The organism is Streptomyces sp. NPDC048389 (assembly GCF_040706335.1).
In the GTDB taxonomy this organism is placed as follows: Bacteria; Actinomycetota; Actinomycetes; order Streptomycetales; family Streptomycetaceae; genus Streptomyces.
On record NZ_JBEZKP010000036.1, the window covers coordinates 1 to 55,239 of the forward strand.

Consider the following 55,239-nt stretch of genomic DNA (forward strand, 5'->3'; position numbering starts at 1 on the left):
CCCCGTCACCTACCAGAACACCCCCCACCCCCTGCTCCCACCGGAGCTCCACGACGACAACCCGCACGCCCTTCCACGGCGAGTGAACGGCCGACTGCAACACTGACCCGCATGGAATTGAAGCTGCCCGATCTTCCCTTCCCCCTGCGGGCGTACGGTCCCGAGGCCGACTGGTCGTACGAGGACGGTGTGCTGACCGCCTGGGCCGGCCCCCGGCACGACCGTTTCGTGCCGCCGACCGGCCACGCCCTCGAACCGGCCTCCGACGCGCCCCGTCTGCTCGGCGCGCCGGAAGGCGACTTCCAGCTGATCGCCCGTGTCAAGGCAGGCTTCGCCGCGGCCTTCGACGCGGGCGTGCTCTACCTGCACGTCACCGAGCAGGAGTGGGCCAAGCTCTGCCTGGAGCTGTCCCCGGACAAGCCCACGGTCTGCACGGTGGTCACCCGCGGCCACTCCGACGACGCCAACTCCTTCACCGTGGACGGCGACAGCGTCTGGCTGCGCATCAGCCGCACGGGGAAGGCGTTCGCGTTCCACGCGTCCACGGACGGCGAGCACTGGACCTTCGTCCGCATCTTCACCCTCGGCGACGAGGACCGGGCCGGCGCGGCACTCGTCGGCTTCATGGCCCAGTCGCCGGTGGGCGAGGGCTGCGTGGTCTCCTTCGATCGGATCGAGTACCGCGACAGCTGGCCGGAAGGTCTGCGCGACGGCTCCTGACGAGGCCACCGGCCGGGCGGCGCCGTCCGGCCGCCCGGCTCAGGTCGACGGCAGGACCGCTGGGCGCGTTGTCCGGACGGCAGGACCGAAGTGCGCCCGTCGTCCGGACGGCCGTCCCGCTGGGCGCGTCGTCGGGACGGCCCGACCGCTGCGCGCCCGTCGTCCCGTCGTCGGGACGGCCCGACCGCTGCGCGCCCGTCGTCCGGACGGCCTCGACCGGCATCCGGCTGGACCGCGGCCGCAACCGGTACCGCCCGGGGTACGTCTCCTCCCACATGATCAGGACCGCCACCCCCGCCGACCTCGACGCCGTCGCCGCCCTCCACGCGGAGGCCCGCGCCACGTACTACCGGGGCCACATCCCCGACGACGCCTTCGACAGCCCGGCCGAGCACGCCCGCACCAGGGCCGGCTGGGAGAGCGCGATCGGCCGCGCCGCGGTGCTGTGCGCGATACGCCACGGAACCGTGGCGGGTGTGGCCGCGTTCGGTGAGCGGGAGGGCGCCATGACCCTGACGCAGCTCCACGTCGCCCCGGGGTACTGGCGCTCGGGCGTCGGCAGTGAACTCCACACGGCGGTCGTCGAAGCCTGGCAGCGCGCGGGCGTGACGACCGCCCGCCTCGAGGTCTTCGAGAAGAACACCCGCGCCCGGGCCTTCTACAGCCACCACGGCTGGTACCCGGACCCGGAGGAGCCCCTCGTCGGCAACCACCTGATCCTCCGCCTCACGGTCTCGCGCGCCGCGTAGCCCGTGGCAGGGGTGATCGGCGGCGCCCGTTCGGAAGGAGCCGGGGGCGATTCCCGTTGAGCCCTGTGCGGAGGTGCCCTCCGCGACTCACGCCCCGGCGTCCACCGCCACGGCACGACCCTGGAGTGATGAACGAGCATGCGCGTCGAGATCTGGTCGGACGTCGTCTGCCCTTGGACCAACAGAGCCATAGGTTAGCGAGTCCAGTCTGACCTGCATAGATGCACGAAGAGGCCCCGCCCATGCGCCACGGGGTGAAGCGCACAAGCGGGGCCGTCAAGGGGGTACAGCCGGTCAGCCGGGGGCACGTACCGAGGCCGTCTGAGAACGCAGTTCAGCGAGACGACGTTGGTACAGCGGGCCGACAGCATGTGCGCCCCTGGCCTCACTCGGAGTGGCCTGTTCGATTAGGTGATGGGACACCGCCCGAAGGTGCGCGGCCCAAGCGATCACGTGCTGTTGAACCGTCCGCCCGCACTGTTGCGGTTCACCAGGGAGGCACAGCGGGAGTTCCGGCCCGAGCTTGTTCGCGGCGTGCCGTACGTACCGCGCGATGGTCAGCCATTCGTCCTCGGTCCGCTGAATGGCGTTTCCGTCGCCCTCCCACCCCCACGGGCCGAAGTCGTCCCCGTGATCGTCCGTGTGTGTGCTCCCTCATGATCAGCGGATCAGGCCGGTGCGGCGATGGTAGCGGCGCTCTCCGCTTCCCTGGGGTCGCAGTGCCCGACCGAGGGAACGCACGGACCACATGGGCCGCACATCGGAAGGAACTGAGGCGGGGTGCACGACTGGACACCGTCCCCGTGGACGGCCGCGATATCGGCCGCAACGCCGGTCATCTGCGCGCCGCCCCAGATATCAGAGATCGGCTTTTCCAGCACGTTGCCGAGAGTCAGGAATCGACCGAGGACGCACGGCCACACATCGCCGGTCGGACCGATGGCGCATTTCTCGTGGGCGCAATGGCGCTCTATCTCTCGTGGCTGGCCGTTGCCTACGCCGACGCGAACGAACCCGAGGAAGCAGCGGCCGCGGCGGAACGGGTGCTCTCTCTGTCGGCAGACGTAGCTAGCGAGCGGACAGCGGAAAGGGTGTGCGTGGTCCTGGCCCGGCTTGCTGAGTACGCCGATGTACCCGAAGTACGGGCCGTTCTGGACTCGGCAGCCTAGGAAGGCAATCAGGTATGGATGCAGGTCTAGCGGCCGTTTGCGGTGCATTGGCGGGCTCGCTTGGCACAATAGGTGCCGCCTTGGCTTCTGGGCGTGCGCAAGTGCGCGCCCGGCTCGCCGTTCCACGGTGCTACGTGGGCGAGGCCCGCTTCGAGAAGGGCCTCGCGGCCTTCGCGCACCGCGACGGGATCGAGGTCGTGCACCGTTCCTTCGAACTGGACCCGAACCGCACCCCGCGTGAAACCACTCCGGTCATCGACATGATCGCGAAGAAGTACGGCCGCACCCGGGAGGAGGCGCAGGCCATGGAGGAGCATGTGGCCTCCACCGCGCACGCCGAGGGGCTCGAGCACCGCACCGAGGGCCGTGAGCACGGCAACACCTTCGACATCCACCGGTTGCTGCACCTGGCGAAGGCCCGCGGCCTCCAGGACGAACTGCTCACCCGGGCCTACCGGCTGAACTTCGCCGAGGAGCGGTCGATCTTCGACCCCGACGTCCCCGCTGCTGCCGCCGATTCCGCGGTCCACTGATCAGTGCCGCTGAACGGTTCCGTGCAGTAAGGCGTGATTGACCCGGTGGCCGGGCCACCGCAGGGTGGTTCCATGGAGATCTCGAAGTCGTTGATCGAAGCCGAGTTCGCACCGCGCACCACGTATCTGAACACCGCCGTGAACGGGCTGCTGCCCCGCCGGTCGGTCCGCGCCGTCACGGCCCTCGCGGAAGAGCTCGGCGAGGGCAGGGCCGGGGGTCCCGGGGATTTCTCCGCGGTGACCGCCGCCCGGCAGTCCTTCGCCCGTCTCGCCGGGGTGGACGAGGGGCGGGTGGCCGTCGGCGGCTCCGTCTCCGCGCACGTGGCGCTGGTCGCGGCCTCGCTCCCGCCGGGTGCGGAAGTGCTGGCTCCCGAGGGGGAGTTCACCTCCCTCGTGACACCGTTCTCCGTCCGTGGTGACCTCAAGCCGCGGTACGTCCCGCTGGACGGGCTCGCGGAGGCGGTGCGCCCCGGCACGGCGCTCGTCGCCTTCTCCGCCGTGCAGTCCGCGGACGGCAGGGTCGCCGACCTGGCGGCCGTACGGGCAGCCGCGGCGGCTCACGGGGCGCGTACCCTTCTCGACGCCAGCCAGTCGGCCGGCTGGCTGCCGCTGGAGGCGGGAGACTGGGACTTCACCGTCACGGCCGGCTACAAGTTCCTGCTCTGCCCGCGCGGGGTGTCGTTCCTGACGGTGACCGAGGAGGCGCAGGAATCGCTGCCCGCCCTCTACGCGGGCACCGTCTCCGCCGAACGGCCGTGGCAGGACGACACCATGTACGGCCCGATCACCGAACTCGCCCGTTCCGCCCGCCGGTACGACGAGACGCCGGCCTATCTGCCGTATCACGCGGCCCAAAAGTCGCTGGCGCTGCTGGAGGAGGTCGGCATCGAGGCCGTGCACGCCCATGGCACCGCGCTGGCCGCCCGGTTCCGGGCCGGCCTGCGGGAGTACGGTCACGAGCCGGTGCCGGGCGACTCGGCGACCGTGGCCGTCCCCGGTCTCGGCGGCCGAGCCCCCGAGCTGGGCCGTGCCGGGATCCTGCTCTCCGGGCGGGCGGGGAACCTGCGTGCCGCCTTCCACCTCTACAACTCGTCCGCGGACGTGGACCGGGCGCTGGACGTCCTGGTGGGCCGCTGAGTGACGGTGCTGTTCCGGAAGCCTGGCGCGCTGCTGAGTGACGGTGCTGTTCCGGATGTCTGGCGTGCTGCTGAGTGACGGTGCTGGTCCGGACGCATGACGCGCCGTACCCCTCGCCCCGGCCCCCAGCCGGCCTGGTCAACGCGGCCACGCGGTGGCCGGCGCCGCGTCCGCCGGGGTGCCGACGAGTCGCCGAAGACCGGCCCTGCCGCTCGGCGGGCACGCGGAAGGCCGGTCTCCTCGTGGAGACCGGCCTTCCGCGGATGGCTGTGAGGACGTCCTACCGCACCGGCGTGAAGTCCCGCGCCCCGATGAACTCGGGCCGCGGCACCGGCGCCGCGAAGGGCTCGACCGCGGTGTTCTCCACGCTGTTGAAGACGATGAAGACGTTGCTGCGCGGGTACGGCGTGATGTTGTCACCCGAGCCGTGCATGCAGTTGCAGTCGAACCAGGTCGCCGACCCGGCCCTGCCGGTGAAGAGCCGGATGCCGTGGTCGTCGGCGAAGCGGGTCAGCGCCTCGTCGGACGGGGTGCCGGCGTCCTGCATCTGCAGTGACTTCTTGTAGTTGTCCTTCGGCGTCTCGCCCGCGCAGCCCAGGAACGTCTTGTGCGACCCCGGCATGATCATCAGACCGCCGTTGGTGTCGAAGTTCTCGGTCAGCGCGATCGAGACGGAGACGGTGCGCATGTTCGGCAGGCCGTCCTCCGCGTGCCACGTCTCGAAGTCCGAGTGCCAGTAGAAGCCGGAGGCGCCGAAGCCCGGCTTCACATTGATACGGGACTGGTGGACGTACACGTCGGAACCGAGGATCTGGCGGGCTCTGCCCACCACCCGCTCGTCGCGCACCAGCGAGGCGAAGACCTCGCTGATCTTGTGGACCTCGAAGACCGACCGCACGTCCTGGGACTTCGGCTCGATGATCGAGCGCTCGTCGGCCCGCACCCGGGGGTCGCTGATCAGGCGCTCCAGCTCGGAGCGGTAGAGAGCGACTTCGTCGTCCCCGATCAGCTGGTCGACGGCGAGGAAGCCGTCCCGCTCGAAGCCCATGAGGTCGTTCGTGGTGATCGGGCCGGGGGCTCCCGGTGCCGACCAGACGACCGGGTCCTTGCGCGGGGTCAGCACCTCGCCGGCGCCACGGGTCGGGTACAGATCGGTGCGTGCAGGTGCGGTGGTCATTGCTCAGCCCTCCTCGGTCAGCAGCGGGTAGACGCCGTTCTCGTCGTGGTCCTCCCGTCCTGTGACGGGCGGATTGAAGACGCATACGCAGCGGAAGTCGGTCTTGGGACGCATGGTGTGCTTCTCGTGCCCGTCCAGCAGATACATCGTGCCGGGCTCGATCCAGTGCGTCTCGCCCGTCTCGTCGTTGGTGAGTTCGGCCTCGCCCTCGACGCAGAGCACGGCCTCGACGTGGTTCGCGTACCACATCGACGTCTCCGTACCCGCGTACAGCACGGTCTCGTGGAGCGAGAAGCCGGCCTTCTCCTTGGCGAGCACGATGCGCTTGCTCTCCCAGGTGCCGGAAGCGGACTTCACATGGCGCTCGGTGTTCTCGATGTCCTTCAACGATCGGACGATCACGGTGGTTCTTTACCTCTCGGTCGCAGGTGGTCAGGCGGTCTCTCGGATACAGCGCGCCAGAATGCGCAGGCCCTCGTCCAGCTCGTCGGCGGAGATGGTCAGCGGGGGCAGCAGCTTCACGACCTCGCTCTCCGGTCCCGAGGTCTCCAGCAGCAGTCCCAGCTCGAAGGCGCGGGCGCAGACGGCGGACGCCCGCGGCTTGTCCTCGAACTCCAGGCCCCAGACCAGGCCGCGTCCGCGGAAGCTGACGCCTTCGCCGCCCATCTCGTCGACGATCGCGAGCAGCGCCCGCTCGACCTGCTCGCCGCGGGCGAGGGTCTGCTTCTCCATCTGGCCGTCGGCCCAGTAGGTGTTGAGTGCGGCGGCGGCCGTCACGAAGGCCGGGTTGTTGCCACGGAACGTGCCGTTGTGCTCGCCCGGCTCCCAGACGTCCAGCTCCGGCTTGAACAGCGTGAGGGCGAAGGGAAGCCCGTAACCGCTGATGGACTTGGAGACGGTGACGATGTCCGGCACGATGCCGGCCTCCTCGAAGGAGAAGAAGCCGCCGGTGCGGCCGCAGCCCATCTGGATGTCGTCGACGATCAGCAGCATGTCCTGGCGGTGGCACAGGTCCTGCAGCGCGCGCAGCCACTCGGCGCGGGCCACGTTGATGCCGCCCTCGCCCTGGACCGTCTCGACGATCACGGCGGCGGGCTTGTTGAGACCCGAGCCCTGGTCCTCGAGCAGCCGCTCGAACCACAGGAAGTCCGGGATCTGGCCGTCGAAGTAGTTGTCGAACGGCATCGGCGTGCCGTGCACCAGCGGGATGCCGGCGCCGGCCCTCTTGAAGGCGTTGCCGGTGACGGCGAGTGAGCCGAGCGACATGCCGTGGAAGGCGTTGGTGAACGAGACGATCGCCTCGCGCCCCTTGACCTTGCGGGCCAGCTTCAGCGCGGCCTCGACGGCGTTGGTGCCCGTCGGGCCGGGGAACATGACCTTGTAGGGCAGGTCACGCGGCCGCAGGATCACGTTCTGGAACGACTCCAGGAACGCGCGCTTGGCGGTGGTGGCCATGTCCAGGCCGTGGGTGATGCCGTCACGCTCGATGTAGTCGATCAGAGCGCGTTTCAGCACGGGGTTGTTGTGCCCGTAGTTGAGCGATCCGGCACCGGCGAAGAAGTCGAGGTAGGTGTGGCCGTCCTCGTCGTGGAGGTGGCTGCCCTGCGCGCGGTCGAACACGGCGGGCCAGCCGCGGCAGTAGCTGCGCACCTCGGACTCGAGGGTCTCGAAGACGCTCAGGGCGGGCGGGGTGATGGTCACAGCGAACTCCAGGGGGTGGGGGTGGGCGCGAGAGGTCTGGGATCACACGGCGCGTGCGGCATCCCGTGCCGGCACGCGGCTTCCGGCACGTGTCAGGCAGTGACCGGGCCGATGCGGTACAGCACTTCCGGCTCGTGCGTCCCCTCGGGGAACAGCCCGCCGTCGAAGAGGACCTCGCGGCTGAGGGATGCTCCGTGGCGCTTGGCGTAGGAGGTGAACAGGGCGTCGGATGCGGTGTTGTCCGGGGTGATGGTGGTCTCGATCTCGCGTACCCCGCGTCCGCCGCTGACCTTGGCGGTCAGCGCGTCCAGCAGGACGCCGGCCAGTCCCCGGCCACGGTGGGCCCGGTCGACGGCCACCTGCCAGACGACGAGCGCCTCGGGGCGGTCCGGGCGTACGTATCCGGTGACGAAGGCGATGGGCTCGCCGTCGCGGCCGCGGGCCACGACGGAGGTGGCCGCGAAGTCGCGACACCACAGCAGGTAGCTGTACGAGGAGTTGAGGTCCAGGACCTCGGAGTCGCGGGCGATGCGCCAGATCGCGGCTCCGTCCTCCACTCGTGGGGTGTCGATCTCCAGGAATTCGTCTCGGGCTCGTACAAGGTCTTCTTGTGCGGCGGTCATGTCGATTCAATTTACCGAGCAAATTTCGAGATTGCATCGGCTCAGGGGGTTGGGTGGCGAGAGCCGTTGTGTTATCGCGCGGGCGCGAGCCCGAAGCCGATCAACGAGCGAGCGCACGCATTTATGGGGATTTTTCCGGGCATACTGTCCTCGATGTGGGGTCGGTCACATGTTGGTAACCCCGTTGACACGTGATTGAATCGGCTCCTGAACCGATATGAATCTCCACGTTTAGGCGCCAAAATCGGGGGCAGCAGAATGCGGGGAGCTGCTTGCGGGAATTCGCTCCCCGTATTTATCCTTGCGTTGTGGTCCGGAATGAATGCAAGTTTTCGAAAAGTAGCCCGGACCGGTTACTTCCAGCTTTCGTCCGCCGCCCGGCGCCCGGCCTCGAGGTCCACCGTCGTGCCGTGCTCGGTCAGTGCGCCGCCGAGCGCCGCGAGCGAGGACTGCACCACGTCACGGCTCGCGTCCACACCGTAGTGGTTGACCCGGATCAGCTCCGCGGCAAGCGCCAGCAGCGCCTCGCCCTGCATGATGATCAGGTCCTGCTCGGTGCCGAGCAGCTCCGCGACCCGGCGCTCGATGGAGGCGAAGTGCTCGGCGGTCAGCGGGGCCAGGTCCAGCAACGGGTGTGTCACGGCGGTGCTCTGTTTCTCTCGATGCCGAAGCGTTGTTCAGTGGCGTCCGGACGGTGTTCGGACGGTGTTCGGGCTCTCGCCCGAGACTACCGACGGCCTCGTAGAGTTCCTGACATGAGCGATCACACGGTGCTGCATGTGAAGGGGCGGGTGCTCGTCGGGCCCGAGGAGGTGCGGGACGAGGTGTGGGCGGTGGACGGCCGGATCACCTTCGAGCGCCCGCGCGCAGAGGCGGTCAAAGTGCACGGCTGGGCGCTGCCCGGGCTGGTCGACGCCCACTGCCATGTCGGCCTCGACCGGCACGGCCCGGTCGACGCCGTGACCAGCGAGAAGCAGGCCCTTACGGACCGCGAGGCGGGCACGCTGCTGATCCGCGACGCCGGCTCACCCTCCGACACCCGCTGGATCGACGACCGCGAGGACCTGCCCAAGATCATCCGTGCCGGGCGGCACATCGCCCGCACGCGCCGCTACATCCGGAACTACGCCCATGAGATCGAGCCCGAGGACCTTGTGGCGTACGTGGCGCAGGAGGCCCGGCGGGGCGACGGCTGGGTCAAGCTCGTCGGCGACTGGATCGACCGGGACGCGGGCGACCTGACCGCCTGCTGGCCGCGCGGCGCGGTGGAGGCGGCCATCGCGGAGGCACACCGCCTGGGGGCCCGGGTGACGGCGCACTGCTTCGCCGAGGACTCGCTGCGCGACCTCGTCGAGGCGGGGATCGACTGCATCGAGCACGCGACCGGGCTCACCGAGGACACGATCCCGCTCTTCGCGGAGCGCGGCGTCGCCATCGTCCCGACCCTGGTCAACATCGCCACCTTCCCCTCTCTCGCCGCGGGCGGGGAGTCCAAGTACCCCGCGTGGTCCGCTCATATGCGCCGGCTGCACGAGCGTCGCTACGACACCGTGCGCGCGGCCTACGACGCCGGTATCCCGGTCTTCGTCGGCACGGACGCGGGCGGCTCCCTGGCGCACGGCCTCGTGGCCGCGGAGGTCGCCGAGTTGGTCAAGGCCGGCATCCCGCCGCTCCAGGCCCTGTCCGCGACCGCCTGGGGAGCCAGGAGCTGGCTGGGGCGCCCGGCGATCGAGGAGGGTGCTCCGGCGGACCTGGTGGTCTACGACGAGGACCCGCGCGCCGATGTCCGGGTGCTCGCCGCGCCGCGCCGGGTGGTCCTGAACGGGCGGATCATCGACTGACGGGGCCAAGGGGCGCGGGGTTGACCGGGCGTGACCTCTCGCCCGCGCATGTCGTTGAAGCACTTCAGCCGCGATGGGAGCACTTCACGCGCGCCCCCGCCGCGTGCCCGGCGCACCACCCCTGGACCGTGCATAGCACGTCCATACGGGAACGCATGTTCCTCAAGTTTCGAAAACTATCTCGGAAATCCCACTTTGGAGTGAACTCACCTCAGGTGTCTGCCGGTTCACTCGGTGTGCGTAAAGATTCCGGTGTCTGGTCGCCGCCGCCCGCGTGTCCCCGTGGGACGGCCTGCGACGCCATGTCTCTGTGGGGGTTCCACCACCTTGAACAGCAACACCTTCCGCATGCCCGCACGCAGGGCCGCCGCCGCGACGGCAGCGGTCGCGCTGGCCGCCGTACCCGTGGCGGCCGCCACCCCGGCCCACGCCACCGGCGGCGGCGAGGGCCGCGCCACCGCGGTCGTCCTCCGCGCCGGTCTGGACGTCTCCCTGCTCGACAAGACCGTGCAGGTGCCCCTGAAGACGACGCTCAACGAGGTCAAGGCGCCCGCGAGCGCCGAGAAGACCGCGCTGAGCGTCGAGTTGGACGGTGTCGCGGAGGGCAGGCCGGTCCGACTGCTGCGTGCCGACGTGGCCACCTCCGAGGCCACGGTGCACGGCGGCAGGGCCGAGGCGCACAGCAACCTGGTGAACGCCCGGGTCCATGTGCCCGGTCTGCCGCTGCTGTCGCTGATCGAGGTCGAGAAGGTCACGTCCAGGGCCGTCTGCGCGGCCGGGGAACAGCCCGTCGCCGAGTCGAACGTCCTGGGCAAGGTGAAGATCCTCGGCAAGAAGGTCAGGCTCACCGCAGGAGGGCCTACCCGCGTCGCGGTGCCGGGCGTGGGGGAGGTGAGCCTCGAGCTGTCGAAGACGCACACCACGTCACGCACGGCCGCCGCGACGGCGCTGCGGCTCGACGTCGCCGTCGACCCGCTGAACCTGAACGTCGCGGAGGTCCGGGGCAGGGTCACGCTCGTGGAGGCGACCTGCGAATCGCCGGACGCGTCGAAGACGCCCGCACCGCCCACCGAGCCCGCACCGCCCGCCGAGCCCGCACCGCCCGCGGAGGACAAGCCGTCGGAGGGCAAGCCCGCGGAGGGCATCTCCGCCCAGTCCGGTGCGGAGCCCGCGGAGGGGAACCTCGCGGAGACCGGCGGCAGTTCCACGACTCCGTACCTCGCGGGCGGCGCCGCCGTCCTGCTCGCCGCCGGCGCCGCGGCGACGTACCTGGGCCGTCGCAGGTCCAGGGGCTGACGGCCCGTCCCGCCGGTCGGGCCCCTCAGGAGGGGGAGGGGCCCGACCGCGCACCGGGTGGGGGACCCGTCAGTGACCGACCATCGCCAGTGCCTGGTCGAGTGCCTGCAGGAACCGGTTGGTCGTGATCCGATCGCGGACCGCCAGCCGCAGCCAGTCGTCGTCGAGCCCGGGGAAGGTGTCCCCGCGCCGGACCGCGAAGCCCAGCAGCCGCAGCCGCTCCCGTACCTGCGCCGCACGCCGCACATGGACGAGGACGAACGAGCCCTCGGCCGCTTCCACCGCCCGCACCTCGTCGAACTCGGCCAGCCCCGCCAGCAGATGCGCCCGGTCCGCCGCGATCCGGCACGCGGCCGCCTCCGCCTCCGCCAGCGCCGCCGGGCCCATGCACGCCTCGGCCGCGACCAGCGCAGGCGTGGACACCGGCCACAGCGGCTGCGCCCGCTGGAGCGCCGCCGTCGTCTCCGGCTCCGCGAGCACATACCCGACGCGCAGACCCGCGAGCCCCCACGTCTTGGTGAGGCTGCGCAGCACCACCAGACCGGGCAGGTCACAGCGCCCGGCCAGTGACTCGCGCTCGCCCGGCACCGCGTCCATGAACGCCTCGTCCACGACCAGCAGCCGTCCCGGCCGGGCGAGCAGGGCGATGTCCTCCGCCGCGTGCAGCACCGATGTCGGGTTGGTGGGATTGCCGATCACGACCATGTCCGCTTCGTCCGGTACGGCCTTCGGGTCGAACCGGAAACCGTCGTCCTCGCGCAGCAGCAGCCGCTCCACCGTGTGCCCGGCGTCCCGCAGCGCCGCCTCCGGCTCCGTGAACTGCGGGTGCACGACAAGCGGCCGCCGCACCGGAAGGGCACGCGCCAGCAGGACGAACGCCTCCGCCGCGCCCGCCGTCAGCAGCACCCGCTCCGGTGGCAACCCGTGGCGGCGGGCGACGGCGCCACGGGCCGCCCGGCCGTCCGGGTACGCGGCGAGCGAGCCGAGCGAGGCGGCTATGCGCTCACGCAGCCAGTCCGGGGGCGTCCCGGCACGGACGTTCACGGCGAGATCGGTCAGTCCCGCGGCCCCGTCCCGCACTTCCGCGTCACCGTGGTGCCGCAGGTCGTGCCCGCCGGAGCACGGCCCCGGCTCCTCGGGGGGACCGGGGTGCTCAGCGCGCGCGTACATGGCGGCCGTGCCGTGGTGGGGGAGAGCTGGTCACGGATGTCTCCTCGGTGTGGGGGGAAGGATGGGAGGGCGAACGGTGTAGAGGTTCGAACGGAGGGTGAACACACGCACGACGGTCATCATGGCGCCTGTGGCCGGATCGTGGCAGTGGCCGGGGGCTGTGTGACAACCGGGGGCGTCCGCGCACGTCGTGTTTCCGGGAGGCGGTCGCACGCGTCACCTCCGGCGGGCGACCGCACACGTCGCCCCGGGCGGCCGGCCCACCGGGGCCGACCGCCGCTTGGGTACGAGCAGTTCGCCGCCGCCCGCCAGCGCCGCGGCTTCCGCGACCGACGGCGTCCCCACCGCGCGCAGGGCGGCCGGTGACGGGTTCTCCACCGGCACCCGCGCCAGCCGCCCGGCGCCGTACGCCAGCAGCGGAACGCCCAGCCGCTCGGCGGCGCCCACCACTCCGGGCTCCGCCGCCTTGGCGTCGACGGTCGCCAGCGCCACCACGTCGGCCGGGGACAGCCCGGCGTCGCGCAGCGCCCCGACGACCAGCGCGTGCACCTCGTCGACGGGCACCCCCCGCGACGCACCGATGCCGACGACCAGGCTCATGGTCTCCGTCAACGGTGGCTCCTTCGGGCGGTGTTCGGCGGCGGGTCAACCAGGGGAATCGTCGGCTACCGGGACGTGCACGACGCCCCCGGGGCCGGTGGCCCGCAGCGATCGCGGCCCCCTCATCCGCGGCACGCCCCCACGAACCGCGCCGCCACCTCGGGCCGGGACGCCCAGTGCGTGTGCAGATAGCTGGCGTGCACGCCCCGCTGCACGAACCCTTCGACCCGGCGCTCCGGCCGCACCATGCCCCACGCGGGCGTCGGCCCGGCGCCCGGGTCGATCACCGTGCGGTGGAACTCGTGTCCCCGCAGCCGTGTTCCGGCGGCGGCGAGCGGGCTGTCGCCCACCGCGACGGCCTCGCGGTAGCCGAGCGTCAGCCGGCCCGACATCCGAGCGTCGGCGTCCAGCACGCCGCACATCGGCTTGCCGTCCAGGGACCGGGCCAGATACAGCAGCCCGGCGCACTCGGCGGCGATGGGCGCCCCGGAGCGTGCCAGCTCGGCGACCTCCTTGCGCAACGGCTCGTTCGCGGACAGCTCGGGCGCGTACACCTCCGGGAAGCCGCCGCCGATCACGACGCCACGGGTCCCCTCCGGCAGCCGCTCGTCCCGCAGTGGATCGAACCCCACGACCTCGGCCCCGGCGGCGCGCAGCAACTCCACGTGCTCCGCGTACGAGAACGTGAACGCCGCCCCGCCGGCGACCGCCACCACCGGCGGCCGCGTCCGGCCGGCGGGCAGCCGCTCGTCGACGCCCGCCACCCACGGCGCCTCGTGCGGTTCGGGCGCGCTGCGCGCCAGCGCCAGCAGCGCCTCCAGGTCGCACCCCTGCCGGACCTGCTCCGCCATCGACGCCACCGCGTCCACCGCGTCGGCGTGGCGCTCGGCCACCGGCACGAGCCCGAGGTGCCGTGACGGCGTCGCCACCTCGGCCGCCCGCCGCAGCACGCCCAGCACCGGCACCCCCGACTCGCCGAGCGCCTCCCGCAGCAGATGCTCGTGCCGGTCCGTGGCGACCTTGTTGAGGATCACCCCGCCGATCCGTACCTCCGGGTCCCACGACGCGAACCCGTGCACCAGCGCCGCCACCGAACGCGACTGCGACGACGCGTCCACGACCAGCACCACCGGCGCCCGCAGCAGCTTCGCGACCTGCGCCGTCGATGCCAGTTCTCCCTGGTCGGCGGCGCCGTCGTACAGCCCCATCACGCCTTCGACGACGGCGAGTTCGCAGCCGAGCGCCCCGTGCAGGAACAGCGGGGCGATCAGGTCCGTGCCGCACAGGTACGCGTCGAGGTTGCGGCCGGGCCGCCCCGTGGCCAGCGCGTGGTAGCCGGGGTCGATGTAGTCGGGGCCGACCTTGTGCGGGGACACGGCGTAACCCCGCTCGGCGAACGCGGCCATCAGGCCGGTCGCCACCGTGGTCTTGCCCGCGCCCGAGGACGGCGCCGCGATGACGAGACGTGCTACCACTCGATGCCCCGCTGGCCCTTCTGCCCCGCGTCCATGGGGTGCTTGACCTTCGACATGTCGGTGACCAGGTCGGCGAAGTCGATCAGCTTCTGCGGCGCGTTCCGGCCGGTGATCACCACATGCTGGGTGCCCGGCCGCTCGCGCAGCACCTCGATCACCTCGTCGGTGTCGATCCAGCCCCAGTGCAGCGGATACGCGAACTCGTCGAGCACGTACAACCTGTGCGTCTCGGCGGCCAGGTCCCGCTTGACCTGCTCCCAGCCCTCACGGGCCTTGTCCTCGTTGGACTGCTCGCCCTCCGCGGGCTCGCGCTGGATCCACGACCAGCCCTCGCCCATCTTGTGCCAGGCGACCGTGCCGCCCTCGCCGCTGGCGCCCAGCACCTTGAGCGCGTTCTCCTCGCCGACCTTCCACTTCGCCGACTTCACGAACTGGAACACCCCGACCGGCCAGCCCTGGTTCCACGCCCGCAGCGCGAGACCGAAAGCGGCCGTCGACTTGCCCTTGCCGATGCCCGTGTGCACGAACACCAGCGGCCGGTTCCGGCGCTGCCGGGTGGTGAGCCCGTCGTTCGGTACGACGGACGGTTGTCCCTGCGGCATTACGCGGCCCTCCTGGTGGCGGATACGTCCCGGACGTCCTTGACGAGCCCGGCGATCGATTCGGCCCGCAGCTCGTCGAGCGTCACGGCGCTGCCGCCGAGCGACCCGGCGAGCGTGCCGGCCAGGCCGAGCCGTACCGGCCCGGCCTCACAGTCCACGACGACGGCCGCGGTTCCCTCCGCGGCGTGCAGCCGTGCCGCGCGCAGAGCGGACGCGAACGCGTCCCCGCTTCCCGTGCCGGTGGCCCGGCCGTCGGTCACGACGACCAGCAGCGGCCTGCGCGAAGGGTCACGCAGCCGCTCGATACGCAGCACGTCCCGGGCCTTCAGCAGCCCCTCCGCGAGCGGGGTGCGGCCGCCCGTCGGCAGCGACTCCAGCCGCACCGCCGCCGCGTCGACCGACGAGGTGGGCGGCAGCGCCAGCTCCGCGCCCTTGCCGCGGAAGGTGATCAGCCCGACCTTGTCCCGGCGCTGGTAGGCGTCCAGCAGCAGCGACAGCACCGCGCCCTTGACCGCGCCCATCCGCTTCCTGGCCGCCATCGAACCCGAGGCGTCCACCACGAAGAGCACGAGGTTCCCCTCACGCCCCTCCCGGGTCGCCTGCCGCAGATCGTCCCTGCGCACCACCAGTCCCCGGCCGCGGCGCCCACGGGCGCGCTGGTGCGGGGCGGCGGCCTGCACGGTGGCCGTCAGATGCAGCTTCGTGAGGGCTCCCCGCGGCCGTTGAGCGCCGGTGGTACGGCCCTGCTCGGTACGCGCCCGGGACCTGCGCCCCGCCGCGCCCTCGCCGAGACCGGGCACGCTCAGCATCTTCGTGCGGAACGGCTCCGCGGCCCGTACGGGCTGCTGCTCGGAGCCGCCCCCTCCGGCCGCTGCCGGTTGCGCCTCGGACCCGGCTGCCTCATCCGCGTCATGTCCACCGCCCTGCGGCGGCACACCGCCACCGCCTCCGGGCCCGCCCTCCGGGCCGGGATCCGGGTCCGGGTCGGAATCCGGGTCGGAATCCGGGCCCGGGCCCGGGCCCGAATCCGGGTCGGGACCCCGCTCGTCGTCCCCGTTGAACTCGTCCAGCGTCTCGTCGAGCTTCGACTCGTCCAGACCGGGCGCGTCGAACGGGTTGCGCCGCCTGCGGTGCGGCAGGGCCAGCAGCGCGGCCTGCCGTACGTCCTCCTCAGTGACCTCGTCCCGTCCCGCCCAGGCTGCCAGCGCGGTCGCCGTACGGGCCATCACGATGTCCGCACGCATGCCGTCGACCTCGAACGCCGCGCACGTCGCCGCGATCTGGCGCAGGGCCACATCCCCGAGCACCACGCGCGGCAACAGAGCCCGCGCCGCCACGATCCGCTCGCGCAGCGCCTCCTCCTCGGCGGCCCAGCGCGCCGCGAAGCCGGCCGGGTCGTCGTCGTACGCGAGCCTGCGGCGTACGACCTCCACCCGCAGATCGGGATCGCGGGACGCCGCGACCTCGACGGTGAGCCCGAACCGGTCCAGCAACTGGGGACGCAGCTCGCCCTCTTCGGGGTTCATGGTCCCGACGAGCAGGAAGCGGGAGGCGTGCCGCACGGAGACGCCCTCACGCTCGACGTACGAGGCGCCCATGGCGGCGGCGTCCAGCAGGACGTCCACCAGATGATCGTGGAGCAGATTCACCTCGTCGACGTAGAGGATCCCGCGGTGCGCGTCCGCGAGCAGGCCGGGCTCGAATGCCTTGACACCCTCCGCGAGCGCCCGCTCGATGTCGAGCGCGCCCACGAGCCGGTCCTCGGAGGCGCCGACGGGCAGCTCGACCATGCGCGCCGGCCGCGCCGTCGCCGCACCGCCCGCGTGCGGGCCGTCCGGGCACGTCGGGTCCGGCGCGGCGGGCGCGCAGGAGAAACGGCACCCGGCGACGACCTGGACATCGGGGACGAGCGAGGCGAGCGCACGCACCGCGGTGCTCTTCGCGGTGCCCTTCTCACCTCGCACGAGCACTCCGCCGACCGCCGGACTGACCGCGTTGAGCAGCAGGGCCAGCCGCAGATCGTCCATCCCGACGACCGCGGTGAACGGGTAGGGGGTGCTCATCCTTTGATCACTCCTTCGCGGGAGTCGCACCGACGGCGCGACTCACTTGTTTTCCGCCGAGAGCGGCGGACGGCGGGGGCAGGGGCGGAGCGCGGCGAGGGTCTGCCGCAGGCGCGGGTCGTGCCGCCGGCGCCGCCCCCCGCCCGCAGGAGGCTCACGGCGCCCCCGGCGGTACGAACGGCAGTCCCGCCGGCGCCCCGGCCTCGATCAGCCGCATCAACGCCGACGTGTCAGCGTGCTCTTCGATCAGATCCCCCAGTCGGTCCAGCTGCTCCTCCCGCAGTGCACCGAAGCTCGTGCCGGACGCGGGCACGAACCGCCGCCCGGACTGCGCCGCGACCTCCCGCAGGAAGGCCCGCCGGAAGCCGTCGCTCTCCAGTGACCCGTGCCAGTGCGTCCCCCACACCGCGCCCACCCGGCAGCCGTCCAGGAAGGGCTCTCCACCGAGGACCTCGGCGACACCGTGATGGATCTCGTAGCCCTCGACCCGTTCCCCGAGTGCTTCGCCGACGGGCCGCGCGAGGGTCTTCTCACGCGCGAACCGCACCCGTACCGGCAGCAGTCCGAGCGCCGCGACCTCGCCCGCCCTCGACTCGACCTCGTCCTCGATGTGCCGGCCGAGCGCCTGGAAGCCGCCGCAGATGCCCAGCACCGGCCGGCCCTCGGCCGCCCGCCGCGCCAGGGCGTCCGCCAGCCCGCGTTCCCGCAGCCACGCCAGTGCCCGGACCGTTCCCCGGGTGCCCGGGACCACCACCAGGTCGGCGTCCACGAGTTCCTCCGCGCGGTCCACGAACCGCACCACGACGCCCGGTTCGGCCGCCAGCGCGTCCACATCGGTGAAGTTCGACATCAGCGGCACCGCGCACACCGCGACCCTCAGCACGTCCTCACCGACGGGCGCGGCGACCACCGACTCCCGTACCGCGCCGCGCAGGGACACCCTGAGGCCGTCCTCCTCGTCGATGCCGAGTCCGTGGGCGTACGGCAGCACACCGTAGGTCGGCCGCCCGGTCAGGCCGCGCAGCATCTCGAGCCCCGGCTCCAGAAGCGACACGTCACCGCGGAACTTGTTGACCAGATAGCCCGCCACGAGCGACTGGTCCTCGGGGCTCAGCAGCGCCGTCGTACCGAAGAACTGCGCGAACACGCCTCCCCGGTCGATGTCGCCGACCACCAGGACCGGTAGCCGTGCCGCCCGCGCGATGCCCATGTTCACGATGTCCGTGCGCCGCAGATTGATCTCGGCCGGGCTGCCCGCCCCTTCGCAGATCACAGCGTCGTACGTGCCCCGCAGCTCCTCCAGGCACGCCATGACCGGCTCGAAGAGTTCTCGTTGCCGGTTCCCGTGGTAGCCCTTGGCGCTCATCTCCCCGACGGGCCTGCCCATCAGTACCACCTGGCTGGAGCGATCGCCGCCCGGCTTGAGCAGTACGGGATTCATCAGCGCGGTGGGCTCCACGCGGGCGGCCTGCGCCTGCATGGCCTGTGCCCGCCCGATCTCGGCGCCCTCACGGGTCACGAACGAATTGAGGGACATGTTCTGCCCCTTGAACGGCGCGACCTTCACACCCTGCCGCACCAGCCACCGGCAGATCCCGGCGGTGACGACGCTCTTGCCCGCGTCCGAGGTGGTCCCCGCGACCAACAGCCCACCGCTCATGCCCGTCTCCGTTTCAGTGCCCCCACGCCGAGCCGTGCGCCCGCGCAGACCGCCAGGGCCAGCAGGCCCACCCGGTGCGACAGCCGCACCGCCCGTGTGATGTCGCCGAACTCCACCGCGCGGCCCTGCGCGCCCAGCACCGGCCGGTGTTCGACCCGACCGCCGTAGGAGAGGGTCCCACCCAGCCGTACGCCCAGGGCACCCGCGAAGGACGCCTCCACGGGGCCCGCGTTGGGGCTCGGGTGCTTGGCGGCGTCGGCCCGCCAGGCCCGTACGGCGCCCCGCGGGTCCGGACCGCAGACGGCCGCCAGCACGGCGGTCAGCCGGGCGCCCGGCCAGCCGGCCACATCGTCGAGGCGGGCCGACGCCCAGCCGTAGCGCCGGTAGCGCGGCGACTTGTGGCCGACCATCGCGTCCAGGGTGTTCACCGCCCTGAAGCCCACCAGCCCGGGCACGCCCGCCACGGCGCCCCACACGAGGGCGCCGACGACCGCGTCGGAGGTGTTCTCCGCGACGGACTCCACGACGGCGCGGGCGATCTGCTGCTCGTCCAGGGCCTGCGGGTCGCGCCCGCACAGATGGGGCAGCCGCTCGCGCGCCGCCTCGACGTCCCCGGCCGCCAGCGCCTCGCCGACGGCCGCGGCCTCGCGCCCGAGCGTCGTACCGCCGACGACGGCCCAGGTCGCGGCGGCGGTCAGGGCGACCGAGGCGACGGGTGAGCGGCGTACGGCGCGGGCGGTCAGGGCCGCCGCGGCCACGGCTCCGCCGGCGCACACCGCGGTGTGCAGGGCGCCCCGGCCTCGGTGGTCGCGCCACAGGGCACGCTCGACGGCGCCCGCTGCCCGCCCGAACACGGCGACCGGATGCCCCCGGCGGGGATCGCCCAGGAGTCGGTCGCCGAGGAGGCCGGCTGCGGCGCCGTACAGGAAGACGCGGTCCGCGCGCACCGGATCAGCGTTCCGAGGGGAGATGTCCGGAGGGACGGTGTCCGACGGACAGGGCAGTACCGCGACCGGGCATGGCAGGAGTCCTCACTCAGGGTCCGCGCCCTGGTTCGACGTGACCGGCGGCGAGAGTTCCTGGCTCCCCGGGTGTTCCCGGGTGACAGTGGCGGGACCGCGCCGGATTCGCACCGGACTTCCTCTTCTGCCGCCGTTGATGGCCCCGGCAGTCCACCATGTGCGCGAACGCCCGTCAACTCGCCCTTGACCTGCGACGGGACAGTGTGCGGAGTCCCACACCGGCGGACGCGCGAAGGCCGGGCCGTACCCACCCGCGGTGCGTACGGCCCGGCCTCCGGGCGGCTGTCCGACGTCAGGTGACGATCAGATAGATCCCGTAGGACACCGCCGCCGCGCAGAGCGCGAAGCAGGCGTACGCGCCGGTGCGGGCCAGCACGCCGGAGCCTGCGGTCTGCGTGCCGGACTGCTGCTTGGACAGGCTCACGATGCCCAGGGTGAACAGGCCCACCAGGGCGACGGTGGCGACGAGGCTGACGCCGAACACGGAGCCGAGAGCTACCCAGTCGATCTTCATACTGCTGCTTCCTTACACCGCGGCCGGACGGACCGGCTCGGAGTCGGCGGGGGCCGGGAGAGTGGTCTTCAGTTCGCCGGCGGGCGGCGGGATGACGGCCGCGACGGCGTCCGTGACGACGTCCGCGGGCTCCTCGGTGTCGACGTCGTTGACGTTGGTGTGGTTGACGATCTGGCGGCGCGAGATGACCCAGATCGCGATGCAGGAGGCGACGAGGAAGACGGCGACGGCCGCGACACCCCAGCCGCCCTGCTTGGTGACGAACTCGGACATCGCCGCGACGAGTCCGGCGGCCGGCAGGGTCAGACCCCAGGCCACGAACATCCGGGTGGCGGTGGACCAGCGGACCACGCCGCCCTTGCGGCCGAGGCCCGCGCCCATGACGGCGCCCGAGCAGGAGTGCGTCGTCGACAGCGAGAAGCCGAGGTTCGAGGAGGCGAGGATCACGCTGGCAGCGCTGGTCTGGGCGGCGAAGCCCTGCTGCGGCTGGAGGTCGGTGAGCCCCTTGCCCATGGTGCGGATGATGCGCCAGCCGCCGAGGTAGGTGCCGAGTGCGATCGCCAGACCGGCCGAGACGATGACCCACATCGGAGGGTTGGACCCGGGGGCGAGGACGTTGCCGGCCACCAGCGCCAGCGTGATGATGCCCATGGTCTTCTGGGCGTCGTTGGTGCCGTGCGCCAGGGAGACGAGGCCGGCGGAGGCGATCTGCCCCGCGCGGTACCCCTTGGCGGTGGCCTTCGCGTCGGTGTTCCTGTCGACCCGGTACGTCAGCCGTGCCGCCAGCATGGCGGCGAGGCCGGCCACGACCGGCGCGGCGATGGCCGGGATGAGCACCTTGGTGACGACGACGCCGCCGTTGACCCCGGCGAAGCCGACCGAGGCGACCGTGGCGCCGATCAGACCGCCCATGAGGGCGTGCGAGGAACTGGACGGCAGGCCGACCAGCCAGGTGACCAGGTTCCACAGGATGGCGCCGACGAGCGCCGCGAAGATGACTTCAGGTGTGATGCCTGATTCGTCGACCAGTCCGCTGGAGATGGTCTTGGCGACCTCCACGGAGAGGAAAGCGCCGACGAGGTTCAGAACGGCGGACATGGCCACCGCGCTCTTGGGCTTCATGGCGCCGGTCGAGATGGTCGTCGCCATCGCGTTGGCGGTGTCGTGGAAACCGTTCGTGAAATCGAACACGAGAGCTGTCACGATCACGATCGCGAGCAGCAGTGTGATGTGTTCCATTTACCCAGGCAATCGTTTGACGTCATTGACGCGAGGACCGTAGGCAACCTGGATGAACGGAAGGTGAACTGGGTCGGACTTCGCGGTGACCCCAAGTGGGGTCGGCTGATTCCGCTTGTCTGATTCTCCGCCCCCGCGCCGCTCACGGCAGCCACTCGAACACCCTCCGTGTCTCCATGCCGTCGTATACGGCTGGCAGGATCCCCGGTATGACTGATGAGGCGACCGGTGAGGCAAGTGGTGGGGCGCCCGGCCGGGCGCGGTGGAACGGGATCGGGCAGGCATGGCGGGAGCTTGTGGACACCGCCCGCAGAACGGCTGCCGAAGGACTCGTCGTCGGCACGTCGGGCAACGTCTCGGTCCGCGTCGGCGACGTGGTCCTTGTCACACCGACCGGAGTGCCGTACGACCGGCTCACGGACCGGGACACCGTCGCCGTCGACCTCGACGGCACACAGATCCTCGGCGACCTGTTGCCCACGAGCGAGCTGCCGTTGCACCTGGCGGTTCATCGCGAGACCGGCGCGCGCGCAGTCGTGCACACGCACGCCGTGCACGCGACCGCCGTCTCCACGCTCGTCCCCGAACTCCCGTCGATCCACTACATGACCGCCGCGCTCGGCGGCCCGGTCCGCGTCGCCCCCTACGCCCTCTACGGCACAGAGGAACTCGCCCGGAACATGCTCCACGCCCTGCGCGACCGTACGGCCTGCCTCCTCCAGAACCACGGGACCGTGGCCTACGGGGACACCCTGTCCCAGGCGTACGACCGCACGGCGCAACTGGAGTGGATGTGCCGCGTCTGGCTGACGGCGTCCTCCGTCCCGGGCCGCACCCCGAACCTCCTGACACCGCCCCAGCTCCAGGCGGCCGCCGCCCGCCTCTCCGGCTACGGCCAGCCACCCGCCTGACCCACCCGCCACCGGCCTGACGCCACCCGCCTGACGCCTGACGCCTGACGCCTGACGCCTGACGCCTGACGCCTGCGGCGCTTCTTCCCCACCCGGCCCCTTCCCGAACCGGGCAGGCCCGGACTCCGGTGCCATGCTTCGCGCGGGGTCCGCAATCTCCTCCTGCGGCCTGGCGGCCGCAGGAGGTGCCCCCGGTCGGGCTCATGTCGCGCAGCGACATCCAGCCCCGCCGGCGGTTGAGGCGCGCGTCCGGGCGGACCCCGGCTCGGGAAGGGGCGGGTGGGGGAACTCCGCGCAGTGGCCCGCCCCCGCGGGGGCGACACGCGGCCGCCCCCGCCCCGCCCACCGCCCACGCAGCGACACGCGCGGCTCCTCCCACTGGCCCCCGGCCCCGCCCGCCCCGACACTGGACCCGTGCGCCCCGCTACAGCGACGGCAGCGGCCGTCACCACACTGATCGGCGTCGGTGCGGCCGCAGTCGCGGCCGGCCGCTACGCGAGCCACGCCGCGCTGCGCGGGGCCCGAAGGCCCCTGCCGGGCGATCCCCGGCTCACCGTCCACGCCACGGCCCCCGGCCGGGTCGTCCTGACCCGCAGTCCGGCCTCGCTGCGACCGGGGACCTACGGAATCGAGGGGCCCGGCGTCCATGCGGTCGTGGGCCCCGTGCTCGACGGCGTCGCGCACGACGCGGACACGGTCGTGCGCCGGCTCGTGCGTGTCACGGAGGGCCGGCTGGAGCCCGGTACCCGGGTCCGGCTCACCCCGCAGGTGCACAAGGGCGACCCGTCCGCAGCGCTCGGCATAGAGCACTCCGACATCCTCGTCCCCGGTGAACTCGGCGCGCTCCCCGCCTGGTTCGTACCGGGCGCACGTGCCACCTGGGTCATCGCCGTGCACGGCCTCGGCACCACCCGGGAGCACACCATGAACGTGCTGGACTTCCTGCGCGGCCAGCAGTTCCCCGTCCTGTCCCTCGCCTACCGGGGCGACGAGGGCGCCCCCCGGCCTCCGGACGGTCTGGGCCACCTCGGCGACTCCGAATGGCGCGACCTCGACGCGGCCGTACGGCACGCGGTCCGCCACGGCGCCGAGCGTGTCATCGTCCACGGCTGGTCCGTCGGCGCCTCGATGGCCCTGCACGCCGCCGCCGACTCCGGCCTGCGGGACCGGATCAGCGGTGTGGTGCTGGACTCGCCGGTCCTCGACTGGGAGGCGACCGTGCGCGGCCTGGCCGCTGCCCGCAGGACCCCCGCCCCCCTGCTGCCGCTGGCGGTGCGGGCGGCGCAGGGCCGCACCGGGATCGGGCACGGCGGCCGGCTCGCCGAAGCCGTCGACCCGCGGTCGCTGGAAGTGCCGACGCTGATCTTCCACGGCCCCGACGACTCCCTGGCCCCCTGGCACCGCTCGCGCGAACTCGCCGACCGGCGTCCCGATCTGGTCACCCTCCACACGGTCCCCGCGGCTCCGCACGCCGCCATGTGGAACGCGGACCCGAAGGCGTATCACGAAGTCCTCCGCCGCTTCCTCACTCCCCTCATGTAAGTGCAGGCCGGGCGGCCGCGTGGCCCGGTCCGCGAGGTTCCGTTTGGGCTTTCGGCCCGTCAACGGGAAGACTGCACCCTGTGACGTCCCGAAAGCCTGATGAGCAATTGGCGCGCAACTCCAGACTCCGTCTTGTCCGCCCGCGGTCCCTGGCCACCGCACGAAGGGCCGTGACGACCGGGCGCACGCGTCCGGCGCCCCGGCCCCCGGAGGGCACGCCCGCCCCTGCCGAGCTCGCGCGCCAGGCGAGGGCGGTGCTCGCCGATGCCGTGCGGGTGGCCCGCTGGGCGGCCGTGGAGCGCGGCCCCGGCGCGGCCAGTTCGATCGCGGAGGCACGGGAGCGGGCCGCGGCCGCGCTGGACATGTCCGCGGACGAGGTACGCGCGGGCTGGGACCGTGCCCGCCTCGCCGGCCTCATCGAACTTCACGGCGAAACCGCACGCCCCGGCTGGCGGCTGCGTGCCTGGGACCGGGACGACATGGCCGTACTGCGCGGCTGGGTCGCGCTTTTCGACGCCTGGTCACTGGTCCACCCGGTGCCCGGGGACGTGGCTCCCGCGACGGTCGCCGAGGTGGTCGAAGCCGTGCCCCAGGTGCTCTCCCTCCTCCAGCTGTCGGCAGGGCCCGTACTCAAGCCCGCCCTGGCCGACCTGCTCCAGCAGCGCGTCGCCGAACTCCGTGGGGAACGCTGTGAGGTGCCCTGCGGCACCCGGCCCGAACCGGGGGCCGCGCCGAGTGCCGAAGAGGCTCCCGTCGCCGCCCTCCTGGACTGGGCCCTCGAAGGGCTCTCGGCCGTCGGTGCCCTGACCCTCGAGCGCGGCCAGGCCACCCTCACCCCGCTCGGCAACTGGGCGGTGTGGGTCAAACTGGAGCAGATCTGCGTCGCCGCGCAGAGCCCCGCCGGCAACATCGAGCAGTCCGCGGAGGACATGCTCCGCGGCTGCGCACGCCTCACCCCCGGCCCGGCCCGCGCCGAGTACCGCGCCTGGCTGGCGGCACGCACCGTCTCCAGCGCCGTCGCAGAGCTGCTGGCCGTCGCCCGGGGCGAGGACGCCCTGCTGCGCGGGCTGGCCTTCGAAGCGCTGCGCGTGGTCGGCGCGCCCGCCGAGACCGAGGTCCGAGCGGCCGTGGCCGAACCGTCCCTGCGCCCGTATGCCTTGCTGTGGCTGGCCGAGTACGAGGGGGCGGACCCGGACGACGCGGCCGATGTCCTCACCCGTGAGGAAGCGACCTGGCTGTGGGTGGACACCGCGGCCGCCGTCGCCGACCACGGGGAGCCGCAGCTGCTGCTGCGGCACCTCGATTCGGCGGTGCAGGGCACGGTCCCGGCCCTGCTCGACGAAGTCCGCGCCGGCGGTCATCCCCGTACGGTCCAGGTCCTGGTCGCCCTCGCGGCCGCGCACCCGGACCCGGCGCTGGCCAAGGCGGTGCGCAGGGCCGCCTTCCAGGTGCACACCGGCGGCGTCTGACTGCGGTGCGGCGGCAACGGGCGGCGGCCGGTGCCCACCACGGTCCGGCGGGGCCACGGCACGGTCTACGCGGCCCCCGCCGGCCCCGGCGCGTACGTACCGAAGCTCCAGACATTGCCCTCGAGGTCGCGGGCCATGTAGTCCCGTGATCCGTAATCCTGGTCGGTGGGCGGCATGACGATCTCCGCGCCGTGCTCCACCGCTCTGCCGTGGTGCGCGTCGACGTCGTCGACATGGACGAACAGACCGACCGGGCCGCCGCCTTCCATCAGCTTGTCGAACTCGCTGCCGGTGCCCTTGGTGCCCAGCATCACCATGCCGTTTCCCTGCGTCAGCTCGGCGTGGAGCACGCCGCCGTCCTCGCCTTCGTACACCGCGTGTTCGGAGAAACCGAAGGTCTCGGTGAGCTGTCTGATCGCGGCCTTGGCGTCCGCGTACAACAGCGTCGGGCAGATGCTCGGCGACTGAGTCATTCCGACCACTCCTCAACTTGCTCGACAACACAGATGTGATCTGCGTCTCAGTCTGGCACCCGCCACTGACAACGCGGCTTTGCCGCACGTGTCGACGTTCCGCGTCGTCGCCCGGCGGGGTGCTGCCCGGGCTTCCCTCGGCCGGGGGAAAGCACTTGCACCGTCCCGTTAGACTGGGCCGCATGGCAATTCTCCTTGTGCATTAGACGGCGTAGAAGCGTCTGCAGCCCGTCCCTTCCGCCGTCCATACCGCCCTGGAGTCTTCCCCGTGATCACCGCATCCGGTATCGAGCTGCGCGCCGGCGCGCGCGTCCTCATCGAATCCGCTTCCTTCCGCATCGCCAAGGGCGACCGCATCGGCCTCGTCGGCCGCAACGGAGCGGGCAAGACCACGCTCACCAAGTGCCTCGCGGGCGAGGGCGTGCCCGCCGGCGGCACCATCACCCGGTCCGGCGAGGTCGGTTACCTCCCGCAGGACCCGCGCACCGGTGACCTCGACGTCCTCGCGCGTGACCGGATCCTCTCCGCCCGCGGCCTCGACACCCTGATCCGCAAGATGCGGCAGAACGAGGAGCGCATCGCCACCGGCCAGGGCACCACCCGTGAGAAGGCGCTGCGCCAGTACGAGCGCCAGGAGACCGAGTTCCTCACCAAGGGCGGGTATGCCGCGGAGGCGGAGGCCGCCACCATCGCGGCGGCGCTCGGCCTCCCCGACCGGGTGCTCGGCCAGCCGCTCCATACGCTCTCCGGCGGCCAGCGCCGCCGCGTCGAGCTCGCCCGCATCCTCTTCTCGGACGCCGACACCCTGCTGCTCGACGAGCCCACCAACCACCTCGACGCCGACTCCATCGTCTGGCTGCGCGACTACCTGAAGACCTACCGCGGCGGTTTCATCGTGATCTCCCACGACGTCGACCTGGTGGAGACCGTCGTCAACAAGGTCTTCTACCTTGACGCCAACCGCGCACAGATCGACGTCTACAACATGGGCTGGAAGCTCTACCAGGCGCAGCGCGAGGCGGACGAGAAGCGGCGCAAGCGCGAACGGCAGAACGCCGAGAAGAAGGCCGCCGCGCTCAACTCGCAGGCCGACAAGATGCGCGCCAAGGCCACCAAGACCGTCGCCGCGCAGAACATGGCCCGTCGCGCCGAGCGCCTGCTGGCCGGTCTCGAGGAGGTACGCATGGCCGACAAGGTCGCCAAGCTCCGCTTCCCCGAGCCCGCGCCCTGCGGCAAGACGCCACTCAGCGCGGAGGGCCTGTCCAAGTCGTACGGGTCGCTCGAGATCTTCACCGACGTGGACCTCGCCATCGACAAGGGGTCCCGCGTCGTCATCCTCGGCCTCAACGGCGCGGGAAAGACCACGCTGCTGCGCCTGCTCGCGGGTGTGGAGACGCCGGACACCGGCAGGGTCGCCCCCGGGCACGGCCTCAAGCTCGGCTACTACGCCCAGGAGCACGAGACCCTGGACCCCGACCGCACGGTCCTGGAGAACATGCGCTCCTCCGCGCCGGACCTCGATCTCGTCGAGGTGCGCAAGACGCTGGGTTCGTTCCTCTTCTCCGGCGACGACGTCGACAAGCCCGCCGGTGTGCTCTCCGGCGGCGAGAAGACCCGGCTCGCCCTGGCCACCCTCGTCGTCTCCTCCGCCAACGTCCTGCTGCTCGACGAGCCCACCAACAACCTCGACCCGGCCAGCCGCGAGGAGATCCTCGGGGCGCTGCGCACCTACAAGGGCGCGGTCATTCTCGTCACGCACGACGAGGGAGCGGTCGAGGCGCTCGAGCCGGAGCGGATCATCCTGCTCCCGGACGGTGTCGAGGATCTGTGGGGAGCGGACTACGCGGACCTGGTGGCCCTGGCCTGACGGCCTTCAGGGCGGTCCCGCACCGGTGCGCGACCGCCCGGACGCTCTTCGCGGCCCCCGTATGGATCTCCGTATGGATCATTCGGCCTACAAGTGATCCATCATCTGTGTGAGAGCGTCTCGTATCGCGGCGTGGCGGCTGGTGAACCGCAGCAGCCAGGACCGCTGCGGCGGTGCCTCTTCCATGGCGGCTCTGACCTGGTCTTTCCGTCGTCGGCAGGTCGCGGCGCGGGCATACGCCCGACCGGAACGCAGCATTCCGTTCGTGGTGGTCTCCTGTCGCAGGGCAAAACGCTCCGTACTGACCTTGTCGAATGGGTGGCCAGGATGCCCGGGAGGGGTGATCATGGGAATTCCAGAGCGCACTTCCCATGAGGAGGCACGGGTGGCCGAGACTCTGAAGAAGGGCAGCCGGGTTACCGGCGCCGCGCGCGACAAGCTCGCGGCAGACCTGAAGAAGAAATACGACTCCGGTGCGAGCATCCGGGCGCTGGCCGAAGAGACCGGCCGCTCCTACGGATTCGTCCACCGGATGCTCAGTGAATCCGGAGTCGTCCTGCGAGGACGCGGCGGAGCGACGCGAGGCAAGAAGGCCGCTTCGGCCTGACGGCCCCGTCGACTGCGAGGCTGCTTCTCCGGCCCGTCGGTTCCACGGTGGGCGCCTGGTCGGTCTCCAGGGCCGATCAGGCGGTTACTGTGCAGTAGCTTACCCTTCGTGACACGAAGGGTAAGCCAGACTGCACCGAACCGGAGGCGCCTCATGACTTCGCTCGACCCCGTATTCGACAAGGACGGCGTACGGCTCACCGTCGAAGACACGGTCGCCACGGTGACCCTGACCAACCCGGACAAGCGCAACGCCCAGAACTTCGCGCTGTGGCGGGCGTTGGCGCAGGCCGGACGGTCACTGCCCGGCAGCGTGCGGGTCGTCGTGCTGCGCGGTGAGGGCAAGTCCTTCTCCGCCGGCCTCGACCGGCAGGCGTTCACGCCCGAGGGCTTCGACGGCGAGCCGTCCTTCATCGACCTGGCACGCGGCACCGACTCGGAGATCGACGCGTCGATCTCCGAGTTCCAGGAGGCGTTCACCTGGTGGCGCCGCAACGACATCATCACCATCGCGGCGGTACAAGGGCACGCGATCGGAGCCGGCTTCCAGCTCGCCCTCGCCTGCGATCTGCGGGTCGTCGCGCAGGACGTGCAGTTCGCCATGCGCGAGACCGCCCTGGGCCTCGTTCCCGACCTCACCGGCACGCACCCGCTGGTGTCACTCGTCGGCTACGCCCGCGCGCTCGAAATCTGCGCCACCGGTCGCTTCGTGCACGCGGAGGAGGCCGAGCGCACCGGCCTGGCCAACCTCGTCGTCCCCGGGGAGGAACTCGACGCCGCGGTACGGGACCTGGCGGCGGCGCTCCTCGCCGCGCCGCGTGATGCGGTCATCGAGACGAAGGCGCTGCTGCGAGGGGTGGCGGACCGCTCGTACGACGAGCAGCGGGCGGCGGAGCGGGCGGCCCAGGGACGCCGCCTGCGGGCCCTGGCCGGCCTCGGGGACTGACTCTCTCCCCTCCCGTCCTTTCCCGGAACCGGGCAAGGACGGGAGCCCTACCGCCCGCCGGGGGCGGCTCCCGGGGCTCTCCGCCGCGGTCCGTTCACTGCGCGCCGCACGCCGCTGTGTCCGGGGCTTCACCCCGGGCACCGTGTTCGCTCCCTGCCGGTGTACCGGCTCCGCGGCGGTGCCCCGCTTCGAAGCCCCGGGCCCTGCCACCGCGCTTCACGCGGAATTCTCAATCGCCGACGGGTTGCATGCGCAGCCGCCGGCGCCGGCACCTCACGCCGACACGGGGCCGTAGGAGAGGTCCGAGGCGAGGGAGTGGGGGCGCAGACCGCGTGAGCGGGTCCGGGCGGAGCCCGGCTGCGGGAGAGGGCTGGGAGGGAGCAGGCCCGCGCTGTGGTCAGTGCGTTGCGGTGATCACGACCGTCACGGCCCGCTCGTCGTGCAGCGCCGAACCCACCGCGGCCCGCACCGCCCTCGCCACGTCCGGCGCCCGGTGCCCCGCCGCCGTCGCCAGTTCGACCCGGACATGGTCCGGCGCCCAGTGCACCGCCGTGCCCAGCGCCGCCGTCAGGTGCGCCACACCCGGGGTCGAGGCCGCGGCCGTGCCCGCCTGGTCCGACGGGGACTCGGCCGCAGGCGGCTCCGGGGCCGAGTGCTCCGGCGGGACCGCGTCCAGCAGCCGGGCCACCCGCAGATCGACGACCGCGACCCGGAGACCCAGTTTCTCGACTGCCGCGTCGAACAACACGGTCCGCAGCGCCGCCGTGAGTACCGGCAGCGGCTCGTCGAGGTCCCACACCGCCACGTCGGCCTCGACACGGAGCGGCCCCGGCGGCAGTGCCGTCGGCGGAACAGGCGTCGTCGGGTCCTCGGCCGCCGCGGGGTCGGCCAGAGCGAGCCGCACCTCGTCCAGCGCGGCTCCGGGCACCGAGGCCGCCGCACCGCGGAGTACCGCGGCGGCCGCCGACTCGGCCAGCCAGGCGCCGTCCGCCGGACCGCCCAGAGGGAGGAGCCTGCCGAGCTCCGTCATCCTGCGCAACCGCCGTCGCACCGCATCGGGAGTGGTCATTCCACCAGCCTGCCGCATCCCCGGCGCGGATGTGGGCAAGCGCACCTAATGTGGGCAACGGTGTAACCAACCGCTCGGAAAGGACTACGGCGATGACGGAAACACCTGGACGCGGCGACCCCGCGACGTCCGGAAGCGAGCAGTCGGGTTCCGGCGACGCGAATCGGAGGCCCGCCGGCGGTAAGCGGCTTCCCGAGCCAGGCTCCCGCGGCCGTACGACCATCGCGGACGGAGTGGTGGAGAAGATCGCCGGGCTCGCCGCCCGGGATGTGGACGGCGTCCACGCGATGGGCGGGGGCCTGTCCCGCACGTTCGGCGCCGTGCGAGACCGGGTGGGCCCCGGCAGCAGCAAGTCCAATGCCACGCGCGGAGTGAAGGCCGAGGTCGGCGAGGTACAGACGGCGCTCGACCTGGAAATCGTCATCGACTACGGCGTCTCCATCTCCGATGTCGCCCGTGCGGTCCGCGAGAACGTCGTCTCCGCCGTCGAGCGGATGACCGGACTGGAGGTCGTCGAGGTGAACATCGCCGTCGGAGACGTGAAACTGCCCGATGAGGAAGAAGAAGAGCCGGAGCCGCGACTCCAGTAGAGGAGCCCAACATGAGCATGGCGGTGGTCGGACTGATGGCTGGCATGGCGCTCGGGTTCGCCGGATACTTCGGCGGGTTCGGTGCGTTTTTGCTGGTGGCGGCACTGGGAGCGGTCGGCTTCGTGGTCGGCCGGTTCCTCGAGGGCGATCTCGAGGTCGGCGACTTCTTCCGGGGCCGCGGGCGCGGCGACGGGCGGCGGTGACGGACCGTGGCCGTGGACCCGGTGGGGGCGACAGGCACGTTCGGAGGTATGCCCCTCGGGCGGCCGGCACCGGCCGGCCGGGGGGCGACCACGGTTGCCGACCGTGTCGTCGCCAAGATCGCCGCCCAGGCGGCACGAGAAGCGCTGCACGGCGTGCCGGAAGGCTGCGCGCCGCCGCACGCCACGGTCGTCGTGCACCACGACACGGCCCGGGTACGGGTCACCCTCGAACTCGACTACCCCTCCGACATCGGAGGCCGTTGCGGCGCCGTGCGTCGGCAAGTCGTCCAGCGGGTGAAGGCGTTGGCGGGGATGGAGGTCCCTGAGGTGGCGGTCCACGTCGAACGGCTGCACTCCGCCCACTCGCGCGGTGCGGCGCAGGGGAGGATTCGATGACCGAACCGGAGAAGCCCGCCGCCGCGGGCCCCGGCCCTGACCGGCCCGCGGAGGCCGAACCGGCCGCGGGGCCCACTGGTTCCGGACACCCTGTGCTCGAAATGGACCAGTCCGCCTCTGCGCCCGGGTACGACCCGGTGGCCGAGGAGGGCGGGGACGGTGGCACGGGGCGCTTCTGGTCGCTGCGCCGTGTGCCCGCCGCGCTGCTGGCCCTGGTCGTCCTCGGCGGCGCCGGACTGCTGCTGTACGACGTCGCCTCCGTGCGGGCCGACCGGCCGGCGATGGCCTGGCGGCGGGCCGCGGCCGACCACCTCGCCGAATGGCGGCTCAACGAGATCGCGGTTCTCGCCGCGGCCGGCGCCGTGATGCTCATCGGCCTCTGGCTCGTCGTCCTGGCCGTGACACCGGGCCTGCGGTCGCTGCTGCCGATGCGGCGGGACCGCGCCCATCTGCGGGCCGGTCTCCACCGGGACGCCGCGGCCCTCGTGCTGCGCGACAGGGCCATGGAGGTCCCCGGGGTCCAGACCGTCCGCGTGAGGATGGGCCGTTCCAGGGCGTCGGTCCGGGCACGGGCCCACTTCCGCGACCTCGACGCCGTACGCGCAGACCTGGACGCGGCGCTCGGTGCGGGGCTGAAGGAACTCGGCCTCGCGCACGCACCGGCCCTGGCCGTGCATGTGGGCAGGCCGCCGGCGAGAAAGAGGTGATGACCGTGCACGAGAAGCTTCGAGCCGTCAACCGTGTGCTCCTCGGCCTCGCCGGGCTGGTGCTGTTCTGCGCCGGAGGCGCGGTCCTCGCGGCGGGCGCCGGTCTCTCCGTCCCCTCCTGGTGGCCCTACGACGGACGGCACGACGTGCTGCTGAGCGACGCCGACCGGACGCGCTGGCGGGACGAGGGCTGGTGGTGGCCGGTCGTCATCGCGTTCCTCGCCCTGCTCGTGCTCCTCGCTCTGTGGTGGTTCCTCGCCCAGTTCCGGCGCGCACGGCTGGCGGAGGTACTCGTGGAGAGCGGCGACGGCGAAGGCGCGTTGCTGCGTGGGCGGGCACTGGAAGGCGCCCTGGAGGACGAGGCGGCGTCCTTGGAGGGCGTGTCCCGCGCGTCCGTCGTACTGACGGGTCGGCGCAACGCGCCGCGGGCGCGGGTGGTGCTCCAGCTGGAACCCGACGCGGAACCGGCCGGGACGCTGGAGCGTCTGGCCGACGAGGCGGTGGCGCACGCGCGGGACTCGGCCGGGCTGGAGGTGCTGCCGACGGAGGTGCGGATGGGGGTGGCGAGGCATCGGGAGCGGCGGGTGTCGTGACGGCACGACACCCGCCCGCCGTCAGAAGCCGTGGCGCGCGCCGCCGTCGACCGGGAGCATGATGCCCGTCAGATAGGACGCCGCCGGCGACAGCAGGAACGCCGCTGCCCGGCCGAACTCGTCGGGCGTGCCGTAACGCCGCAGCGGGATGCCCGCCTCGTTCGCCGTGCGTGCCGCCTCCGCGTCGCCCGAGAGGGCGTCGAGCTCGCGGACGCGGTCCGTGTCGATACGAGAGGGCAGCAGGCCGACCACCCGGATGCCCCGCGGCCCCAGCTCGTTCGCGAGGGACTTGGCGAAGCCGGCGAGGCCGGGGCGCAGGCCGTTGGAGATGGTCAGGCCGGGGATGGGCTCGTGGACGGACCCGGAGAGGACGAAGCCGATGACGCCGCCGTCGCCCAGCTCCGCCGCGGCCGTGCGGGCGAGTCGTACCGCGCCGAGGAAGACCGACTGGAAGGCGGCGGCCCACTGCTCGTCCGAGTTGTCCGCGACGAAGCCGGGCGCCGGCCCGCCGACGCTGATGAGGATGCCGTCGAGGCGCCCGAAGTGGGCACGGGCGGCGGCGACGAGGCGCTCCGCGCCCGACGGGTCGGCGTTGTCGACGGCCACGCCCACCGCACCCGCGCCGAGTTCGGCTGCCGCGTCCTTGACGGTCTTCTCGTCCCGCCCCGTGATGACGACCTTCGCGCCGTCCGCGACGAGCCATCGCGCCGCGGCGTTGCCCAGGCCGCGCGAGGCGCCGGTGACGATGTGGACACGGTCCTTCAGTCCAAGATCCATGGCCCTATCCTGCCGTTTCCTGCCCGGTGAGCGCGAGGGCCGTGGTGACCAGGCCGATGTGGCTGAACGCCTGGGGGAAGTTGCCGAGGTATCGGCCGGACGAGGGGTCGTACTCCTCGGAGAGGAGGCCCACGTCGTTGCACAGGCCCAGCAGCCGTTCGAACAGTTCGCGGGCCTCGTTCTCGCGGCCGGTCATCCGCAGTGCGTCGGCCAGCCAGAAGGAGCAGACGAGGAACGCGCCCTCGTGGCCCGGCAGCCCGTCGACGTGGGTGGCGTCCGCGGTGTAGCGGCGCACGAGGGGGCCGCTGCCGAGTTCGCGCCAGATCGCGTCGACGGTGCCGACCACCCGGGGGTCGTCGGGCGGCAGGAATCCGACGCGGGGGATGAGCAGGACGGCGGCGTCGAGCTCCCTGGAGCCGTACGACTGGGTGAAGGTGCCGCGCACCGGGTCGAAGCCCTTCTCGCACACGTCGCGGTGCACCTCGTCCCGCATCGCCCGCCAGCGTGCCGCGTCGCCGTGCAGCGACGGATCGGACTCGAGGGTGCGTACGGCACGGTCCGCCGCGACCCAGGCCATGACCTTGGAGTGCACGAAGTGCCGGCGCGGGCCGCGGACCTCCCACAGGCCCTCGTCCGGTTCGCGCCACTTGGCCTCGAGGAAGCCCAAGAGGGTCAGCTGGATGTTCCAGGCGTGGTGCTCCGGCGCGAGCCCCGCCTGCCGTGCGAGGAAGAGGGAGTCGATGACCTCCCCGTACACGTCGAGCTGGAGCTGGGACGCGGCTTCGTTGCCGACGCGGACCGGTACCGAACCGGCATAGCCGGCGAGCCAGCTCAGTTCCAGTTCGGCCAGGCGCCGCTCACCGCCGAGCCCGTACATGATCTGGAGGTCGGCGGGGTCGCCGGCGACCGCGCGCAGCAGCCAGTCCCGCCAGGCCGCGGCCTCGTCGAGATATCCGGCGGAGACCAGCGCGCTCAGCGTCAGGGTGGAGTCGCGCAGCCAACAGAAGCGGTAGTCCCAGTTCCGGACGCCGCCGATGTCCTCGGGCAGCGAGGTGGTGGGCGCGGCGACGATACCGCCGGTGGGGGCGTACGTCAGTGCCTTGAGGGTGATCAGGGACCGCAGGACGGCGTCCCGGTAGGGGCCCTGGTACCGGCACTTCGACGACCATGTCTCCCAGTCCTGCAGGCAGTGCTTCAGCGACTCGTGGGGGTCGACGAGATCGGGCCGCGGCTTGTGCGAGGGATGCCAGGTGAGGACGAACGCCACCGAGTCGCCCTCGCCGACGGTGAACGACGAGCGGGTGCTGTACTGCTGCCCCCACGTTTTGACCGGCGGTTCGCTGCGCAGCCACACCGAGTCGGGTCCCGCGATCGCGATCCGGTGTCCGTCGGTGCGCCGCACCCAAGGCACGACGGAGCCGTAGTCGAATCGCAGCCGGAGAGTGCCCCGCATGTCGACACTGCCACTGAGGCCCTCCACGATGCGCACGACGTCGGGCGCATCGTCCCGTTGCGGCATGAAGTCGAGGACCCTGACCGTCCCGGTGCGTGTCTCCCACACCGACTCCAGCACCAGTGACGCGCCGACATAGCGCCGGCGGGTACAGGTGCCCGCGCCCTCGGGCGCGATCCGCCAGTGGCCGTTCTCCTCGTCGCCGAGGAGGGCGGCGAAACAGGCCGCGGAGTCGAACCGGGGCAGGCACAACCAGTCGATGGAGCCGTCCCTGCCGACCAGGGCGGCCGTCTGCAGATCGCCGATGAGGGCGTAGTCCTCGATACGCTGGGTGTGTTGGGTCACGCCCAGGCGTGTTCCCGCGACGGGCGAGGGCTAAGCAGCCGTCGGGGCAGGCTAAGCAGCCGTCGGGGCAGGCTCGGGCGAGCCGCTCTGCGCCGCCGCGCGGTCGTGCTTCTCGCGGCGTACCAGAATCACCCACCCGACGGGCACCGCCGCGGCGAACAGCCACCACTGGACGGCGTAAGCCATATGGGCGCCGATGGAGTCGTGGTCCGGCTCCGGGATCAGCTCGGGGCTGCCGCTCGCGGGCTCCGGGCCCGACTGCTCGAGGTAGCCGCCGAGCACCTGCCGGTCCAGCAGCCGGCTCTGCTGCGCGCTGTTGATCAGCATCACCTGGCGGGGCGGCAGCCCCTTCAGGTCCTTGATGCCGCTGGCGTCGGTCGTCTCGTCGGCCTTGAGCCTGCCGGTGACCGTCACGGTGCCCCCGGGTGCGGGCGGCACCTCGGGGAACGCCTTCTGGTCCGCCGCTGCCGGGACCCAGCCGCGGTTGACGAGGACGGCGCGACCGTCGGCGAGCACCAGCGGGGTCAGTACGTGGAAGCCGACGCGGTCGTCGGCGTTGGTGCGGCGGCGGACGACCACTTCATGAGCGGTGTCGAAGGTGCCGGTCGCGGTGGTCTGCCGCCAGTAGTCGGAGCGCGGGACCGTGTGGCCGGGTGAGGTGAGCTCGCTCATCGGCACCGGCTTCGCGTCGAGGTTCCGCTCGATGACGGCGTTCTGCGCGACCCTGCGCTCGTGTCGGTGCAGCTGCCAGAAGCCCAGCTCGATCATCGCGGGAACGAGCACGAGGCCGATGAGGGTGAGGATCACCCACTGACGGGACAACAGGAAGCGGTACACGGCTTCGACCGTACCTGCTCCGCGCAGGGTCCCGGACGGTGGGTCCCCGCCCAGGTCCGCCGGACGACGGGCCCGGGACGCAGGTCACACCCGGTCCACGATCCCGGCCCTCCCCTCGGCGCGGGCGCAGTGGGCGCCGCAGTACCAGTGGCCCTCGACCTCGACGCCCTGGCCGATGATCTGCACCCGGCAGTGCTCACAGATGGGCGCCATGCGGTGGATGGCGCAGGAGAAGCAGTCGAAGACGTGCACCGCGCCCTGCGCGTGCACCTCGAAGGACATGCCGTAGTCGTTTCCGCAAACCTCGCAACGTGCCATGCGCCACAGGGTGAAACGCTTCGCCGCCCCGGGCGAGCGGCCGGCGGGCGAGTCGCGCCGGGTTCACTCCGATGCGGGTGCCCCTCCGGCCGGCGGTCCCGCCGCGGGGGCCACGTCCCGCAGCAGTTGGGTGAAGGCGCCCTCGTCGACGACGGGTGTGCCGTACGACGCCGCCTTCACGGTCTTGGACGTCGACGCTCCGGGGTCGTTGGTCACCAGCAGACTCGTCAGCCGGGACACGCTCGTCGCGACATGCAGCCCCGCCTCGACCGCCCGGTCCTCGAGCAGTTCGCGCTCCACCGACGTGTCCCCGGAGAAGGCGACCCGCATGCCCTGCACGAGCTGCCCGCCCGGCTCGTACCGGCCCGGGTTGGGGAACGGGCACGGCGGCCGCTTGCGCGACGGGCGCCAGCCGCTGTGCCCGTACGACGACTGGTAGCCGACGCGTGGGGTGGCGGGGGCGTCCGACCACTCCGTCAGCGGCCGGCACTCGAGCAGCGGCAGCCGCACACCGTCGCGGGCCGCGGTGTGCAGGCTCGGCCGGAACGCCTCCGCGAGCACGCGGGCGTCGTCCAGCGCATGGTGCGCCCGCTGCTGGACCACCCCGTAGTGCGCGGCGAGCGACTCGAGCTTGTGGTTGGGCAGCGGCAGCCGCAGCTCCTTGGCGAGCGCGATGGTGCACAGCCGCTGCCGGGTCGGCGCCGCGCCGCGCGTACGCGCGTACTCCCTGGCGATCATGGACCAGTCGAACGCGGCGTTGTGCGCGACCAGGACCCGGCCGGCGAGCCGCGCGGACAGCTCACCGGCGATGTCGCCGAACAGCGGCGCGCCCTCCAGCACATCGCTCGTCAGCCCGTGGATCCGCACCGGTCCGGGGTCCCGCTCCGGATTGACGAGCGTGTACCAGTGGTCCTCGACGTCGCCGTGCATGTCGAGGTGGTAGACGGCAGCCGACACTATCCGGTCGTCCCTGGCGAGTCCGGTCGTCTCCACGTCGACGGCCGCGTACCTCTGCGGGTATGCGGCCGGCCACGTCGGGCTTACGGTCGTACGGTCGTCGAGCATGGTCACAGAGAATACGGGCCGGGACCGACAGCCCTTGCCCACCCCCGGTCCACCGAAGGACGGGGCGTGGCACGCCGTCCCCAACTCCCTTGCGTGAAAGGCTCCCCGGATGAGTGAAACGACCGGCGGCGGTAGACACGACGAACCCCACGCGGGCGGTGGCCTGAGCGCCCGTCTCAACTGGCTGCGCGCCGCCGTCCTCGGAGCGAACGACGGCATCGTCTCCACCGCGGGCATCGTGGTGGGGGTGGCCGGTGCGACGGACTCGCGAGGCGTGCTGCTCACCGCCGGGCTCGCCGGGCTGCTCGCCGGTTCGATGTCGATGGCGGTCGGCGAGTACGTCTCCGTCTCCACCCAGCGCGACTCCGAGATGGCAGCCCTGGCGGTGGAGAGGCGCGAGCTGAGGGAACAGCCGGAGGCCGAGCTGGAAGAGCTGACCCGGATGCTGGCGGGCCGGGGTCTGTCGGAGGAGGTGGCCAGGGAGGCCGCCCTCCAGCTCACCGCACGGGACGCACTGCGCGCCCACGCGGGCGTGGAGCTGGGTATCGACCCCGACGAACTGACCTCCCCCTGGCAGGCGGCGGGTGCCAGCTTCCTCGCGTTCACAACCGGCGCGCTCCTGCCGCTGCTGGCGATCGTGCTGCCCCCGGCCCCGGCCCGTCTCTACGTCACCGTCGTCTCGGTGCTTCTCGCGCTCGCGCTCACCGGCTGGTGGAGCGCCCGGCTCGGCGCGGCCGCGGCGCGGCCCGCGGTGCTGCGCAACGTGGCCGGCGGGGCGCTCGCCATGGCGGTGACGTACGCGGTGGGTTCGGCTCTGGGCGCGGCGGGGGTGTGAGGCCGCGTCAGGGGGACCGGGTTCGGCCGGGGCAGCGGCGCGGCCCTGCGGCCCGGCACGCGGCCCGTTCACGGACGGGCGGCGATCAGTGACTTGACGGCGGACACGGCCACTGTGCCGGCCCGCCGTGAGACGACGGCTTCCGGCCCCGCAATGCGGCTCCTCCCCGTGAACGACCCCCGGCCGCCGGATCGTACGGTCCGCGATCGACTCCCCGCCGGTCATGGGCCTGTGCCCGTGGCGCCGTCAGGCGTATCGCGCCACCCCGGACGGCCACTGCGGGCCGTGGACCGGGCGCGCCGGGCGCACGTCGCTCTCATACCGCGGGCGGAGCGCGCCGCGCGAAGAGGTGCTTTCACGCCGCGGGCGGAGCGCGCCGGGCGCAGGGTGATCTCACGCCGTGGCGCCCGGCCAGCTCGGTGTGTCCGTACCCCACATCCCCGCCGGGCGCGCCCAGTCGGCAGGCCCGCCCTCGTAGCCGACCGCGGGCAGGGCATGGCGCAGGCGGCCCACGGGGCTGTCGCACTCGGTGAGCCACCGTTCGGCGTCGTACGCCGGGGACCGGGTGTCCGGTTGCTTCACCAGGCTTCCGGTCAGCCAGGACGCCGTCTGTGTGAGAGCCGTCTCCACCAGCCGTGTCCCGCCTGCGTCGTGCTGTCCGGTCAGCGCGCGCAGTACGCCGGCGGCGAGCAGGTATCCGGTGCCGTGGTCGAGGGCCTGGGTGGGCAGTGCGCCCGGGCCGTCGTCCTCGCCCTCGGTCACGGCGATGCCCGTCGCCGCCTGGACCAGGCTGTCGAAGCCGCGACGAGCGGCCCAGGGCCCGTACCGGCCCCATGCCGAGAGCCGTGCCACGACCAGGCCGGGACGGCGCTCGGCCAGTGCCTCGGGGGAAAGACCGAAACGGTCGAGGGCGCCCGGACGGTAGCCGGTGACCACCACGTCGGCCAGGGCCAGGAGTTCCTCGAACGTCTTCCGGTCCCCGGCCGTCGTCAGGTCGAGCAGCGTGGACCGCTTGCCCGAACCGGTGTCGCTGTGAACGTCCTGACTCTCCGGCAGGTGCGGTGCGTCGACCCGCAGTACATCGGCCCCCAGCAGCGCGAGCGTCCGCGTGGCGATCGGGCCGGCCAGTACCCGTGTCAGATCGAGCACCCGCAGTCCCGCGCAGGGTGGCGACGCCGGGCCGTGCGCCGTACGGGCCGGTCCGTCGTCGCCGAGCCGTTCCACGCTCAGCAGCGGACGTCCGGCGGCGGCCGCGCCCTGCGGGTGCCGCGCCCAGGTGTCCCGGTCGCGTACGGCGACGGCCAGGCCGCCCGCCGCGTACACGTTCTCCTCCACGTCCAGCGCGCGGCACGCCCCGATCGTCTCGGCGGCGGCCTCGACCCCGGCGTCCGGCGGCAGGGACAGCGCGTTCAGCAACCGGGCACGGTGGTGGGGGTAGTTGGCGTGCGTACGCACCCAGCCGTCCGCGGTGCGCCAGAACCGGGAGAGCGGTGCGAACGTGGTCGGCGCCACGCCGTCCACCCGCACCAGCCGGTCGCTCCTGAACGCCGTCGTGACCGCCCCGTCGTCGACCCGTACGGCCGGGACGACGCCGTCGCCCCGGCGAGCGGTGAGTTCGGCGGCGGCGAGTGAGCAGACCGCGACCGTGGCACGCGCCAGTTCCATGACGGGCAGCCGGGCCGGCAGCGAGCCGCCGCCCCGGTGGGCGACTCGGTCGAGCAGCGCGGGGTCGCCACCCAGCGCCGCCCACGCCTGAGCGGTACCGCTCGCGGGGGAGTCCGAGGAGGAGTAGGTCATACGGTCACTATGGCACCGGGTGCCACGACGAGGACGGGCCCGGTGCGGATCGCGCACCGGGCCCGTTTCACGCCGGGGACTGCTGCCGGCCGGCGGCCGTTACCAGCGGACCGCGTCCAGGGCGTCCGCGACGCCCGTGCCGTAGAAGCCGTTCTTCCACGTGCTGCCCTCGCACACCGCGTCGACGGTGCCGTCACCGTTGATGTCGTACGGGTTGGTGCACGCGGTGTCGTCCGCCTCCGCGTACAGCAGGCCCTTGACCATGGCCGGCGGGGCGTACGGGTGCTTCGACTTGATCAGCGCGGCCACACCCGCGACATGCGGGGAGGCCATCGACGTGCCGGCCTTGTAGCCGTACCCGCCGGGCACCGTCGACAGGATCCGGCCGTCGATGGCCGGGCCCTCCGGAGCCTGGTAGCGCGTCGCGTCACCACCCGGCGCGGAGATGTCGACCACACCGTGACCGTAGTTGGAGTACGAGGCTTTGAGGTTCTTCGCACCCAGCGCGGACACCGTGACGACACCCGGGATCTGGGTGGGTATGTCGAGGCACTCGCGCGGGTTGATGACGCGCTCACCCGGCGTGCTGTCGTTCGGGCTCGACGTGTCGGTCAGCTCGTCGGCGGCAAGGTCCATACGGGAGTTGCCGGCCGCGGCGACGTTGACCGCGCCCTTGCGCTCCGCGTAGCGGGTGGCGCGGGAGACGGCCTCGACGAGTGCCTTCTGGTCCGCGTCGTTCTTGCAGTTGAACAGCCACGGGTCGGTGTAGTAGCTGTTGTTGGTCACATCCACGCCGTGTTCCGCGGCCCACACGAAGCCGCACACGACGGCCTCGGTGTAGAAGAAGCCGTCGGGCTGCGAGACCTTGATGCCGGAGACCTTCACGCCGGGCGCGACACCGGTGACACCGACACCGTTCTTGGCAGCGGCGATCGTGCCCGCGACGTGGGTGCCGTGGTCGGACTCCTGCGGGCCCGGACGCCAGGCGCCGTCCGCCGTGTTCGGCACGCCGCCCACGCAGCTGACGGACGCGGCACGGTCGAAGTTCGGCGCGAGGTCCGGGTGGGTGTCGTCGACACCCGTGTCGATGACCGCGACGGTGACCTTGTCGCTGCCGAGGGTCTTCTCATGAGCCCTGTCGGCCTTGATGGCCGGCAGGGACCACTGAAGAGGCTCCAGCGGGTCCTGGTCGAAGTCCGCGACGGCGGCGGCGGACTTCGCCTCCGCGGCCGTGAGCGGACGCTCCGAGTCGATGGCCAGGTCGGCCGACGGCGCCAGCGGCGCCGTGCGCGTGGCACCGGCCGACTGCACACCCCGCACACCGCGGATCGTGGTGGCGAAGTCCGGGTTCTGCGAGTGGACGACGATGACACCTATCCGGTCGTAGGCGATCACCACCGTTCCGCCGGCCTTGGCTATGGCCTTCTTGACCGACTTGGCGGTGCCGTGTCCGCCCTTCACGTTCACGACGTAGCTGAGCTTCGGTCCGTCCGCCTGGACCGCCGCGGGTACGTCGTCGACCGGCGCCGCCGTAGCGGCCCCCGCGGGCAGGAAGCCGAGCGAGGCCGTGAGCGCCAGACCGGCGGGCAGCGCGAGTGCGCGGCGCCGTCTGGATCCCAGATGAGCCATGGGTTCTCCACATCATCCGTGACGACCGCCCAGACACCCCTGTGCGAATGGGCGGGTACATGACGAGCGAAGCTATCGCTGATCAAGGTCCGTCTTCAATGAGTTCGCCGAAAGGAAGCCTGGAAGCACGGAAGAAAATGGCCGACGGTGAACCGGTTCGCGGCGGGCGCCGTGACGTTGTCAGGGAGTGGAGCAACATCGCACCGCCCCTGCCAGCGACATCCCCCAGTCCGTCCCCACCGCACCCGCGTCGCGAGGAGATTCCGTGACCACCGATGCACCGCCGCCCCCCGAGTCCGCCAGGACCACCGGTCCGGCCCAGCCCACCACCGAGTCGTTCACGCGGATGCAGCAGAGTACGGAATTCGGCGAACTGCGCCGCACTTACCGTTCCTTCGCCTTTCCGCTGACCGTCGCCTTCATCGCCTGGTACCTGCTGTACGTGCTGCTCTCCAGCTACGCCGGCGGCTTCATGGGCACGAAGCTCTTCGGCAACATCAACGTGGCCCTCGTCTTCGGCCTCGCCCAGTTCGCGACCACCTTCCTCATCGCCTGGTTCTACTCACGGCACGCCGCAGCGAAGCTCGACCCCAAGGCCGAGGCGATCAAGTCCCGTATGGAGGCCGACGCATGAGCCCCGTCCTGCACCTCGCGGCCTCGAACGCGACGTCCGAGCACCGGCCGCTGATCATCTCGCTCTTCGCGGCGTTCGTCATCGCGACGCTGTTCATCACCGTCCGGGCCGGCCGGCAGACCAAGGACGCCGCCGACTTCTACGCCGGCGGCCGCCAGTTCACCGGCTTCCAGAACGGCCTCGCCATCTCCGGCGACTACATGTCGGCAGCTTCGTTCCTCGGTATCGCCGGTGCCATCGCCCTCTACGGATACGACGGCTTCCTCTACTCGATCGGCTTCCTGGTCGCCTGGCTCGTCGCCCTGCTGCTCGTCGCCGAGCCGCTGCGCAACTCCGGCCGCTACACGATGGGCGACGTCCTCGCCTACCGGATGCGCCAGCGCCCGGTGCGTACCGCCGCGGGCGCCTCGACCATCGTCGTGTCGATCTTCTACCTGCTCGCGCAGATGGCGGGCGCGGGCATCCTCGTCTCGCTGCTGCTCGGCATCACCAGCGACGGCGGCAAGATCGCGATCGTCGCCCTCGTCGGCCTGCTGATGATCGTCTATGTGACCATCGGCGGCATGAAGGGCACCACATGGGTGCAGATGATCAAGGCCGTGCTGCTCATCGCGGGCACGCTGCTGATCACCTTCCTGGTGCTGTGGAAGTTCAACTTCAACCTCTCCGACCTCCTCGGCGAGGCCGCCGCGAAGAGCGAGACGGGACAGCAGGGCAACCCCGACGCCTTCCTGGAGCCCGGCCTCAGGTACGGCGTCGACGGCATGACCAAGCTGGACTTCATCTCGCTCGGCATCGCGCTCGTCCTCGGCACCGCCGGGCTCCCGCACATCCTGATCCGCTTCTACACCGTGCCCACCGCCCAGGCAGCCCGTAAGTCGGTCAACTGGGCCATCGGCATCATCGGCGGCTTCTACCTCATGACGATCGCGCTCGGCTTCGGCGCCGCCGCCATCGTCGGGCCCGCCGAGATCAAGGCGTCCAACCCGGCCGGCAACACCGCCGCCCCGCTCCTCGCCCTGCACATCGGAGGCGTCGACTCCACCTGGGGCGCGATCCTGCTGTCCGTGATCTCGGCCGTCGCCTTCGCCACCATCCTCGCCGTCGTCGCCGGGCTCACGCTGGCCTCCTCGTCGTCGTTCGCGCACGACATCTACGCCAACGTGATCCGCAGGGGACAGGCCACGGAGAAGGAGGAGGTCCGCGCCGCCCGCTGGGCGACCGTCTTCATCGGCATCGTCTCCATCGCCCTCGGCGCACTCGCCCGCGACCTGAACGTGGCCGGCCTCGTCGCCCTCGCCTTCGCGGTCGCCGCCTCCGCCAACCTGCCCACGATCCTCTACAGCCTGTTCTGGAAGAAGTTCACCACTCAGGGCGCCCTGTGGTCCATCTACGGAGGTCTCGCCTCTTCCGTCGTGCTGGTGCTCTTCTCGCCGGTGGTCTCCGGCAAGCCGTCGTCGATGTTCCCGGGCGTCGACTTCGCCTGGTTCCCGCTGTCCAACCCGGGCCTGATCTCCATCCCGCTGGGATTCCTGCTCGGCTGGCTCGGCTCGGTCCTCACCAAGGAGAAGCCCGACGAGGGCAAGTACGCCGAGCTTGAGGTCAAGTCCCTCACCGGCATCGGCGCCCACTGAGAGGAAAACGACACACGCACGTCAGCGGCCGCGTCGTAGGGTCCTACGACGCGGCCGCGCCGTAGCTCGTGGCAAACGGCCCCTGGTGTTGTCGGTGCACTCGCGTAGGCTCGAACGCGTCGGATCCGCGAAAAGGGAGGGGGCCCACAGTGCTCATCGACACATACGGCCGAGTGGCCACTGACCTGCGCGTTTCACTGACCGATCGGTGCAATCTGCGGTGCACGTACTGCATGCCGGAAGAGGGCCTGCAGTGGCTGGCCAAGCCCGATCTGCTCACCGACGACGAAATAGTCCGCCTGATCCGTATCGCCGTCACCGACCTCGGCATCGAAGAGGTCCGCTTCACCGGCGGAGAGCCGCTGCTGCGGCCCGGCCTCGTCGGTGTCGTCGAGCGCTGCGCCGCCCTCGAACCGCGCCCGAAGATGTCCCTCACCACCAACGGCATCGGCCTGGGGCGCACCGCAGAGGCCCTGAAGGCCGCCGGCCTCGACCGGGTCAACGTGTCGCTGGACACCCTGCGGCCCGACGTCTTCAAGACCCTCACCCGCCGCGACCGCCACCACGACGTGCTGCACGGCCTCGAAGCGGCCCGTGCCGCCGGCCTCGCCCCCGTCAAGGTCAACACCGTCCTGATGCCCGGGCTCAACGACGACGAGGCCCCCGACCTGCTCGCCTGGGCCGTGGAGCACGACTACGAGCTCCGCTTCATCGAACAGATGCCGCTCGACGCCCAGCACGGCTGGAAGCGCGACGGCATGATCACCGCAGGTGACATCCTGGCGTCGCTGCGCACCCGCTTCGACCTCACTCCGGAGGGCGACGCCGCACGAGGCTCCGCGCCCGCGGAGCGGTGGGTCGTCGACGGCGGGCCGCACCGGGTCGGCGTCATCGCCTCCGTGACCCGGCCGTTCTGCCGTGCCTGCGACCGCACCCGGCTCACCGCCGACGGCCAGGTGCGCACCTGCCTCTTCGCCACCGAGGAGACGGATCTTCGGGCCGCCCTGCGCTCCGGGGCGCCCGACGAGGAGATCGCGCGCGTCTGGCGGCTGGCGATGTGGGGGAAGAAGGCCGGATCCGGTCTCGACGACCCGTCGTTCCTTCAGCCGGAGAGGCCCATGTCAGCCATCGGCGGCTGACCCGGCTCCCGTGCCGCGCTCCCACTGCTCCAGCGTCACGACGTCCTTGAGGAAACCGCGCACCCCGAGGAACCGGGACAGGTGCTCACGGTGTTCGTCACACGCCAGCCACGTCTTGCGGCGGTCGGGTGTGTGCAGCTTCGGATTGTTCCAGGCGAGGACCCACACGGCGCCGGTACGGCAGCCCTTGGCCGAGCAGATGGGGGTCTCGTCACTCACCGGATGATTCACGGGATCATTGTCCCAGCATGGCGACGCCGAGCAGCCACGGGGGGAGCTGCCCGGCGTCGGTCCGTCGCTCCGACGGGGGATGCGGAGCGCGTAGGCAGTATGTCACGGGCAACAGGGTGCGGTGCACCGGAACTTCATGATTGATCTGAGGTTTTCCTGAGCTTCGAACCGCCGCCGGCGGCGCCGCCGTCAGCTCGGCCCGGACGCCGGACGGTCGCCCGAGGCGGCCTCCGTCGTCGGGCCGAACGCCCCCGGCCCGGATTCCGCTGCGTCCGGTTTCGGAGCCGCATCGAGTGCCGGTCGCACCGGCGCCGGGACGAACGTCGACGGCAGCGAAGGGGCGTTCTCCCGTCCCGCGTTGGCGATGACGACGGAGATGTAGGGGAGCAGTACGCCGAGGACCAGCGCCACCACGGCCACATGGCGCTCCACGTTCCACAGGACCGCCGCGAGGACCACGGAAAGGGTCCGTACCGACATCGAGATCACATAGCGGCGCTGTCTGCCGCGGACGTCGTCGGCGAGGCTCTGCCGTGCCCCCGTGATCCGGAAGACCTCTGCTCCGCCGTGCTTCCGCATCGCGTCTCCACCACCCGATTCCCGCGCGGGACGAACCCGGGCATTCCCTGTACCGGTCGTCTCCACGGTACGCCCGCCCTGCGCCGCCTTCGAGAGCGGGGCGCCCCCACGTGTGCGTGCTCGGTCTGCGCCGTGATGCGTATGGTCCTCCCCGACATGCGCTGTACGGCGGGTGGGCCGAGACTGGCGGCGTAACTGCTCACGCAGAGGCCGTACAAGGAGGCAGCCATGGGCTGGTTGTGGGCGATCATCGTGGGGTTCGTGCTGGGCCTGCTCGCGAAAGCGATCATTCCGGGCAAACAGCACAGCCCCCTCTGGCTGACCACCATCTTCGGCATCATCGGCGCCGTCATCGGCAACGCCGTGGCGCGTGGATTCGGCATCGCGGCGACACCCGGTATCGACTGGGGCAGGCACGCGCTGCAGCTGGGGGCGGCCATCGTCATCGTCTTCCTGGGCGACATGGCGTACACCTCCATGCGCGGAAAGAAACGCCGCACCGCCTGACAGACGGGGAGGCCGGGTGGGGCGGGATCGCCCCGCCCGGCCTCCCCGCCGTCCCGATCAGCCGGCCGCGACCTCGACCGCCGCCAGGTTCTTCTTGCCCCGGCGCAGCACCAGCCAGCGGCCGTGCAGCAACTCGTCACCGGTCACCACGGCGTCCTCGGCGGTCACCTTCACGTTGTTCACGTAGGCGCCGCCCTCCTTCACCGTGCGGCGGGCGGCGGACTTGCTCGGTGCCAGACCGACCTCGGCGAGCAGGTCGACCACCGGCAGCAGCTCGCCGACCCGGGCGTGCGGCAGCTCGGACAGGGCCGCGCGCAGTGTCGCCTCGTCCAGGTCGCCCAGCTCGCCCTGGCCGAACAGGGCCTTCGACGCGTTGATCACCGCGGCGCACTGGTCGGCGCCGTGGACCAGCGTCGTCAGCTCCTCGGCCAGCGCACGCTGGGCGGCGCGGGCCTGCGGACGCTCCGCGGTCTGCTTCTCCAGCTCCTCGAGCTCCTCACGGCTCCTGAAGCTGAGGATGCGCAGGTAGCGCGAGATGTCCCGGTCGTCCGTGTTCAGCCAGAACTGGTAGAACGCGTACGGCGTGGTCATCTCCGGGTCAAGCCACAGCGTGCCCGTCTCCGACTTGCCGAACTTGGTGCCGTCCGCCTTGGTCATCAGCGGCGTGGCCAGCGCGTGCACCTCCGCGTCGGGCTCCAGGCGGTGGATCAGGTCCAGGCCCGCGGTCAGGTTGCCCCACTGGTCGCTGCCGCCCTGCTGCAAGGTGCAGCCGTACCGCCGGTACAGCTCCAGGAAGTCCATGCCCTGCAGCAGCTGGTAGCTGAATTCCGTGTAGCTGATGCCCTGCTCCGACTCCAGGCGCCGGGCGACCGAGTCCTTGGTGAGCATCTTGTTCACGCGGAAGTGCTTGCCGATGTCCCGCAAGAACTCGATCGCGGACATGCCCGCGGTCCAGTCCAGGTTGTTGACCATGACCGCCGCGTTGCCGCCCTCGAAGGACAGGTACGGCTCGATCTGCGAACGCAGCCGGGCCACCCACAGCGCGATCGTCTCCGGGTCGTTCAGCGTCCGCTCGGCCGTCGGCCGCGGGTCACCGATCTGGCCCGTCGCCCCGCCCACCAGCGCCAGCGGCCGGTGCCCGGCCAGCTGGAGGCGGCGGACGGTCAGCACCTGCACCAGATGCCCCACGTGCAGGCTGGCCGCCGTCGGGTCGAAGCCGCAATAGAAGGTGACGGGACCGTCCGCGAGCGCCTTGCGCAATGCGTCCTCGTCAGTGGACTGGGCGATCAGCCCACGCCACTTCAGCTCGTCGACGATGTCCGTCACGGGTCTCGCGTCTCCTTGGGAAAGTGCCACTGAACGGGTCGTGGCACGTGCCATCGCACGTGCCGTTGAACGTCTACGAGGTTATACGCCCCGGCTGACCGAACTCATGTTGAAATCCGGGACCCGCACCGCGGGCATCGCGGCCCTGGTGAACCAGTCCCCCCACTCACGCGGCAGCGTCCTCTCAGTGCGCCCCGCCTCCGACGCCCGGGACAGCAGATCGACGGGCGACTCGTTGAAGCGGAAGTTGTTCACCTCGCCGACCACCTCGCCGTTCTCCACGAGATAGACGCCGTCCCTGGTCAGACCGGTCAGCAGCAGCGTCGCCGGGTCGACCTCGCGGATGTACCAGAGACAGGTCAGCAGCAGCCCGCGGCCCGTCGTGGACACCATCTCCTCCAGCGAGCGCTCACCACCGCCGTCCAGGATCAGGTTCCCCGCTCCCGGTGCCACCGGCAGGCCGGTCAGACCCGCGGTGTGCCGGGTGGTGACCAGATGCTCGAGCCTTCCGTCGCGCACCCACTCCGTCGCCGTGATCGGCAGGCCGTTGTCGAAGACCGAGGCGTCGTCGCCGGAGGAGTGCGCGATCACGAACGGTGCCGACTCGAGGCCCGGCTCGTGCGGGTCGCTGCGCAGCGTCAGCGGCAGCGGGGACAGCTTCTCGCCGATGCGGGTCCCGCCGCCCGGCCGGGAGAAGACCGTACGGCCCTCCGCCGCGTCCCGGGCCGCCGACGACCACATCTGGTACACCAGCAGGTCGGCCACCGCGGTCGGCGGCAGCAGCGTCTCGTACCGGCCGGCGGGCAGCTCGATCCGGCGCTCCGCCCAGCCCAGGCGCTGCGCCAGCTCGGCGTCCATCGCGGCCGGGTCCACGTCCGTGAAGTCCCGCGTAGAACGGCCCGCCCACGCGGAGCGCGCACGGTCCGGCGACTTGGCGTTCACCTCGAGGGTGCCGTTCGGCTGGTCGTGCCGCAGCCGCAGGCCCGTGGAGGTGCCGATGTACGTGGAGGTCATCTCGTGGTTGGCGAAGCCGTACAGCTCACGGCCGCCCGCCCGGGCCCGGGCGAACGCCTCGCCGAGCGCCGGGGCGAAGTCCGCGAACACGGCGGAGGTCGTCTCGGCGGGCGCGTCCGTGAAGCCGGCCGACGCCTCGCCCCCCGTGACCAGCGGCATGGCGTCCTCCGCGGGCCCGGCGCCGCGGGCGGCGGCCTCCGCGGCCCGCACCAGCGGTTCGAGATCGCCCGCGGTCACCGCGGAACGGGACACCACACCCGAAGAGGTGCCCTCGGCGCCGTCGACGGTGGCGATCACGGTCAGCGTGCGGCCCCGGGTGACGCCGTTGGTCGTCAGCGCGTTGCCCGCCCAGCGCAGATTGACGGAGGACTCCTCGTCGGCGATGACGACACAGCCGTCGGCGGTGGACAGTTCGAGCGCCCGCTCGACGATCTCGTGCGGCTTGCTGGTCCGAGGGCTCATCGACCGGCCTCCTGAGTGGTGTTGAGAATGCCGACGCCCCGGAAGAGGGCGGCAGGGCAGCCGTGCGAGACCGCGGCGACCTGGCCCGGCTGGGCCTTACCGCAGTTGAAGGCGCCGCCGAGCACATAGGTCTGCGGGCCGCCGACCTGCTCCATCGAGCCCCAGAACTCGGTCGTCGTCGCCTGGTACGCCACGTCCCGCAACTGACCCGCCAGCCGGCCGTTCTCGATACGGAAGAACCGCTGTCCGGTGAACTGGAAGTTGTACCGCTGCATGTCGATCGACCAGGAGCGGTCGCCGACCACGTAGATCCCGCGCTCGACGCCGCCGATCAGGTCCTCCGTCGACAGCCCGCCCGGATCCGGCCGCAGCGACACGTTCGCCATCCGCTGCACCGGCACATGCGCGGGGGAGTCGGCGTAGGCGCAGCCGTTGGAGCGGCCGAGGCCCGTCAGTTTCGCGGTTCGCCGGTCCAGCTGGTACCCGACCAGCGTGCCGTCCTTGACCAGGTCCCAGCTCTGCGCCTCGACTCCCTCGTCGTCGTAGCCGATCGTCGCCAGCCCGTGCTCGGCCGTGCGGTCACCGGTCACGTTCATCACCGACGATCCGTACGCCAGCTTCCCCAGCTGGTCGAAGGTCGCGAACGACGTCCCCGCGTACGCCGCCTCGTAGCCGAGGGCCCGGTCGAGTTCGGTGGCGTGGCCGATCGACTCGTGGATCGTCAGCCACAGGTTCGACGGGTCGACCACCAGGTCGTACCTGCCCGCCTCCACGCTCGGGGCGCGCATCTTCTCCGCGAGCAGCGCGGGGATCTGCTCCAGCTCCGAGTCCCAGTCCCAGCCCGTGCCGGTCAGATACTCCCAACCGCGGCCGACCGGCGGCGCGATCGTGCGCATCGAGTCGAACTCGCCGCTCGTGTCGTCCACGGCGACCGCGGTGAGCTGCGGATGCAGTCGTACGCGCTGCTGCGTCGTGACCGTGCCCGCGGTGTCCGCGTAGAACTTGTTCTCGTGAACGGTGAGCAGCGACGCGTCCACGTGTGCCACGCCGTCCGCCCGGAGCAGCCGGTCGCTGAAGTCGGCGAGCAGCGCGGTCTTGTCCTCGTCGGACACCTCGAAGGGGTCGATCCCGTACGACGAGACCCAGGTCTTCTCGGAGTGCACCGGCTCGTCCGCGAGTTCGACCCGCTCGTCGCTGCCCGCCGCCGCGATCACCTTCGCCGACAGCTTCGCCATGGCGACCGCCTGGCCCGCGACGCGGGCCGCGGCGTCCATGGTCAGATCCACCCCGGACGCGAATCCCCACGCGCCGCCGTGCACGACGCGCACCGCATACCCGAGGGCGGTCGTGTCGGAGGAACCGGCGGGCCTGGCGTCCCGCAGCCGCCAGGCCGCGCTGCGCACCCGCTCCAGCCGGAAGTCGGCATGCTCGGCGCCGAGCGCGCGGGCCCGGGCGAGTGCCGCGTCGGCGAGTGCCCGCAGCGGCAGCGCGGTGAACGTCTGATCGATGTCGTGGGGCACGGCTGATGTTCCTCCAGGCACTGACCGGAATCGTTACGGCACGCAGTGAATCACGGAGCGGGGGCACCGTGTCCGGCGATTGCTGACGGCGTGGTCACGCGTGCCGGCCATTCCCGGAAAGCGGCACGGTTCGGGGCGTTCGGCTGTTCCGTTCGCCGGTCGCTCACGACACGTGGCGGAGATCGGCCGCAGTGTTCTCGACATGGTGACGACATCCTGCTCACGAGGAGGTCGGGACCCGGTCACCCGGTACCGGCCTCGCTGCGCTCGCTGGACGCCGTTCACGCGGCCGGGGCGCCGACCGCGGGGGACGCCCTCGACTGCCTGGTCACCCACGACGAGCGGATGCTCGACGCCGCACGGGAGGCCGGGATCGCGCGTTCGCGCCGGCACGGCCGGCTGAGGGCCGGATCACAGCGCTGGTTTCTGTAGGGACCCGACAGGGACCGCATCGCGGGGCTGTCAGGGACCGATTCCTCGTGCGGTCGGACGGACCGATAGGTTTTCCGGGTAGCCGCCTGGCCTTCAGGCGCTGCGGAACAGCTAGTGAAAGGGTGATCCGTTGAGCCGCTCGGTTCTCGTCACCGGAGGAAACCGGGGCATCGGCCTCGGCATCGCCCGCGCTTTCGCCGAGAACGGCGACAAGGTCGCCATCACCTACCGCTCCGGCGAGCCGCCCGCCGAGCTCGTCGAGGCCGGCTGCCTGCCCGTCCGGTGCGACATCACCGACACCGAGCAGGTGGAGCAGGCATACAAAGAGATCGAGGAGAAGCACGGCAACGTGGAGGTGCTGGTCGCCAACGCCGGCATCACCAAGGACCAGCTGCTGATGCGGATGTCGGAGGACGACTTCACCTCCGTCCTCGACACCAACCTCACCGGCACCTTCCGTGTCGTCAAGCGCGCCAACCGCGGCATGCTGCGCGCCAAGAAGGGCCGCGTCGTACTGATCTCCTCCGTCGTCGGGCTGCTGGGCTCGGCGGGGCAGGCCAACTACGCCGCCTCCAAGGCCGGCCTCGTGGGCTTCGCCCGCTCCCTGGCGCGTGAACTCGGCTCGCGGAACATCACCTTCAACGTCGTCGCACCCGGTTTCGTCGACACCGACATGACGCAGACACTCACCGACGAGCAGCGGGCGGGCATCGTCTCGCAGGTGCCGCTCGGCCGGTACGCGAAGCCGGAGGAGATCGCCGCCGCCGTGCGCTTCCTCGCCTCCGACGACGCCTCGTACATCACTGGAGCCGTCATCCCCGTTGACGGCGGATTGGGCATGGGTCACTGAACGACATGAGTGGAATCCTCGAGGGCAAGCGCGTCCTGATCACCGGTGTGCTGATGGAGTCCTCCATCGCCTTCCACACCGCGAAGGTGGCCCAGGAGCAGGGCGCGGAGATCATCCTGACCGCCTTCCCGCGGCCCACCCTGACCGAGCGCATCGCCAGAAAGCTCCCCAGGCCCGCGAAGGTCATCGAACTCGACGTCACCAACGACGAGCACCTCGCCCGCGTCGAGGAGCTGGTGCGCGCGGAGCTCGGCGGTCTGGACGGCGTCGTCCACTCCATCGGCTTCGCCCCGCAGGACGCCCTCGGCGGCAACTTCCTCCACACGCCCTTCGAGTCGGTGGCGACCGCGATGCACGTCTCGGCGTTCTCGCTGAAGTCGCTGACCACGGCGTGCCTGCCGCTGATGCAGAACGGCGGCTCGGTGGTGGGTCTGACGTTCGACGCGCAGTTCGCCTGGCCGCAGTACGACTGGATGGGCCCGGCGAAGGCCGCGCTCGAGGCCACCAGCCGCTACCTCGCCCGTGACCTCGGCAAGCAGAACGTCCGCTGCAACCTGATCTCGGCCGGTCCGCTCGGCTCGATGGCCGCCAAGTCCATCCCCGGCTTCTCCGATCTCGCCAAGGTGTGGGACGAGCGTTCCCCGCTCGAGTGGGACATGGCGGACCCGGAGCCGGCCGGCCGCGGCGTCGTCGCGCTGCTGTCGGACTTCTTCCCGAAGACCACCGGCGAGATCGTCCACGTCGACGGCGGCGTCCACATCATGGGCGCCTGACCAGCACGAACGCACACCGGGGACGCTCCGTCGACCGCTTCGTGCGGTGGGCGGGGCGTCGCCCGTTCGGCCCAGTGCGTGGGCGGCCGGACCCGGCGGCGGCGATGCTGGAGGAGCAAATCTTCCTTGTGGTGCTGTTGCGGCGCGTGCGTCGCAGCCCGGCCGAGGAGGTCCTGCTCGTGCGTACGACATGGCGCAACGCCTCCGTACTGGCCGCCGCGACGGTTCTGCTGGGGGCCGTCCCCCTCGCCACCCTCCAGTTCCGTCAGGAAACGCAGGACCCCCGGCCGGCGCCGACGCCGGACTACCGGGCTCAGTGCACCACCGTCATCGAGGGCTCACGGGTCACCGCCTACTGCCACAATCCGTATCCCTCCGCCGACCGGGTGCGCCTGCACATCGAGTGCGACCGCTGGTGGGACGTGGACGCGGACACGGCACCCGTGCTGCTCCGCGCCGCCGAGTACCGGGAGCTCACCGGCCGGTGCTGGAAGGAGATCCGCTCCGCCTGGGTCAGTCACCAGCCGATGCGGGCCGACGCAGGCACATGAAGGGATAGCCGGCCGCCTCCGCGGCCGCCGCGTCGCCGTCGCCCGCGCGGATCGCCTCGACCATCCGCGCGTGGTCCATGTGGTGCTCGGGGCGCAGCTCCCGGCCGACGTCCTCGCGCAGCCAGTCCCGCAGCACGTCCCCCAGGTCGGCGTAGAGCTCCGTCAGGACCTCGTTGTGAGAGGCGGCGACCACGGCGAGGTGGAACGTCGCGTCGGCCGCCACGAACTCCTCCGCGACACCCGACTCCCACGCCTTCTCGCGTCTGGCCAGCAGCGCGTCCAACTGCTTCAGGTCGCGCTCCGTGCGCCGTTCGGCGGCCAGCCGGGCCGCCGAAGACTCCAGGGTCGAGCGCAGCTCGGCGATGTGCCGCGGGTCGGCGTCGGCGAACCGGCGGTGCATGACGCCTGCCAGCTCGCTGGTGGCCAGCACGTACGTGCCCGAGCCCTGCCGAATGTCCAGAAGCCCGTTGTGGGCGAGTGCGCGCACCGCTTCACGGACGGTGTTGCGGGCGACACCGAGCTGCTCGACCAGTGCCGGTTCGGTCGGGATCCGCGATCCGACCGGCCACTCGCCCGAGGTGATCTGGTTCCGCAGCTGGGCGATCACCTGGTCGGAGAGCGCGGAACGCCGGGGAGAGGACAGCGCCATGGTGCTCCTTGTCGTGAGGCGTCCGCCCGGCGTCCGGCGGGCCGCCGGACCGTACGGGATTGGACAACCAATCATCCCATGATTCTATGATGGTTCGATGTCCGAGGAGATCCGCACCCTGAGCACCGCAGAAACGCCCCATGCCGCCCAGGACTCCGCAGTGCGGGCCCCGGTCCGGGCCACCGGGCTCGTCGTCGTAGGCATGGTGCTGGCCGCGCTCAATCTGCGCCCCGCCATCACCAGCCTCGGAGCCCTGCTCGAAGAGGCCCGCACCGGGTTGCACATGAGCGGTAGCGTCGCCGGGCTGCTCACCTCCGTACCACCGCTGTGCTTCGCCGTCTTCGGTGTCGCAGCGCCTCGGCTCGCCCGCCGCTTCGGGCCGGGCGCCGTCGTCTGCGCCGGCATGGCGGCCGTCGCGACGGGCCTGGCCGTACGGCCGTTCGCCGGCGGCACGGCCGCTTTCCTCGCCGCCAGCGCGCTCGCCCTCATGGGCATCGCCGTCAGCAACGTGCTGATGCCGGTGATCGTCAAGCGGTACTTCCCCGACCGGGTCGGTTCGATGACCGGCCTCTACTCGATGGCGCTCGCACTCGGCACGTCCCTCGCGGCCGCCGCGACCGTGCCTCTCACGAGCGCGCTGGGCGGCAGCTGGCGGGGCGGCCTCGCGGTCTGGGCGGTGCTCGCCGCCGTCGCCGTACTGCCCTGGCCGGGACTCGTGCGCGACAGCCGGGACAGCGCCTCGCCGGCGTCGGGTAAGGCCGTCGGCGCAGGGGAGTCCGCGGCCGCCCCGCGCATCACCCGCAGCCCGACCGCCTGGGCGCTGGCCTGCTTCTTCGGGCTCCAGGCGACCGGCGCGTACATCACCATGGGGTGGATGCCGCAGATCTTCCGTGACGCGGGCGTCCCCGCCGGGACGGCGGGCGTGCTGCTGGCCGTCACCATGGTCATGGGCGTGCCGCTGGCCTTCGTGATCCCCAGGCTCGCGACACGCATGAAACAGCAGGGGCCGATCGTCGTCGCGCTCGGCCTCTGCGGACTCACCGGATATCTGGGCCTCCAGCTGGCCCCGGCGGCCGGTGCCTGGGCGTGGGCCCTGCTGCTGGGCGTCTCCAACTGCTCGTTCCCGCTGGCCCTGACCATGATCGGCATGCGGTCGAGGACGGGAACGGGCGTCGTACGGCTCTCCGCGTTCGCCCAGTCCACCGGATATCTGATCTCC

The 55,239-nt window shown here is 71.7% G+C and carries 55 protein-coding genes, 2 pseudogenes and 1 riboswitch (1 of these 58 only partly in view); of the genes and pseudogenes, 27 read left to right on the plus strand and 30 right to left on the minus strand.

Translation table 11 applies throughout. The annotated features are described in order from the left end of the window. The first annotated feature begins 111 nt into the window (after positions 1 to 111). Positions 112 to 720: a DUF1349 domain-containing protein gene (locus AB0903_RS22855; protein ID WP_366705556.1), complete on the plus strand. Its 609-nt coding sequence runs from the start codon at positions 112 to 114 to the stop codon at positions 718 to 720. 68 nt (positions 721 to 788) lie between these two features. Continuing rightward, positions 789 to 1,469, plus strand: a complete 681-nt coding sequence (locus AB0903_RS22860) for a GNAT family N-acetyltransferase (RefSeq protein ID WP_366705558.1) — start codon at positions 789 to 791, stop codon at positions 1,467 to 1,469. A gap of 668 nt (positions 1,470 to 2,137) precedes the next feature. Here the strand turns inward: AB0903_RS22860 and AB0903_RS22865 are convergent. After that, positions 2,138 to 2,392 carry a hypothetical protein gene (locus tag AB0903_RS22865; protein WP_366705688.1) on the minus strand — a complete coding sequence of 85 codons (255 nt, stop codon included), beginning with the start codon at positions 2,390 to 2,392 and terminating at the stop codon, positions 2,138 to 2,140. On the opposite strand from AB0903_RS22865, the gene AB0903_RS22870 reads away from it, so the two are divergent. The 3 genes from AB0903_RS22870 (at position 2,273) to AB0903_RS22880 (ending at position 4,308) form a co-directional block, all read left to right on the plus strand. Continuing rightward, on the plus strand, positions 2,273 to 2,638 hold the full coding sequence (locus AB0903_RS22870; RefSeq protein WP_366705694.1) for a hypothetical protein: 366 nt from the start codon (positions 2,273 to 2,275) through the stop codon (positions 2,636 to 2,638). The two genes, AB0903_RS22865 and AB0903_RS22870, sit on opposite strands and share 120 nt — an antisense overlap. An 80-nt stretch (positions 2,639 to 2,718) precedes the next feature. After that, complete coding sequence (locus AB0903_RS22875; RefSeq protein WP_366705560.1) at positions 2,719 to 3,171, plus strand: DsbA family protein; 453 nt, start codon at positions 2,719 to 2,721, stop codon at positions 3,169 to 3,171. A gap of 72 nt (positions 3,172 to 3,243) precedes the next feature. After that, positions 3,244 to 4,308 (plus strand): aminotransferase class V-fold PLP-dependent enzyme, encoded by a 1,065-nt coding sequence (locus AB0903_RS22880; protein ID WP_366705562.1) that lies wholly within the window; start codon positions 3,244 to 3,246, stop codon positions 4,306 to 4,308. Between the two features lie 280 nt (positions 4,309 to 4,588). Here AB0903_RS22880 and thpD read toward each other — a convergent pair whose 3' ends face one another. The 5 genes and pseudogenes from thpD to AB0903_RS22905 all read right to left on the minus strand — a co-directional run. Continuing rightward, positions 4,589 to 5,485, minus strand: a complete 897-nt coding sequence (gene thpD, locus AB0903_RS22885; protein WP_366705564.1) for an ectoine hydroxylase — start codon at positions 5,483 to 5,485, stop codon at positions 4,589 to 4,591. Between the two features lie 3 nt (positions 5,486 to 5,488). Then, entirely contained in the window at positions 5,489 to 5,887 is a 399-nt protein-coding gene (locus AB0903_RS22890; protein ID WP_366705566.1) for an ectoine synthase, read from the minus strand. Between the two features lie 30 nt (positions 5,888 to 5,917). Further along, positions 5,918 to 7,186: a diaminobutyrate--2-oxoglutarate transaminase gene (ectB, locus tag AB0903_RS22895; protein ID WP_366705568.1), complete on the minus strand. Its 1,269-nt coding sequence runs from the start codon at positions 7,184 to 7,186 to the stop codon at positions 5,918 to 5,920. Positions 7,187 to 7,278: 92 nt separating this feature from the next. Beyond that, positions 7,279 to 7,809: a diaminobutyrate acetyltransferase gene (ectA, locus tag AB0903_RS22900; RefSeq protein WP_366705570.1), complete on the minus strand. Its 531-nt coding sequence runs from the start codon at positions 7,807 to 7,809 to the stop codon at positions 7,279 to 7,281. A gap of 509 nt (positions 7,810 to 8,318) precedes the next feature. Next, positions 8,319 to 8,450 (minus strand): annotated as a pseudogene (locus AB0903_RS22905) (alanine--glyoxylate aminotransferase family protein); the annotation flags it as partial. A gap of 114 nt (positions 8,451 to 8,564) precedes the next feature. Between AB0903_RS22905 and AB0903_RS22910 the strand changes: the two are divergent. After that, positions 8,565 to 9,650: an amidohydrolase family protein gene (locus AB0903_RS22910; RefSeq protein ID WP_366705572.1), complete on the plus strand. Its 1,086-nt coding sequence runs from the start codon at positions 8,565 to 8,567 to the stop codon at positions 9,648 to 9,650. Positions 9,651 to 9,977: 327 nt separating this feature from the next. Continuing rightward, positions 9,978 to 10,946, plus strand: a complete 969-nt coding sequence (locus AB0903_RS22915; protein WP_366705574.1) for an SCO1860 family LAETG-anchored protein — start codon at positions 9,978 to 9,980, stop codon at positions 10,944 to 10,946. 69 nt (positions 10,947 to 11,015) lie between these two features. Here the strand turns inward: AB0903_RS22915 and cobC are convergent, their stop codons facing one another. The 9 genes and pseudogenes from cobC to AB0903_RS22960 form a co-directional block, all read right to left on the minus strand. Then, positions 11,016 to 12,116, minus strand: a complete 1,101-nt coding sequence (gene cobC / locus AB0903_RS22920) for an Rv2231c family pyridoxal phosphate-dependent protein CobC (protein ID WP_366705576.1) — start codon at positions 12,114 to 12,116, stop codon at positions 11,016 to 11,018. Positions 12,117 to 12,338: 222 nt separating this feature from the next. Beyond that, positions 12,339 to 12,713, minus strand: a pseudogene (locus AB0903_RS22925) (cobalamin biosynthesis protein); the annotation flags it as partial. Positions 12,714 to 12,838: 125 nt separating this feature from the next. After that, the gene (locus tag AB0903_RS22930) at positions 12,839 to 14,191 is read right to left on the minus strand and encodes a cobyrinate a,c-diamide synthase (protein WP_366705578.1); all 1,353 of its coding nucleotides are present in this window, start codon (positions 14,189 to 14,191) and stop codon (positions 12,839 to 12,841) included. Further along, a complete protein-coding gene (cobO, locus tag AB0903_RS22935) occupies positions 14,185 to 14,793 on the minus strand; it encodes a cob(I)yrinic acid a,c-diamide adenosyltransferase (protein ID WP_366705580.1) in 609 nt (202 codons plus the stop codon). The genes AB0903_RS22930 and cobO overlap by 7 nt, the downstream gene beginning before the upstream one ends. Next, positions 14,793 to 16,856, minus strand: coding sequence for a putative cobaltochelatase (locus AB0903_RS22940; RefSeq protein ID WP_366705582.1), 2,064 nt, complete (start codon positions 16,854 to 16,856; stop codon positions 14,793 to 14,795). Before AB0903_RS22940 ends, cobO begins: the two co-directional genes overlap by 1 nt. Positions 16,857 to 17,010: 154 nt before the next feature. Further along, positions 17,011 to 18,516 (minus strand): cobyric acid synthase, encoded by a 1,506-nt coding sequence (locus AB0903_RS22945; RefSeq protein ID WP_366705584.1) that lies wholly within the window; start codon positions 18,514 to 18,516, stop codon positions 17,011 to 17,013. After that, complete coding sequence (locus tag AB0903_RS22950; RefSeq protein WP_366705586.1) at positions 18,513 to 19,463, minus strand: cobalamin biosynthesis protein; 951 nt, start codon at positions 19,461 to 19,463, stop codon at positions 18,513 to 18,515. Before AB0903_RS22950 ends, AB0903_RS22945 begins: the two co-directional genes overlap by 4 nt. Positions 19,464 to 19,569: 106 nt before the next feature. Beyond that, a riboswitch (cobalamin riboswitch) is annotated at positions 19,570 to 19,700 on the minus strand. 130 nt (positions 19,701 to 19,830) lie between these two features. Continuing rightward, positions 19,831 to 20,052, minus strand: a complete 222-nt coding sequence (locus AB0903_RS22955; protein WP_366705588.1) for a hypothetical protein — start codon at positions 20,050 to 20,052, stop codon at positions 19,831 to 19,833. Between the two features lie 12 nt (positions 20,053 to 20,064). Further along, on the minus strand, positions 20,065 to 21,291 hold the full coding sequence (locus tag AB0903_RS22960; RefSeq protein WP_366705590.1) for an inorganic phosphate transporter: 1,227 nt from the start codon (positions 21,289 to 21,291) through the stop codon (positions 20,065 to 20,067). Positions 21,292 to 21,500: 209 nt separating this feature from the next. Between AB0903_RS22960 and AB0903_RS22965 the strand changes: the two genes are divergently transcribed. The 3 genes from AB0903_RS22965 (at position 21,501) to AB0903_RS22975 (ending at position 25,213) form a co-directional block, all read left to right on the plus strand. Next, positions 21,501 to 22,202, plus strand: coding sequence for a class II aldolase/adducin family protein (locus AB0903_RS22965; protein WP_366705592.1), 702 nt, complete (start codon positions 21,501 to 21,503; stop codon positions 22,200 to 22,202). Between the two features lie 414 nt (positions 22,203 to 22,616). After that, positions 22,617 to 23,744: an alpha/beta fold hydrolase gene (locus tag AB0903_RS22970; RefSeq protein ID WP_366705594.1), complete on the plus strand. Its 1,128-nt coding sequence runs from the start codon at positions 22,617 to 22,619 to the stop codon at positions 23,742 to 23,744. Between the two features lie 170 nt (positions 23,745 to 23,914). Beyond that, on the plus strand, positions 23,915 to 25,213 hold the full coding sequence (locus tag AB0903_RS22975) for a hypothetical protein (protein ID WP_366705596.1): 1,299 nt from the start codon (positions 23,915 to 23,917) through the stop codon (positions 25,211 to 25,213). Positions 25,214 to 25,278: 65 nt separating this feature from the next. Here AB0903_RS22975 and AB0903_RS22980 read toward each other — a convergent pair whose 3' ends face one another. Beyond that, positions 25,279 to 25,686 (minus strand): VOC family protein, encoded by a 408-nt coding sequence (locus AB0903_RS22980; protein WP_366705598.1) that lies wholly within the window; start codon positions 25,684 to 25,686, stop codon positions 25,279 to 25,281. A gap of 268 nt (positions 25,687 to 25,954) precedes the next feature. On the opposite strand from AB0903_RS22980, the gene AB0903_RS22985 reads away from it, so the two are divergent. From AB0903_RS22985 to AB0903_RS22995, 3 genes are all read left to right on the plus strand, one after another. Further along, a complete protein-coding gene (locus tag AB0903_RS22985; RefSeq protein ID WP_366705600.1) occupies positions 25,955 to 27,553 on the plus strand; it encodes an ABC-F family ATP-binding cassette domain-containing protein in 1,599 nt (532 codons plus the stop codon). Between the two features lie 385 nt (positions 27,554 to 27,938). Further along, on the plus strand, positions 27,939 to 28,160 hold the full coding sequence (locus AB0903_RS22990) for a helix-turn-helix domain-containing protein (protein WP_005319113.1): 222 nt from the start codon (positions 27,939 to 27,941) through the stop codon (positions 28,158 to 28,160). 153 nt (positions 28,161 to 28,313) lie between these two features. Continuing rightward, the gene (locus AB0903_RS22995; RefSeq protein ID WP_366705602.1) at positions 28,314 to 29,105 is read left to right on the plus strand and encodes an enoyl-CoA hydratase/isomerase family protein; all 792 of its coding nucleotides are present in this window, start codon (positions 28,314 to 28,316) and stop codon (positions 29,103 to 29,105) included. A 397-nt stretch (positions 29,106 to 29,502) separates the two neighbouring features. Here AB0903_RS22995 and AB0903_RS23000 read toward each other — a convergent pair whose 3' ends face one another. Beyond that, on the minus strand, positions 29,503 to 30,174 hold the full coding sequence (locus AB0903_RS23000) for a hypothetical protein (RefSeq protein ID WP_366705604.1): 672 nt from the start codon (positions 30,172 to 30,174) through the stop codon (positions 29,503 to 29,505). Positions 30,175 to 30,266: 92 nt separating this feature from the next. On the opposite strand from AB0903_RS23000, the gene AB0903_RS23005 reads away from it, so the two are divergent. From AB0903_RS23005 to amaP, 5 genes are all read left to right on the plus strand, one after another. Beyond that, positions 30,267 to 30,764: an Asp23/Gls24 family envelope stress response protein gene (locus AB0903_RS23005; protein WP_366705606.1), complete on the plus strand. Its 498-nt coding sequence runs from the start codon at positions 30,267 to 30,269 to the stop codon at positions 30,762 to 30,764. Positions 30,765 to 30,775: 11 nt separating this feature from the next. Next, positions 30,776 to 30,967: a hypothetical protein gene (locus AB0903_RS23010; RefSeq protein ID WP_366705608.1), complete on the plus strand. Its 192-nt coding sequence runs from the start codon at positions 30,776 to 30,778 to the stop codon at positions 30,965 to 30,967. Between the two features lie 48 nt (positions 30,968 to 31,015). Then, on the plus strand, positions 31,016 to 31,363 hold the full coding sequence (locus AB0903_RS23015; protein WP_366705610.1) for a hypothetical protein: 348 nt from the start codon (positions 31,016 to 31,018) through the stop codon (positions 31,361 to 31,363). A gap of 101 nt (positions 31,364 to 31,464) precedes the next feature. After that, positions 31,465 to 32,070 carry a DUF6286 domain-containing protein gene (locus tag AB0903_RS23020; RefSeq protein WP_366705690.1) on the plus strand — a complete coding sequence of 202 codons (606 nt, stop codon included), beginning with the start codon at positions 31,465 to 31,467 and terminating at the stop codon, positions 32,068 to 32,070. Continuing rightward, positions 32,070 to 32,663 carry an alkaline shock response membrane anchor protein AmaP gene (gene amaP / locus AB0903_RS23025; protein ID WP_366705612.1) on the plus strand — a complete coding sequence of 198 codons (594 nt, stop codon included), beginning with the start codon at positions 32,070 to 32,072 and terminating at the stop codon, positions 32,661 to 32,663. The genes AB0903_RS23020 and amaP overlap by 1 nt, the downstream gene beginning before the upstream one ends. Before the next feature lie 21 nt (positions 32,664 to 32,684). On the opposite strand, the gene AB0903_RS23030 is transcribed toward amaP, so the two are convergent. The 5 genes from AB0903_RS23030 to AB0903_RS23050 form a co-directional block, all read right to left on the minus strand. Further along, positions 32,685 to 33,440, minus strand: a complete 756-nt coding sequence (locus tag AB0903_RS23030; RefSeq protein ID WP_366705614.1) for an SDR family oxidoreductase — start codon at positions 33,438 to 33,440, stop codon at positions 32,685 to 32,687. A gap of 4 nt (positions 33,441 to 33,444) precedes the next feature. Then, positions 33,445 to 35,238 (minus strand): glycoside hydrolase family 15 protein, encoded by a 1,794-nt coding sequence (locus tag AB0903_RS23035; RefSeq protein ID WP_366705616.1) that lies wholly within the window; start codon positions 35,236 to 35,238, stop codon positions 33,445 to 33,447. 51 nt (positions 35,239 to 35,289) lie between these two features. Next, complete coding sequence (locus AB0903_RS23040) at positions 35,290 to 36,075, minus strand: SURF1 family protein (RefSeq protein ID WP_366705618.1); 786 nt, start codon at positions 36,073 to 36,075, stop codon at positions 35,290 to 35,292. 84 nt (positions 36,076 to 36,159) lie between these two features. Beyond that, positions 36,160 to 36,393: a hypothetical protein gene (locus AB0903_RS23045; RefSeq protein WP_100106509.1), complete on the minus strand. Its 234-nt coding sequence runs from the start codon at positions 36,391 to 36,393 to the stop codon at positions 36,160 to 36,162. 63 nt (positions 36,394 to 36,456) lie between these two features. Beyond that, positions 36,457 to 37,458 (minus strand): DEDDh family exonuclease, encoded by a 1,002-nt coding sequence (locus AB0903_RS23050; protein WP_366705620.1) that lies wholly within the window; start codon positions 37,456 to 37,458, stop codon positions 36,457 to 36,459. A 109-nt stretch (positions 37,459 to 37,567) separates the two neighbouring features. Between AB0903_RS23050 and AB0903_RS23055 the strand changes: the two genes are divergently transcribed. Continuing rightward, the gene (locus AB0903_RS23055; protein WP_366705622.1) at positions 37,568 to 38,293 is read left to right on the plus strand and encodes a VIT family protein; all 726 of its coding nucleotides are present in this window, start codon (positions 37,568 to 37,570) and stop codon (positions 38,291 to 38,293) included. A gap of 393 nt (positions 38,294 to 38,686) precedes the next feature. Here the strand turns inward: AB0903_RS23055 and AB0903_RS23060 are convergent, their stop codons facing one another. Together AB0903_RS23060 and AB0903_RS23065 are read right to left on the minus strand one after the other, a co-directional pair. Further along, the gene (locus AB0903_RS23060; protein WP_366705624.1) at positions 38,687 to 40,090 is read right to left on the minus strand and encodes a CoA transferase; all 1,404 of its coding nucleotides are present in this window, start codon (positions 40,088 to 40,090) and stop codon (positions 38,687 to 38,689) included. Positions 40,091 to 40,189: 99 nt separating this feature from the next. Then, a complete protein-coding gene (locus tag AB0903_RS23065; RefSeq protein WP_366705626.1) occupies positions 40,190 to 41,719 on the minus strand; it encodes a S8 family serine peptidase in 1,530 nt (509 codons plus the stop codon). 265 nt (positions 41,720 to 41,984) lie between these two features. On the opposite strand from AB0903_RS23065, the gene AB0903_RS23070 reads away from it, so the two are divergent. From AB0903_RS23070 to moaA, 3 genes are all read left to right on the plus strand, one after another. Continuing rightward, entirely contained in the window at positions 41,985 to 42,353 is a 369-nt protein-coding gene (locus AB0903_RS23070) for a DUF485 domain-containing protein (RefSeq protein WP_366705628.1), read from the plus strand. Continuing rightward, positions 42,350 to 43,987, plus strand: a complete 1,638-nt coding sequence (locus tag AB0903_RS23075) for a cation acetate symporter (protein ID WP_366705630.1) — start codon at positions 42,350 to 42,352, stop codon at positions 43,985 to 43,987. Before AB0903_RS23070 ends, AB0903_RS23075 begins: the two co-directional genes overlap by 4 nt. Before the next feature lie 149 nt (positions 43,988 to 44,136). Then, positions 44,137 to 45,126: a GTP 3',8-cyclase MoaA gene (gene moaA / locus AB0903_RS23080; RefSeq protein ID WP_366705632.1), complete on the plus strand. Its 990-nt coding sequence runs from the start codon at positions 44,137 to 44,139 to the stop codon at positions 45,124 to 45,126. On the opposite strand, the gene AB0903_RS23085 is transcribed toward moaA, so the two are convergent. Both AB0903_RS23085 and AB0903_RS23090 read right to left on the minus strand, forming a co-directional pair. Continuing rightward, a complete protein-coding gene (locus AB0903_RS23085) occupies positions 45,109 to 45,357 on the minus strand; it encodes a hypothetical protein (RefSeq protein ID WP_366705634.1) in 249 nt (82 codons plus the stop codon). The two genes, moaA and AB0903_RS23085, sit on opposite strands and share 18 nt — an antisense overlap. Positions 45,358 to 45,546: 189 nt before the next feature. After that, positions 45,547 to 45,936: a DUF3099 domain-containing protein gene (locus AB0903_RS23090; RefSeq protein ID WP_366705636.1), complete on the minus strand. Its 390-nt coding sequence runs from the start codon at positions 45,934 to 45,936 to the stop codon at positions 45,547 to 45,549. Between the two features lie 228 nt (positions 45,937 to 46,164). Here AB0903_RS23090 and AB0903_RS23095 point away from each other — a divergent pair, with 228 nt between their 5' ends. Beyond that, entirely contained in the window at positions 46,165 to 46,443 is a 279-nt protein-coding gene (locus AB0903_RS23095) for a GlsB/YeaQ/YmgE family stress response membrane protein (protein WP_366705638.1), read from the plus strand. Positions 46,444 to 46,500: 57 nt separating this feature from the next. Here AB0903_RS23095 and tyrS read toward each other — a convergent pair whose 3' ends face one another. From tyrS to AB0903_RS23110, 3 genes are all read right to left on the minus strand, one after another. Then, positions 46,501 to 47,769 (minus strand): tyrosine--tRNA ligase, encoded by a 1,269-nt coding sequence (tyrS, locus tag AB0903_RS23100; RefSeq protein ID WP_366705639.1) that lies wholly within the window; start codon positions 47,767 to 47,769, stop codon positions 46,501 to 46,503. A gap of 81 nt (positions 47,770 to 47,850) precedes the next feature. Next, positions 47,851 to 49,245, minus strand: a complete 1,395-nt coding sequence (locus AB0903_RS23105; protein ID WP_366705641.1) for a metallopeptidase TldD-related protein — start codon at positions 49,243 to 49,245, stop codon at positions 47,851 to 47,853. Next, positions 49,242 to 50,765: a TldD/PmbA family protein gene (locus AB0903_RS23110; RefSeq protein WP_366705643.1), complete on the minus strand. Its 1,524-nt coding sequence runs from the start codon at positions 50,763 to 50,765 to the stop codon at positions 49,242 to 49,244. The genes AB0903_RS23105 and AB0903_RS23110 overlap by 4 nt, the downstream gene beginning before the upstream one ends. 562 nt (positions 50,766 to 51,327) lie before the next feature. Here AB0903_RS23110 and fabG point away from each other — a divergent pair. From fabG to AB0903_RS23125, 3 genes are all read left to right on the plus strand, one after another. Continuing rightward, the gene (gene fabG, locus AB0903_RS23115; RefSeq protein WP_366705645.1) at positions 51,328 to 52,047 is read left to right on the plus strand and encodes a 3-oxoacyl-[acyl-carrier-protein] reductase; all 720 of its coding nucleotides are present in this window, start codon (positions 51,328 to 51,330) and stop codon (positions 52,045 to 52,047) included. A gap of 5 nt (positions 52,048 to 52,052) precedes the next feature. Then, positions 52,053 to 52,820 (plus strand): enoyl-ACP reductase FabI, encoded by a 768-nt coding sequence (gene fabI, locus AB0903_RS23120; RefSeq protein WP_366705647.1) that lies wholly within the window; start codon positions 52,053 to 52,055, stop codon positions 52,818 to 52,820. A 104-nt stretch (positions 52,821 to 52,924) separates the two neighbouring features. Next, positions 52,925 to 53,371, plus strand: a complete 447-nt coding sequence (locus tag AB0903_RS23125) for a hypothetical protein (protein WP_366705649.1) — start codon at positions 52,925 to 52,927, stop codon at positions 53,369 to 53,371. On the opposite strand, the gene AB0903_RS23130 is transcribed toward AB0903_RS23125, so the two are convergent. After that, the gene (locus tag AB0903_RS23130) at positions 53,334 to 54,020 is read right to left on the minus strand and encodes a FadR/GntR family transcriptional regulator (RefSeq protein WP_366705651.1); all 687 of its coding nucleotides are present in this window, start codon (positions 54,018 to 54,020) and stop codon (positions 53,334 to 53,336) included. The two genes, AB0903_RS23125 and AB0903_RS23130, sit on opposite strands and share 38 nt — an antisense overlap. Before the next feature lie 97 nt (positions 54,021 to 54,117). On the opposite strand from AB0903_RS23130, the gene AB0903_RS23135 reads away from it, so the two are divergent. Further along, positions 54,118 to 55,239: the 5' portion of an MFS transporter gene (locus tag AB0903_RS23135; protein WP_366705653.1), read on the plus strand. The gene runs 159 nt beyond the window's last position; only the first 1,122 of its 1,281 coding nucleotides appear in the window; it begins with the start codon at positions 54,118 to 54,120; the stop codon falls past the right edge of the window.

What these genes read in the sequence shown, in the direction of transcription:
- AB0903_RS23010 (WP_366705608.1), top strand. Translation starts at nt 30,776, where the DNA reads ATGAGCATGGCGGTGGTCGGACTGATGGCTGGCATGGCGCTCGGGTTC.
- AB0903_RS23090 (WP_366705636.1), bottom strand. Translation starts at nt 45,936, where the DNA reads ATGCGGAAGCACGGCGGAGCAGAGGTCTTCCGGATCACGGGGGCACGG.
- AB0903_RS23005 (WP_366705606.1), top strand. Translation starts at nt 30,267, where the DNA reads ATGACGGAAACACCTGGACGCGGCGACCCCGCGACGTCCGGAAGCGAG.
- thpD (WP_366705564.1), bottom strand. Translation starts at nt 5,485, where the DNA reads ATGACCACCGCACCTGCACGCACCGATCTGTACCCGACCCGTGGCGCC.
- AB0903_RS22980 (WP_366705598.1), bottom strand. Translation starts at nt 25,686, where the DNA reads ATGACTCAGTCGCCGAGCATCTGCCCGACGCTGTTGTACGCGGACGCC.
- AB0903_RS23020 (WP_366705690.1), top strand. Translation starts at nt 31,465, where the DNA reads ATGGACCAGTCCGCCTCTGCGCCCGGGTACGACCCGGTGGCCGAGGAG.
- AB0903_RS22880 (WP_366705562.1), top strand. Translation starts at nt 3,244, where the DNA reads ATGGAGATCTCGAAGTCGTTGATCGAAGCCGAGTTCGCACCGCGCACC.
- AB0903_RS23055 (WP_366705622.1), top strand. Translation starts at nt 37,568, where the DNA reads ATGAGTGAAACGACCGGCGGCGGTAGACACGACGAACCCCACGCGGGC.
- amaP (WP_366705612.1), top strand. Translation starts at nt 32,070, where the DNA reads ATGACCGTGCACGAGAAGCTTCGAGCCGTCAACCGTGTGCTCCTCGGC.
- AB0903_RS23015 (WP_366705610.1), top strand. Translation starts at nt 31,016, where the DNA reads ATGCCCCTCGGGCGGCCGGCACCGGCCGGCCGGGGGGCGACCACGGTT.
- fabI (WP_366705647.1), top strand. Translation starts at nt 52,053, where the DNA reads ATGAGTGGAATCCTCGAGGGCAAGCGCGTCCTGATCACCGGTGTGCTG.
- cobO (WP_366705580.1), bottom strand. Translation starts at nt 14,793, where the DNA reads ATGCCGCAGGGACAACCGTCCGTCGTACCGAACGACGGGCTCACCACC.
- AB0903_RS22965 (WP_366705592.1), top strand. Translation starts at nt 21,501, where the DNA reads ATGACTGATGAGGCGACCGGTGAGGCAAGTGGTGGGGCGCCCGGCCGG.
- AB0903_RS23000 (WP_366705604.1), bottom strand. Translation starts at nt 30,174, where the DNA reads ATGACCACTCCCGATGCGGTGCGACGGCGGTTGCGCAGGATGACGGAG.
- AB0903_RS23125 (WP_366705649.1), top strand. Translation starts at nt 52,925, where the DNA reads ATGCTGGAGGAGCAAATCTTCCTTGTGGTGCTGTTGCGGCGCGTGCGT.
- AB0903_RS22910 (WP_366705572.1), top strand. Translation starts at nt 8,565, where the DNA reads ATGAGCGATCACACGGTGCTGCATGTGAAGGGGCGGGTGCTCGTCGGG.
- AB0903_RS23095 (WP_366705638.1), top strand. Translation starts at nt 46,165, where the DNA reads ATGGGCTGGTTGTGGGCGATCATCGTGGGGTTCGTGCTGGGCCTGCTC.
- AB0903_RS22960 (WP_366705590.1), bottom strand. Translation starts at nt 21,291, where the DNA reads ATGGAACACATCACACTGCTGCTCGCGATCGTGATCGTGACAGCTCTC.
- AB0903_RS23075 (WP_366705630.1), top strand. Translation starts at nt 42,350, where the DNA reads ATGAGCCCCGTCCTGCACCTCGCGGCCTCGAACGCGACGTCCGAGCAC.
- AB0903_RS23130 (WP_366705651.1), bottom strand. Translation starts at nt 54,020, where the DNA reads ATGGCGCTGTCCTCTCCCCGGCGTTCCGCGCTCTCCGACCAGGTGATC.
- AB0903_RS23030 (WP_366705614.1), bottom strand. Translation starts at nt 33,440, where the DNA reads ATGGATCTTGGACTGAAGGACCGTGTCCACATCGTCACCGGCGCCTCG.
- AB0903_RS22940 (WP_366705582.1), bottom strand. Translation starts at nt 16,856, where the DNA reads ATGAGCACCCCCTACCCGTTCACCGCGGTCGTCGGGATGGACGATCTG.
- AB0903_RS23050 (WP_366705620.1), bottom strand. Translation starts at nt 37,458, where the DNA reads ATGCTCGACGACCGTACGACCGTAAGCCCGACGTGGCCGGCCGCATAC.
- AB0903_RS22945 (WP_366705584.1), bottom strand. Translation starts at nt 18,516, where the DNA reads ATGAGCGGTGGGCTGTTGGTCGCGGGGACCACCTCGGACGCGGGCAAG.
- ectA (WP_366705570.1), bottom strand. Translation starts at nt 7,809, where the DNA reads ATGACCGCCGCACAAGAAGACCTTGTACGAGCCCGAGACGAATTCCTG.
- AB0903_RS22855 (WP_366705556.1), top strand. Translation starts at nt 112, where the DNA reads ATGGAATTGAAGCTGCCCGATCTTCCCTTCCCCCTGCGGGCGTACGGT.
- AB0903_RS22995 (WP_366705602.1), top strand. Translation starts at nt 28,314, where the DNA reads ATGACTTCGCTCGACCCCGTATTCGACAAGGACGGCGTACGGCTCACC.
- AB0903_RS23045 (WP_100106509.1), bottom strand. Translation starts at nt 36,393, where the DNA reads ATGGCACGTTGCGAGGTTTGCGGAAACGACTACGGCATGTCCTTCGAG.
- AB0903_RS22955 (WP_366705588.1), bottom strand. Translation starts at nt 20,052, where the DNA reads ATGAAGATCGACTGGGTAGCTCTCGGCTCCGTGTTCGGCGTCAGCCTC.
- AB0903_RS23065 (WP_366705626.1), bottom strand. Translation starts at nt 41,719, where the DNA reads ATGGCTCATCTGGGATCCAGACGGCGCCGCGCACTCGCGCTGCCCGCC.
- cobC (WP_366705576.1), bottom strand. Translation starts at nt 12,116, where the DNA reads ATGTACGCGCGCGCTGAGCACCCCGGTCCCCCCGAGGAGCCGGGGCCG.
- AB0903_RS23060 (WP_366705624.1), bottom strand. Translation starts at nt 40,090, where the DNA reads ATGACCTACTCCTCCTCGGACTCCCCCGCGAGCGGTACCGCTCAGGCG.
- AB0903_RS23105 (WP_366705641.1), bottom strand. Translation starts at nt 49,245, where the DNA reads ATGAGCCCTCGGACCAGCAAGCCGCACGAGATCGTCGAGCGGGCGCTC.